At 70.5% G+C, this 56,917-nt stretch carries 49 protein-coding genes and 2 pseudogenes (1 of these 51 cut by a window edge); 29 read left to right on the top strand and 22 right to left on the bottom strand.

All coding sequences use genetic code 11. The features are described 5' to 3' along the window. Both GFH49_RS13005 and GFH49_RS40975 read left to right on the top strand, forming a co-directional pair. Positions 1-1,117 carry the 3' portion of a class I SAM-dependent RNA methyltransferase gene (locus GFH49_RS13005; protein WP_155056012.1) on the top strand. The gene continues 215 nt to the left of window position 1, outside the view, so 1,117 of the gene's 1,332 nt are visible here — the last part of the coding sequence; its start codon lies off the left edge, out of view; its stop codon occupies positions 1,115-1,117. Between the two features lie 223 nt (positions 1,118-1,340). Then, positions 1,341-1,463 (top strand): hypothetical protein, encoded by a 123-nt coding sequence (locus GFH49_RS40975; RefSeq protein ID WP_268867494.1) that lies wholly within the window; start codon positions 1,341-1,343, stop codon positions 1,461-1,463. Between the two features lie 83 nt (positions 1,464-1,546). On the opposite strand, the gene GFH49_RS13000 is transcribed toward GFH49_RS40975, so the two are convergent. Both GFH49_RS13000 and GFH49_RS12995 read right to left on the bottom strand, forming a co-directional pair. Next, positions 1,547-2,215, bottom strand: coding sequence for a nucleotidyl transferase AbiEii/AbiGii toxin family protein (locus tag GFH49_RS13000; RefSeq protein ID WP_196217963.1), 669 nt, complete (start codon positions 2,213-2,215; stop codon positions 1,547-1,549). A gap of 5 nt (positions 2,216-2,220) precedes the next feature. After that, positions 2,221-2,613, bottom strand: a complete 393-nt coding sequence (locus GFH49_RS12995) for a hypothetical protein (RefSeq protein WP_155056010.1) — start codon at positions 2,611-2,613, stop codon at positions 2,221-2,223. A gap of 651 nt (positions 2,614-3,264) precedes the next feature. Between GFH49_RS12995 and GFH49_RS12990 the strand changes: the two genes are divergently transcribed. From GFH49_RS12990 to GFH49_RS12975, 4 genes are all read left to right on the top strand, one after another. Next, positions 3,265-3,699: a zinc ribbon domain-containing protein gene (locus tag GFH49_RS12990; protein ID WP_155056009.1), complete on the top strand. Its 435-nt coding sequence runs from the start codon at positions 3,265-3,267 to the stop codon at positions 3,697-3,699. Between the two features lie 49 nt (positions 3,700-3,748). After that, the gene (locus GFH49_RS12985) at positions 3,749-5,002 is read left to right on the top strand and encodes a CaiB/BaiF CoA transferase family protein (protein WP_230396266.1); all 1,254 of its coding nucleotides are present in this window, start codon (positions 3,749-3,751) and stop codon (positions 5,000-5,002) included. Beyond that, positions 4,999-6,174, top strand: coding sequence for an acyl-CoA dehydrogenase family protein (locus tag GFH49_RS12980; protein ID WP_155056008.1), 1,176 nt, complete (start codon positions 4,999-5,001; stop codon positions 6,172-6,174). Before GFH49_RS12985 ends, GFH49_RS12980 begins: the two co-directional genes overlap by 4 nt. Before the next feature lie 166 nt (positions 6,175-6,340). Next, positions 6,341-6,490, top strand: coding sequence for a hypothetical protein (locus GFH49_RS12975; RefSeq protein WP_155056007.1), 150 nt, complete (start codon positions 6,341-6,343; stop codon positions 6,488-6,490). Between the two features lie 407 nt (positions 6,491-6,897). On the opposite strand, the gene GFH49_RS12970 is transcribed toward GFH49_RS12975, so the two are convergent. The 6 genes from GFH49_RS12970 to eno all read right to left on the bottom strand — a co-directional run bounded on the left by GFH49_RS12970 (position 6,898) and on the right by eno (position 13,043). Beyond that, complete coding sequence (locus GFH49_RS12970; protein WP_155056006.1) at positions 6,898-7,764, bottom strand: 3-hydroxybutyryl-CoA dehydrogenase; 867 nt, start codon at positions 7,762-7,764, stop codon at positions 6,898-6,900. A 210-nt stretch (positions 7,765-7,974) separates the two neighbouring features. After that, complete coding sequence (locus tag GFH49_RS12965; protein WP_155056005.1) at positions 7,975-8,883, bottom strand: LysR substrate-binding domain-containing protein; 909 nt, start codon at positions 8,881-8,883, stop codon at positions 7,975-7,977. A 59-nt stretch (positions 8,884-8,942) separates the two neighbouring features. Continuing rightward, positions 8,943-10,052 carry an alcohol dehydrogenase catalytic domain-containing protein gene (locus GFH49_RS12960; protein WP_155056004.1) on the bottom strand — a complete coding sequence of 370 codons (1,110 nt, stop codon included), beginning with the start codon at positions 10,050-10,052 and terminating at the stop codon, positions 8,943-8,945. Between the two features lie 40 nt (positions 10,053-10,092). Then, complete coding sequence (locus tag GFH49_RS12955) at positions 10,093-10,644, bottom strand: carboxymuconolactone decarboxylase family protein (RefSeq protein WP_155056003.1); 552 nt, start codon at positions 10,642-10,644, stop codon at positions 10,093-10,095. Between the two features lie 24 nt (positions 10,645-10,668). Beyond that, positions 10,669-11,673 (bottom strand): VOC family protein, encoded by a 1,005-nt coding sequence (locus GFH49_RS12950; RefSeq protein WP_155056002.1) that lies wholly within the window; start codon positions 11,671-11,673, stop codon positions 10,669-10,671. A 59-nt stretch (positions 11,674-11,732) separates the two neighbouring features. Next, the gene (eno, locus tag GFH49_RS12945; RefSeq protein WP_155056001.1) at positions 11,733-13,043 is read right to left on the bottom strand and encodes a phosphopyruvate hydratase; all 1,311 of its coding nucleotides are present in this window, start codon (positions 13,041-13,043) and stop codon (positions 11,733-11,735) included. A 503-nt stretch (positions 13,044-13,546) separates the two neighbouring features. Between eno and GFH49_RS12940 the strand changes: the two genes are divergently transcribed. Continuing rightward, positions 13,547-14,140: an NADPH-dependent FMN reductase gene (locus tag GFH49_RS12940; protein ID WP_155056000.1), complete on the top strand. Its 594-nt coding sequence runs from the start codon at positions 13,547-13,549 to the stop codon at positions 14,138-14,140. Between the two features lie 115 nt (positions 14,141-14,255). On the opposite strand, the gene GFH49_RS12935 is transcribed toward GFH49_RS12940, so the two are convergent. Further along, positions 14,256-15,284 (bottom strand): LacI family DNA-binding transcriptional regulator, encoded by a 1,029-nt coding sequence (locus GFH49_RS12935; protein ID WP_155055999.1) that lies wholly within the window; start codon positions 15,282-15,284, stop codon positions 14,256-14,258. A gap of 185 nt (positions 15,285-15,469) precedes the next feature. Here GFH49_RS12935 and GFH49_RS12930 point away from each other — a divergent pair, with 185 nt between their 5' ends. Then, complete coding sequence (locus GFH49_RS12930; protein WP_155055998.1) at positions 15,470-16,249, top strand: fumarylacetoacetate hydrolase family protein; 780 nt, start codon at positions 15,470-15,472, stop codon at positions 16,247-16,249. 284 nt (positions 16,250-16,533) lie between these two features. Here the strand turns inward: GFH49_RS12930 and GFH49_RS12925 are convergent, their stop codons facing one another. Further along, the gene (locus GFH49_RS12925) at positions 16,534-17,802 is read right to left on the bottom strand and encodes an MFS transporter (RefSeq protein WP_155055997.1); all 1,269 of its coding nucleotides are present in this window, start codon (positions 17,800-17,802) and stop codon (positions 16,534-16,536) included. A 721-nt stretch (positions 17,803-18,523) separates the two neighbouring features. On the opposite strand from GFH49_RS12925, the gene GFH49_RS12920 reads away from it, so the two are divergent. The 3 genes from GFH49_RS12920 to GFH49_RS12910 are packed head-to-tail and all read left to right on the top strand — an operon-like array spanning position 18,524 to position 21,149. Further along, positions 18,524-19,528: a C-terminal binding protein gene (locus GFH49_RS12920; RefSeq protein ID WP_155055996.1), complete on the top strand. Its 1,005-nt coding sequence runs from the start codon at positions 18,524-18,526 to the stop codon at positions 19,526-19,528. Beyond that, entirely contained in the window at positions 19,525-20,577 is a 1,053-nt protein-coding gene (locus tag GFH49_RS12915; protein WP_155055995.1) for a phosphotransferase family protein, read from the top strand. Before GFH49_RS12920 ends, GFH49_RS12915 begins: the two co-directional genes overlap by 4 nt. Before the next feature lie 41 nt (positions 20,578-20,618). Beyond that, on the top strand, positions 20,619-21,149 hold the full coding sequence (locus tag GFH49_RS12910; protein ID WP_155055994.1) for a cupin domain-containing protein: 531 nt from the start codon (positions 20,619-20,621) through the stop codon (positions 21,147-21,149). 135 nt (positions 21,150-21,284) lie between these two features. Here the strand turns inward: GFH49_RS12910 and GFH49_RS40970 are convergent, their stop codons facing one another. The 4 genes from GFH49_RS40970 to GFH49_RS12890 all read right to left on the bottom strand — a co-directional run bounded on the left by GFH49_RS40970 (position 21,285) and on the right by GFH49_RS12890 (position 26,251). Then, on the bottom strand, positions 21,285-21,410 hold the full coding sequence (locus GFH49_RS40970) for a hypothetical protein (protein ID WP_268867493.1): 126 nt from the start codon (positions 21,408-21,410) through the stop codon (positions 21,285-21,287). Positions 21,411-21,488: 78 nt separating this feature from the next. Then, entirely contained in the window at positions 21,489-23,207 is a 1,719-nt protein-coding gene (locus GFH49_RS12900) for an ATP-binding cassette domain-containing protein (protein WP_155055993.1), read from the bottom strand. Further along, positions 23,204-24,337 (bottom strand): P-loop NTPase family protein, encoded by a 1,134-nt coding sequence (locus GFH49_RS12895; protein WP_230396265.1) that lies wholly within the window; start codon positions 24,335-24,337, stop codon positions 23,204-23,206. Before GFH49_RS12895 ends, GFH49_RS12900 begins: the two co-directional genes overlap by 4 nt. 375 nt (positions 24,338-24,712) lie before the next feature. Continuing rightward, positions 24,713-26,251 (bottom strand): serine/threonine-protein kinase, encoded by a 1,539-nt coding sequence (locus GFH49_RS12890; protein ID WP_155056093.1) that lies wholly within the window; start codon positions 26,249-26,251, stop codon positions 24,713-24,715. A 277-nt stretch (positions 26,252-26,528) separates the two neighbouring features. On the opposite strand from GFH49_RS12890, the gene GFH49_RS12885 reads away from it, so the two are divergent. Next, positions 26,529-28,229: a VanW family protein gene (locus tag GFH49_RS12885; protein WP_155055992.1), complete on the top strand. Its 1,701-nt coding sequence runs from the start codon at positions 26,529-26,531 to the stop codon at positions 28,227-28,229. Positions 28,230-28,322: 93 nt separating this feature from the next. Here GFH49_RS12885 and GFH49_RS41470 read toward each other — a convergent pair. Continuing rightward, positions 28,323-28,670, bottom strand: a pseudogene (locus GFH49_RS41470) (YdeI/OmpD-associated family protein); the annotation flags it as partial. A gap of 289 nt (positions 28,671-28,959) precedes the next feature. Then, positions 28,960-29,412 carry a hypothetical protein gene (locus GFH49_RS12875; RefSeq protein ID WP_155055990.1) on the bottom strand — a complete coding sequence of 151 codons (453 nt, stop codon included), beginning with the start codon at positions 29,410-29,412 and terminating at the stop codon, positions 28,960-28,962. A 235-nt stretch (positions 29,413-29,647) separates the two neighbouring features. Here GFH49_RS12875 and GFH49_RS12870 point away from each other — a divergent pair, with 235 nt between their 5' ends. After that, positions 29,648-30,904, top strand: coding sequence for a hypothetical protein (locus tag GFH49_RS12870; protein ID WP_155055989.1), 1,257 nt, complete (start codon positions 29,648-29,650; stop codon positions 30,902-30,904). 436 nt (positions 30,905-31,340) lie between these two features. Here the strand turns inward: GFH49_RS12870 and GFH49_RS12865 are convergent, their stop codons facing one another. Beyond that, positions 31,341-33,488: an ATP-binding protein gene (locus GFH49_RS12865; protein WP_155055988.1), complete on the bottom strand. Its 2,148-nt coding sequence runs from the start codon at positions 33,486-33,488 to the stop codon at positions 31,341-31,343. A 182-nt stretch (positions 33,489-33,670) separates the two neighbouring features. Here GFH49_RS12865 and GFH49_RS12860 point away from each other — a divergent pair, with 182 nt between their 5' ends. The 3 genes from GFH49_RS12860 (at position 33,671) to GFH49_RS12850 (ending at position 36,011) form a co-directional block, all read left to right on the top strand. Then, positions 33,671-34,273 carry a DUF998 domain-containing protein gene (locus GFH49_RS12860; RefSeq protein WP_155055987.1) on the top strand — a complete coding sequence of 201 codons (603 nt, stop codon included), beginning with the start codon at positions 33,671-33,673 and terminating at the stop codon, positions 34,271-34,273. Between the two features lie 164 nt (positions 34,274-34,437). Beyond that, positions 34,438-35,172: a hypothetical protein gene (locus GFH49_RS12855; protein ID WP_155055986.1), complete on the top strand. Its 735-nt coding sequence runs from the start codon at positions 34,438-34,440 to the stop codon at positions 35,170-35,172. A gap of 155 nt (positions 35,173-35,327) precedes the next feature. Continuing rightward, positions 35,328-36,011 carry a sigma-70 family RNA polymerase sigma factor gene (locus tag GFH49_RS12850; protein ID WP_196217962.1) on the top strand — a complete coding sequence of 228 codons (684 nt, stop codon included), beginning with the start codon at positions 35,328-35,330 and terminating at the stop codon, positions 36,009-36,011. On the opposite strand, the pseudogene GFH49_RS12845 reads toward GFH49_RS12850, so the two are convergent. From GFH49_RS12845 to GFH49_RS12835, 3 genes and pseudogenes are all read right to left on the bottom strand, one after another. After that, positions 36,003-36,505 (bottom strand): annotated as a pseudogene (locus tag GFH49_RS12845) (transposase); the annotation flags it as partial. The gene GFH49_RS12850 and the pseudogene GFH49_RS12845 sit on opposite strands and share 9 nt — an antisense overlap. Continuing rightward, entirely contained in the window at positions 36,504-39,476 is a 2,973-nt protein-coding gene (locus GFH49_RS12840) for an FAD-binding and (Fe-S)-binding domain-containing protein (protein ID WP_155055985.1), read from the bottom strand. The gene GFH49_RS12840 and the pseudogene GFH49_RS12845, both read right to left, overlap by 2 nt. Before the next feature lie 63 nt (positions 39,477-39,539). Then, positions 39,540-40,043: a MarR family winged helix-turn-helix transcriptional regulator gene (locus GFH49_RS12835; protein ID WP_155055984.1), complete on the bottom strand. Its 504-nt coding sequence runs from the start codon at positions 40,041-40,043 to the stop codon at positions 39,540-39,542. A 142-nt stretch (positions 40,044-40,185) separates the two neighbouring features. On the opposite strand from GFH49_RS12835, the gene GFH49_RS12830 reads away from it, so the two are divergent. The 11 genes from GFH49_RS12830 (at position 40,186) to argF (ending at position 51,830) form a co-directional block, all read left to right on the top strand. Beyond that, entirely contained in the window at positions 40,186-40,698 is a 513-nt protein-coding gene (locus GFH49_RS12830; protein ID WP_155055983.1) for a YceI family protein, read from the top strand. A 235-nt stretch (positions 40,699-40,933) separates the two neighbouring features. Then, the gene (locus tag GFH49_RS12825) at positions 40,934-41,317 is read left to right on the top strand and encodes a cell division protein SepF (protein ID WP_196217969.1); all 384 of its coding nucleotides are present in this window, start codon (positions 40,934-40,936) and stop codon (positions 41,315-41,317) included. 98 nt (positions 41,318-41,415) lie between these two features. Beyond that, positions 41,416-42,681 carry an AAA family ATPase gene (locus GFH49_RS12820; protein WP_155055982.1) on the top strand — a complete coding sequence of 422 codons (1,266 nt, stop codon included), beginning with the start codon at positions 41,416-41,418 and terminating at the stop codon, positions 42,679-42,681. Further along, a complete protein-coding gene (locus GFH49_RS12815; RefSeq protein ID WP_155055981.1) occupies positions 42,678-43,037 on the top strand; it encodes a nucleotide pyrophosphohydrolase in 360 nt (119 codons plus the stop codon). The genes GFH49_RS12820 and GFH49_RS12815 overlap by 4 nt, the downstream gene beginning before the upstream one ends. Before the next feature lie 169 nt (positions 43,038-43,206). Then, positions 43,207-43,683, top strand: coding sequence for a DUF6099 family protein (locus GFH49_RS12810; RefSeq protein ID WP_155056090.1), 477 nt, complete (start codon positions 43,207-43,209; stop codon positions 43,681-43,683). A 109-nt stretch (positions 43,684-43,792) separates the two neighbouring features. Further along, positions 43,793-45,277 (top strand): 3' terminal RNA ribose 2'-O-methyltransferase Hen1, encoded by a 1,485-nt coding sequence (locus GFH49_RS12805; RefSeq protein WP_155055980.1) that lies wholly within the window; start codon positions 43,793-43,795, stop codon positions 45,275-45,277. Next, a complete protein-coding gene (locus GFH49_RS12800; RefSeq protein ID WP_155055979.1) occupies positions 45,274-47,850 on the top strand; it encodes a polynucleotide kinase-phosphatase in 2,577 nt (858 codons plus the stop codon). Before GFH49_RS12805 ends, GFH49_RS12800 begins: the two co-directional genes overlap by 4 nt. Positions 47,851-47,988: 138 nt before the next feature. Then, positions 47,989-49,047, top strand: a complete 1,059-nt coding sequence (locus GFH49_RS12795) for an LLM class flavin-dependent oxidoreductase (RefSeq protein ID WP_155055978.1) — start codon at positions 47,989-47,991, stop codon at positions 49,045-49,047. Positions 49,048-49,091: 44 nt separating this feature from the next. Next, a complete protein-coding gene (locus GFH49_RS12790; protein WP_196217961.1) occupies positions 49,092-49,481 on the top strand; it encodes a MarR family winged helix-turn-helix transcriptional regulator in 390 nt (129 codons plus the stop codon). A gap of 29 nt (positions 49,482-49,510) precedes the next feature. Then, entirely contained in the window at positions 49,511-50,734 is a 1,224-nt protein-coding gene (locus tag GFH49_RS12785) for an arginine deiminase (protein WP_155055976.1), read from the top strand. Positions 50,735-50,822: 88 nt separating this feature from the next. Continuing rightward, entirely contained in the window at positions 50,823-51,830 is a 1,008-nt protein-coding gene (gene argF, locus GFH49_RS12780) for an ornithine carbamoyltransferase (RefSeq protein WP_155055975.1), read from the top strand. A 10-nt stretch (positions 51,831-51,840) separates the two neighbouring features. On the opposite strand, the gene GFH49_RS12775 is transcribed toward argF, so the two are convergent. Then, positions 51,841-52,347, bottom strand: coding sequence for an ATP-binding protein (locus tag GFH49_RS12775; RefSeq protein WP_230396263.1), 507 nt, complete (start codon positions 52,345-52,347; stop codon positions 51,841-51,843). A 323-nt stretch (positions 52,348-52,670) separates the two neighbouring features. Between GFH49_RS12775 and GFH49_RS12770 the strand changes: the two genes are divergently transcribed. Both GFH49_RS12770 and GFH49_RS12765 read left to right on the top strand, forming a co-directional pair. Beyond that, positions 52,671-53,498, top strand: coding sequence for an enoyl-CoA hydratase family protein (locus GFH49_RS12770; RefSeq protein WP_155055973.1), 828 nt, complete (start codon positions 52,671-52,673; stop codon positions 53,496-53,498). Next, positions 53,483-55,873 (top strand): bifunctional salicylyl-CoA 5-hydroxylase/oxidoreductase, encoded by a 2,391-nt coding sequence (locus tag GFH49_RS12765; RefSeq protein ID WP_155055972.1) that lies wholly within the window; start codon positions 53,483-53,485, stop codon positions 55,871-55,873. Before GFH49_RS12770 ends, GFH49_RS12765 begins: the two co-directional genes overlap by 16 nt. A gap of 104 nt (positions 55,874-55,977) precedes the next feature. On the opposite strand, the gene cysN is transcribed toward GFH49_RS12765, so the two are convergent. Beyond that, positions 55,978-56,917 (bottom strand): sulfate adenylyltransferase subunit CysN (gene cysN / locus GFH49_RS12760; protein WP_155055971.1); only part of this gene is annotated, 940 nt, incomplete at its 5' end.

The raw sequence follows: 56,917 nt of genomic DNA, 5'->3' as shown, positions 1-56,917 counted from the left end.
CGCCAGGGACCGCGTCGAGGCGCCCTGCCCGTACGCCGGTCCCGACCGCTGCGGCGGCTGCGACTGGCAGCACGCCAGACCCGGCGCCCAGCGGCGGATGAAGGGCGAGGTCATCGCCGAGCAGCTGCAGCGGCTCGCGGGGCTGACGCCCGAGGAGGCGGGCTGGGACGGCACGGTCATGCCCGCCGAGGGCGACAAGCTGCCCGCCGGGCAGGTCCCGGCGTGGCGGACGCGGGTGCAGTACGCCGTGGACGCCGACACAGGGCGCGCGGGTCTGCGCCGGCACCGCTCGCACGAGGTGGAGCCGATCGACCACTGCATGATCGCGGCTCCCGGAGTGAGCGAGCTGGGCATTGAGAAGCGTGACTGGACGGGCATGGAGTCCGTCGAGGCGATCGCGGCGACCGGGTCGCAGGACCGGCAGGTGATCCTGACGCCGAGGCCGGGGGCGCGGCTGCCGATCGTCGAGCTGGACAAGCCGGTGTCCGTGCTGCGGGTGGAGGAGAAGGACGGCGGCATCCACCGCGTCCACGGCCGCCCCTTCGTCCGCGAGCGCGCCGACGGCCGCACCCACCGCGTCGGCAACGGCGGCTTTTGGCAGGTCCACCCGAAGGCCGCGGACACGCTGGTGACGGCGGTCATGCAGGGGCTGCTCCCGCGCAAGGGCGAGATGGCGCTCGACCTGTACTGCGGCGTCGGCCTGTTCGCCGGCGCGCTCGCCGACCGCCTCGGTGAGAAAGGCGCGGTACTCGGCATCGAGTCCGGCAAGCGCGCGGTCGAAGACGCCCGGCACAACCTCGCCGACTTCCCCCGCGTCCGCATCGAGCAGGGCAAGGTCGAGTCGGTCCTCCCGCGCACCGGCATCACCGAGGTCGACCTGATCGTCCTCGACCCACCGCGCGCGGGGGCCGGCCGAAAGACCGTCGAGCACCTGTCGTCACTGGGCGCGCGCCGCATCGCGTACGTGGCGTGCGATCCGGCCGCGCTGGCGCGGGATTTGGGGTATTTCCGGGGTGGGGGGTACCGGGTGCGGATGCTGCGGGCGTTTGATTTGTTTCCGATGACGCATCACGTGGAGTGTGTCGCCATCCTCGAACCGGCCGCGAAGGGCTCCTGACCTGCGGTTTTATGTGTGCGCATGATGTGCGGTGTGGGCGTTACGGGCGATATCTTGACGCCGAAACGACGCTCGTGACGCTCATTTGACGCTCGTTCTGATGGGGTGTCAGGCGTCTTTCTAGGCTGGTCAAGCCACGTGAATCGGCGTGGTCGCAGAGGCCCGGCCGGGCAAAAAGTTGCGTTGGACGGTCGGGAGATAGCCGCGGCGGCATCATGGCGGGGTGGATTACAACCTCAGCGGGCTGAGCACCCGGGAGTTCGAGCACGTGTCGCAGGCCCTGGCCCAGGAGATCCTCGGGCCGGGCGTCTCCGCCTTCGGGGGGCGGCAAGGACGGCGGGCGTGAGGCAACGTTCGAGGGGCGGGTGCCCTGTCCGAGCGAGCTTGCGGCGTGGGACGGGGGTCGTGCAGGCCACGGTCCGGACGTGATCAGTCGATGTCCGGATCACCGGCCTCTTCCAGGAGCCGGGCCGCGAGGTCATCGGCCCATTCCACCGCCCAGGAGCGGAGAGCGGTGATGGTGGCGTCATCGAGCCCGTAGGCGGCGAAGGCTTCGTCGTCGGTCCACTCGGCACCCGTGAGGTTGGCCTGCAGATCCTCGCGCTCGAAGCGGCCGCGGGCGTGGCGGCGGCCGAACTCCTCGAGCTCGGCATTGGTCCAGCGGCGGGACGCTGCGAACACGTCGATCAGGTCGCGTGGCGCTCCGCGGTCGGCGAGGGCGCGGACCTTGGTCCCGATCACGTCCTCCTCCGCGAGGACGGGCCCGTACGCGCTCTGGGTGACCGGCCGCCAGAAGATCTCCTTGAGGATGTCGACCTCGCATTCCAGCCCGGTGGCCGGGTCTGTCACGGTGAAGCGGGCGGACAGCGGGGCGGTCTCCAGCGCGTACACCTTCCAACCGCGGGACTCCAGGCCGACGCGGAGCGTAGCGGCGATGTCAGCCATGGGTGCCGGGTTCTCGGTGGCGACGTCGAGGTCCTGGCTGGGGCGGCTCACCAGGCGGTGTGCCCGTACGGCGTATCCGCCGGTGAGGACCAGGGGGTACGGGGCGCCGAGGGCGATCACGTCCGCCAGGAGCCGCGTGTGCAGCTCCGGCATGTCCGTCACGCGGCTGCCCGGGTGCGGGAGGCGAGCTGGGGGAAGGCGTCTTCCCATACGGCGCGCACGGTGCGTCCGACGAGGGTGCGCAGCACCGGCCACAGTTGGAGGAGCAGGTCCTGGTCGAGGTAGCGGGGCAGGTCGTCGTGCAGGCCCTCGTGCAGGACGGTGCGGTACAGGCCCATGCGCTGGCGCGGTTTGCCCAGGTCGTACGAGGTCATCCCGGACCAGGCCATGTGCAGCGGCAGATCCACGACACCGTGGGTCGGCCCGCGCAACTCGTCCAGCGACTCCGGCAGACGGCGCCGGAACTTCTCCCGGTACAGCGCGAGGTCCTCGGCGTCCTCGCCCGAGACGTCCCTCGGCGCGGGTGCGGGGTGCTGTGGGCTGGAGGTCATGACTCCATTATGGCGGCCGGAGACGTGGCACGGGTCATGACGTACGAGTCGTCGTCCGCAGCGAGCGAGGGCGGATTCCCGGGTGAACCGGTTGCCGCAGTCTGCTCAGCCCTGAGCAGGACGGACTCTCGGCCTTGACGCTCGTTTGACGCTCTGGGCGTCCACGCGAAGGACCGCGAGCCGAGAAAACACCTATGACCAGTGCTTTTCTGGGACCCATCCAGGCCGACATCTCCGATGACTCATCATGTGGTGCCTGGACCTGCTGATTTACGCCTGCCTTCGCCTTCCGACCCGCTCATCGACGAACCACCACCGACCACCGGCTACCCGGCGACCACCGCGACCTTGCTCGCCGCCGCGCGTCGCCGACCGCCCTACGCGGTACTCGTCGCTGGACACCGACTGGATGCTGCGCATCGGAGTCGCGTACGTCCACACGCACCCGACGGCCGGTGCCCGCGGCCGGCGGGCCCGGCGGTGGCAGCAACGTCGCGGCGACCGCTCTGACCTCGGTGGATGGAACGTTTTCCGCGCACAAAGATGCGCCATCTCGTCGTTGACCGGCAATTCGCGGCAGGGCCAGGGTGAGAGGGACATCGGATTCCGATCACCGTTTTCCGGTCGCCGAACTGCGTGCGGGAGGCCGCGATGCTCCAGACAGAAATCCCCGAAGACACCGAACTGGGGGAAACCCCTGACGCGGCTGCCGCCGACGTGACCGCGACGTGTTCGCCGGCCGCACCGGCGGGGCGCCGGGAACTCTTCTTCCAGCGTTGCCGGTGGTGCGGCACGCCGGCCTACCGGCGCTCGTTCTGCCGTGCCTGCGGGGCCATGGCCTTCAGCAGGGAACGCAGCGCGGGCGCCGGGGTCGTCCTTCGCCGCAACGGCCACGCCCACCACAACACGTGGTTCGTCGCGATGGACGAGGGCTTCAACCTGCTCTGCCAGGTCACCGGCGCGGCACCTTTCGTGGTGGCGGTGGGCGCACGGGTGACGGTCGTACGGGTCGTCGCCCCCTCTGGCCAGGGCGTTCCCGTCGTCGAACTCGCCGAGCCGGTACGGCCTCCGGAGCGCTGGTGGTGACGGGACCCGGCGGGCGCACAGCGGGCGGGACGATCAGAGAGGAGGGTGCGTGAGCACCCAGCACACCGTGCCGGACGGATGGGCCGGCGGTCGCGACGGAGCGGGGCGGGGCGCGTTGGAAGGGCTCCGCATCGCCGACTTCTCCCGGGTTCTCGCGGGGCCGTACGCCACCATGCTCCTCGCCGACCTCGGGGCCGACGTGATCAAGGTCGAGCGGCCGGGAATCGGGGACGACACCCGGGCCTGGCACCCGCCCGCGAGCCACGACGGCACGTCGACCTACTTCCTGAGCGTCAACCGGAACAAGAGGTCGGTCGTCCTGGACCTTGCCTCCGGGAACGGTCTGGAACAGGCCCGTGCCCTGGTCGCCGAGTGCGACGTGGTGGTGGAGAACTTCCGTCCCGGCACGATGGAGCGGCTGGGGCTCGGCCCCGAGGAACTCCGGGCGTGCCACCCCGGGCTGGTCTACTGCTCGATCAGCGGTTTCGGCAGCGGCGCGGGCGCCGCGATCCCCGGATACGACCTACTTGTGCAGGCTGTCGGCGGTCTGATGAGCGTGACCGGAACCGCCGACGGGGAACCGGTGAAGGCCGGCGTGGCCCTGGTCGACGTGATCACCGGACTGCACGCCTCGCTCGGCATCCTCGCGGCGCTGCGGCACCGGGACGCCACCGGGCGGGGACAGCTCGTGGAGGTGAACCTGCTCGGCTCGCTGCTGTCGGCGATGGTCAACCAGGCATCGGCATACGCCGTCGCCGGTGTCGTCCCGGAACGTATCGGGAACGCACATCCGAGCATCGCTCCGTACGAGACGTTCCCGACCGCCGATCGCCCGATCGCCCTCGCGGTGGGCAACGACAAGCAGTTCGCGGCGCTCGCCGCAGTCGTCGGGGAACCCGGTCTCGCTGCCGACGACCGCTTTCGTGCAAACACCGATCGCGTGGCCCACCGCACCGAGCTGCGGGAGAACCTGGCCCGTCTGCTCAGGGCGGAGGGCGCGGACCACTGGTCGACCGCCCTGCTGGCCGCCGGGGTACCGGCGGGCCCGGTCAACGCTCTCGACGAGGCATTCGCCTTCGCTCACCGACTCGGCCTGCCCGGCATTGTCGAGATCCCAGCCGCGACGGCGGGAGGACCAGGAAGCGGGCCCGTGCGCCAAGTCGCGCATCCCATCACGCTGAGCGCCACGCCCGCGCGGTACCTGCTGCCCCCGCCGCGGCTGGGCCAGCACACAGAAGAGATCGCGTCACTGCTGAACCCGTCCCTTGCACACCCGAGAATGATTCCAAGGAGCCCCAGATGAGCGGCAAGCCGTTGAAGGACCCCCTCGACCTGCTCGACATCGCTTCCGTCCTCACCGACGAGGAGCGCGAGATCCAGGCCACCGTCGCCAGGTTCCTCGCCGACCGGGTGCGACCGCACATCGGCGAGTGGTTCGAGAACGCGCACTTCGCCCGTGAACTCGCCCCAGAACTGGGCAAGTTGGGTGTCCTCGGCATGCACCTGGAGGGCTACGGCTGCGCGGGAACCAACGCCGTCAGCTACGGGCTGGCCTGTCTGGAGCTGGAGGCTGCGGACTCGGGTTTCCGCAGCTTCGTGTCCGTGCAGGGCTCGTTGTCGATGTTCTCCGTCTGGAAGTGGGGTTCGGAGGAGCAGAAGCAGGAGTGGCTGCCCCGGCTGGCCGCCGGTGAAGCGGTCGGCTGCTTCGGTCTGACCGAGCCCGACGTCGGCAGCAACCCCTCAGGGATGCGCACCCGGGCCGTACGCGACGGCGGCGACTGGATCCTGAACGGCTCCAAGATGTGGATCACCAACGGGGGCATCGCGGATGTGGCCACCGTGTGGGCACAGACCGAGGACGGCATCCGCGGCTTCCTCGTCCCGCGCGGCACCTCCGGCTTCACCACGCAGGACATCAAGCAGAAGATGTCGCTGCGCGCCTCGATCACCTCCGAGCTGTACTTCGACGACGTACGACTGCCCGACTCGGCACGACTCCCGCTCGCGGAGGGACTGCGCGGTCCGCTGTCCTGCCTGAACGAGGCCCGCTTCGGCATCCTGTTCGGTGCGATCGGCGCGGCCCGGGACTCGCTCCAGGCGGCCGTCGAATACGCCGACTCCCGGGTGCAGTTCGACAAGCCGATCAGCGCCTTCCAGCTCACCCAGAAGAAGCTCGCCGACATGGCTGTGTCCGTGGGCGGCGCGGCGCTGCTCGCCCTGCACCTGGGCCGGCTCAAGGACCAGAACCGCATCCGGCCTGAGCAGATCAGCGTCGGCAAGCTCAACAACGTCCGCGAGGCCCTCGCCATCGCCCGTGAGTGCCGCACGATCCTCGGGGCCAACGGCATCTCCCTGGAGTACTCGCCACTGCGCCACGCGAACAACCTGGAGTCGGTGCTGACCTACGAAGGCACCAGTGAAATGCACACCCTGGTCGTCGGACAGGCGCTCACGGGCCAGGCGGCGTTCCGCTGATCACGACGGCCGGGAGGACGGGATCAACAGCCCGCCGCCGACGCCCTGAGACTCGCCGTCCGGGCGTCTCGCCGCGCGGCCGGACGCCGGGCTGCTTGATCGACGCGATCGACCTGGACTCCTCCGGCGTGGTCACTCAGGCCGACTTCGGGGTGGCTCGTACGCCGTGCGCTCCCGGGTCACCCACGGCGTACCGGTGATCGCTGTGCGGCCGGGCGCCTTCGAGCCGGAGGAGGATCCCGTGGAAACGGTGGAGCACGAACTCGCGGCCGATCTGCGCGGTCAGTACGGTGACACTCGGCCCCGGACCTCGTGAGGTCCGGGGCCGCCTTGTGCGGTATGAGGGCGTGTGCCGAACAAGGCAGCGGACCTGAGGTTCCCGTGGTCCGTGCTGCCGTCGGCAGAGCGGGATCCGGCGCACGTGATCGGTACTCTGCCCGCGGAGCACGCCGATGCGCACCGGACAGCCCAGGAGGGCGGCCCGGGCGTCATCGTCGGGCCGTCCGTGTCCACTTGGAGCATCTGTGTCCACCTGGAGCAACGGCTCGCCGACCCGGACCGAGCCCTGAGAGGCCGTACCCGTACAAGTCGCCGGCGGCGCAGGGTACCCGGCTGCGGGAGTGGGTCCGGGAGCGGTGCCTCGCCCGCTGCGGGCGATCCGGGCGCACGGCATCAGTCCATGGGAGGCGTGCGGTGCGCCGATGACGTCAGCCGGTGTGCGCCTCAGGCCGCCTGGTAGGAGAAGAAGCCCTGTCCCGACTTACGGCCCAGCAGGCCCGATTCGACCATGCGGCGCAGCAGCGGGGGCGGCGCGTACAGGGGTTCCCGGTACTCCTCGTACAGGGCCTCACCGATGGCCGCCACGGTGTCGAGGCCGATGAGGTCGGCGAGGCGCAGCGGGCCCATGGGGTGGGCGCAGCCGGCCGTCATGCCGGTGTCGATGTCCTCGGGTGTCGCCGTGCCGGAGCCGACCATCCGCACCGCTGCCAACAGGTAGGGAATCAGCAGGGAGTTCACCACGAAACCCGCGCGGTCCTGGGCTACGACGGTCTTCTTGCCCAGCACCTCGCCCGCGAAGGCGCGTACGCGCAGTTGCGTGGCCTTCGAGGTGTGCAGCGACGGGATGATCTCGACCAGAGGCATGACGGGCACGGGGTTGAAGAAGTGCAGGCCCACCACGGCCTCCGGTCGCCCGGTCGCGGCGGCGAGCCGGGCGATGGGGATCGAGGAGGTGTTGCTGGCCAGTACGGCTGCCGGGTCGGTGACCACCTTGTCCAACTGCCGGAACAGCTCCGTCTTCGCCTGTTCGTCCTCGACGGCGGCCTCGACGACGAGGTCGGCGCCGGACAGGCGGGAGAGGTCGGCGGTGGCCGAGATCCCGGCCAGGGTGAGTGCGCGGTCCTCCGGTCCGATGGCGCCGCGCTGCTCCGCCTTGAGCAGGGAGTCCGCCACGCCCGCCAGACCGGCGCGGGCCCGCTCCTCGGTCACGTCGCACAGTGTGACGCGCAGCCCGGCCCGGGCGCAGACCTCGGTGATGCCCCGGCCCATCTGCCCGGCGCCGACGACGCCCACGTGCTTGATCGATGTCATGTGCTCCTCCGCCTGTTGCTCCGGCCGGGGGCGGCCGGGCGATGCCACACCGTCGGTGGTTCCGTGTTGAGCCTAGGCCGGGCACACGCCCTCTGACCTGCTCGGACAGTGCGTGATCCGCGTACAAACGTGCGTCGGTCCGGGGCTGTCCCACGGCCCGCACTGAAGGAGTGTCAGGTAAGCGCCGACGCCGGCCGGAACACCGTGATTTCAGCCGGCCGTGACCGTGGCGGCGGCTGCTTCCCGCAGCCTGCGGATCACTCCGCGTACCGCGGGCGAGGTCTCGCCCTTGCGGTAGGCGCCCACCAGCCGTGTGGTCAGCGCTACGTCCGTCAGCGGACGGTAGGTCACCCCGGGGATCTGGACGCGGCGCAGGGAGCCGGGGACCAGGGCCACCGCGAGGCCACCGCCCACGAGGGTCAGCGCGGCGATGAAGTCCCGTACCGGGGGAGCGCATCGCGGGCTGAAGCCCCCTTGTCCCGCCACTTCGAGGATCTGGTCGCGGCATCCGTACTCCTCGTCGAAGTGCGGGGCCACGAAGCACTCGTCGCGCAGTTTCGCGGCCGGGACCGCCTCGTACGCCGCCAGCGGCGCATCGGCCGGCAGGGCCAGGACCACCTCCTCCGTGAGCAGGCAGGTGGCTGTGACTTCGGGCGGGTACTCCGGCCTCCAGCGCAGGAAGCCGACGTCGACGTCCCCGCAGGCAAGCGCCTCCAACTGGGCCGGGGTCTCCAACTCGCGCACCTGCACCGTGAGATCGGTGCCGAGGGCCGAGCAGCGGGTGAGGACGTCGGTCAGCACCCCGGAGAACGCGGCCGAGGCGACGTACGCGATCTGGGCGTGCCCCAGTTCGCCGCGCCCGGCACGGCGGCCCACCGCCACGGTCCGGGCGGCCTGGGCCAGGGTGAGGCGCGCTTCTTCGAGGAACAGCCGCCCGGCACTGGTCAGGGCGGGGCGGGTGCGCCGGCCACGGTCGATCAGCCGTACGCCCACGTGCGACTCCAGGGCCCTGATCTGGGCGCTGAGCGCCGATGGCGCGAGGTGCAGACGGTCCGCGGCTCGTGCGAAGTGCAGTTCCTCCGCGACGGTGACGAACGATTCCAGCCAGCGCAGTTCCATCGGTTCCTCCGTCTCGCCGGCGCAGGACCGCCGCGGGGTGAGTGTGCGGGATCCGCGGTTCAGGGGATCACGACGTAGTTGCCGAACCCGCCGTCGAGGTCCGTCGCACGTCCCGAGATCGCCTCGTTGACCTCGGCCAGCGGGAAGGGCTTCGGGATCAGGTACGACAGGTCCAGGGCTCCGGTCGCCACCATGTCGGCGACCTCCTGGCCCTGCGCGGTGCTGAACCAGTTGGAGCCGATCAGCTGGACCTGCTCGTCCATCAGCCACTTCACGTCCAGGGGCAGCCGGCCGGCCACACCACCGACGTTGACCACCCTGCCGCCGCGGCGGACACCCTGCATGGAGTCGAGCATGGTCTCGGCGGGGGCCTGGGCGCCCAGGGCGCTGATGACGAAGTCCGCGCCCTCGCCGCCGGTACGGGCCTTGGCCCACGCGCCGGAGGAGCCTTCCCCCAGCCGCATCACCTCGATACGGTCCGGTGCCAGTTCCTTGACACGCTTGAGGAGCTCTTCGTTGCGGCCGGTCCCGAGGACTGTGGAGACGCCCGAGGCCAGGGCGAGGAGGGTGGAGGCGACTCCGAGGGTGCCGGTGATCCCGTCGATGAGCCCGACCTGGCCCGGACCGGCCGCGGCGTTCTTGAGGGCTCGGTAGGAGGTTCCGATGTAGCCGAGCTTGCCGGCCTGCTCGAACGTCATGGTGTCGGGGATGTTGACGATCGCGTGCTGCGGCGCCGTCATGTACTCGCAGAAACCCCCGTAGGGGTAGAGGTCGAAGATCCGCCGGCCGTCGCGGGAGGTGCTGAAGTAGCCGTTCAGGGTGAAGTAGCGGCAGCGGCTGAGTTCGCCGCCGCGGCACATCTGACAGCTGCCGCAGGACCGCAGCGGGCTCACGTAGACCCGGTCGCCGGGCTTGGTGTTGAGCACGGCCTCGCCGACCGCCTCGACCACGCCCGCGGGGTCCAGGCCGAAGATCGCGGGCAGCTCGGGCAGTGGCTGGTGCGGGTACCAGGTGGGCCAGTTGTTGATCACGTTGGCCATGTTCGGCACGATTCCGCATGCCTTGACCCGCACCAGCACGTCGGTCGCCCGCGGGACGGGCACATCGACCGTGTCGACGGACATCGGCTCACCGAGCGCATGCAGTCGTGCAGCGAGCATCTTCGCCATTGAAATACTCCTGAATTGATAAGCCGTACGGCGCCGAGAACTACGAATTCGGGAACGGGTCGGGATAGTTGTCCTCAAGGTCGATTTCCAGCAGGCCCATGATGCGGACGCCGGAGTTGTACCAGGCGATGGACAGCGCGAGCTCGACCATCTGCTGCCGGGGCAGGAGTTCGGCGGCGGCACGCCAGGTCTCCTCGGAGACGTCGACCCGGAGCGTGGATTCCCTGGCCAGGCGCATCACCGCCTTCTCCGTCTGGTCGAACAGCTCGGACGACTCGAAGTCGCCCACCGCGGCGATCTGTTCCTCCGTGAGTCTGGCCTGCACGCCGTGCGAGTGGTGGTGCGCCACCTCGTACGCGGAGCGGGTCACGTGCCCCACCGTCAGGATCGCCAGTTCGCGGAGTGCGGGGCTGAGCGCACTGGCCCGCAGCGAGTTGGCGTAGGTCAGGAAGCCGTCCAGCTGGGCCGGTGCGTTCGCGAGGGCGAGGAAGATGTTCGCCGTCGGTACCTTGCGTTCGGCTTCCAGCCGGTCGTACAGGGCCTTCTGCGACTCGTCCGCGTCCTCGCGGCGCAGATAGGGAACTCGTGCCATGGCGTCTCCTCGGGGACGGAAGGGTCAGTGGGCGGACTGCTCGACCAGGAACCGCTCAAGCGTCATCGGCTGCGGCGTCTCGGCCGGCGGGGTCTGCTTCACTCCCACGAAGGGCGATGCCTCGAAGTACCACTTCTCCAGCGCCGGAAGCCCCCAGCGGACGTTCGTGCTCAGCGAAGCCGCGTCCCAGCGCACCGGTTCGACCTCGGTGTCGATCGTCTGGTAGTGGCTGTTGAAGACCTCCACCCGATGGCCGTCGGGGTCGCGGAGATAGGTGTAGAGCATCCCGCCCGGACCGTGCCGCCCCGGGCCCCGCTCCACGCCCTCGCCGTAGCCGAGGATGCCCGCCCAGTCGCAGGCGGTGAAGATGTCACGGCTCTCGGAGACGGTGTACGCGAAGTGGTGCAGCGCGGGGCCGGCGTTCTCCACGATCGCGAGGTCCAGACAGGTGCCCTTGCGGTACATGAACGCGCTCAGCAGCTTGTCGCCGTGTGCCAGGTACTCGGAGTTGCGGAAGCCGAGTTCGCCGTAGAAGGCGGTCAGGTCGTAGGTGTTCGGCGCGAAGGTCTGGAAGTGGTCGAGGCGCTGCGCGTGGGCGCCCTTGTGGTGTTCGAAGTCGATGTGCAGCCTCGGACGCGTTTCCATGTGCGCACAGAGTTCCAGAGGCGTACCGACCGGGTCGCTGACGTGCAGGGTGCGGCCCTGGTACGGCATGTCGACCCACTCCGCGGGCATCCCCCGGTCACGGAACCAGGTGTAGGCGAGGTCGAGATCCTCGTCGAGGAACACACGGAAGCCGATCCTCCGGCAGGCCCCGGCGCCCGCTGCGTCCAGCTCCAGTACGAGACTGTGGTGGCATGCCTCGGCGAGACCGCGGAGGTAGCAGGTCCGCTCGGACTCGTCGCTGACGACGAGTCCGAGGGCGTTCACGTAGAAATCGCGGCTCTCGGTGAGGTCGGCCACGGTGAGACGTACATGGCTGGTTCGGGTGATGTTGAAACTCGGGCGCAGATTGACGGGTGGCAGCATGGTGGTCTCCGTGCTCCGATCGGCTTCGGATTTCGCTGACTTTAATGCTTCTGGGTCTTTTACGGCCTGTTCGTGGAAGGTGCGGAATCGGTGATCGTGAAGGCGGACCAGCCGCTGAATTCCGCGGAATCGCCGAGGGATTCCTCGATGCGCAGAACCTCGTTCCACTTGGCCATCCGCTCGGAGCGGGTGAACGAGCCGACCTTCAGCTGGCCCGCGTCCCAGCCGACGCTCAGGTGCGCGATGGTGACGTCCTCCGTCTCGCCGGAGCGGGCCGAGACGATCGTGCCGAAACCGGCTTCCTTCCCGGCGCGCAGGGCCTGGAACGCTTCCGTGACCGTACCGGCCTGGTTCGGCTTGACGAGTACGGCGTTCGCCGCCCCGCTGCCGGCCGCAGCCTCCACCCGCTTGGCGTTGGTGACCAGATAGTCGTCGCCGATCACCTGGCAGCGGTGGCCGTAGCGCCGGGTGAACTCGATCATGCCGTCTGTGTCGTCCTCGCCCACCGGGTCCTCGACGGACAGAATCGGATACTGCTTGATCCAGCCGCCGAGCATGTCGACCAGCGCCGCTGTGTCCAGGGTGCGGTCGTCGAGCGCGAGCGTGTACCGCCCGCCGCGGCCGAACTGGGAGGCCGCGACGTCCAGGGAGATGCCGACCTGGGTCGAGGGCGTGAAGCCGGCGGCCTCGATGGCCACGGTCAGCGTCTCCAGAGCCTCCTCGTTGGAGTCGAACGCGGGCCAGAAGCCGCCCTCGTCGGCCACACCCTGCGCCTTCCCCGCCTTGCGCATCAGGCTGCCGGCGGCCCGGTAGATCTCCGCCGTCCAGTCCAGGGCCTCGGAGAAACTGGCCGCCGCGGGGCAGACCACCATGAAGTCCTGCACGTCCACGCGACGCTCGGCGTGCGCGCCGCCGCCGAAGATCTGGATCTCCGGCAGCGGGATGCGCACCGGCCGCCCGCCCGCCAGGTGCTGCCACAGAGGTACGTCCGCCGACGCCGCGGTGGCGTGCAGGATCGCCATGGACGTGGCCACGATCGCGTTGCCGCCGAGCCGACTGCGGTCGGGGGTGCCGTCGAGGTCCACCAGGAGCCGGTCGACGGCTTCCTGGTCGGTCGTGTCGAGGCCCAGGAGGGCGGGAGAGATCTCGTCGTTCACCGAGGCCACCGCGCGGTGGACGTCGAGCCCGCCGAAGCGGTCGCCGCCGTCGCGCAGATCGAGGGCCTCACCCTGACCCGTCGAGGCTCCCGCCGGCGCGATGGCACGCCCGACCGCGCCGTCCGTGAGCTGGACCTCGACCTCCACGGTCGGCCGCCCGCGTGAGTCCCACACCCTGCGGCCCTGGAGCTTGGCGATCCGCGCGTCTGTCATGGCGGTGCAACCTTTCGGAGTTCGGATGATCGAGGGGGCGGGGTCGGCGCCTGCCCCCGATGCGGGAAGGCGCTGCCACCGGGGTGCGGAAGAGCGCTCCGGGGCGCGGCCGACCTTGCGGTAGGGCACCCGAATCGGCGTGCCGACGGGGCCGGGAGCGAGCGAAGCGCTGTATGGCTGTCTTCGTCGCCGTGGCCGGGCCGGTGGGAGTTCGGGGGCGAAGGCGATGACGCGCGTTGATCACCCGCTGCGGCTCGAATGCTAACGATAGCGCAATGGTGCGCAGCGCTCGCTCTCATGTCAAGAGGGAGGTGACGTCTCCGTCACTCGCCGTCGCGCGCAGGGGTCGGCTCCTTGGGGTGTCCCCACGGCAATGCTATCGTTCGCATGGATCCGCTCCGCTGAGTACTCCGGCGGACCTGCGCCCTTCCTGGACGGACAGCACGGGTGGGTGGCGTGGGCCCGCCGGGCCGGACCGCGGCCGAACCGAAAGCGAGCCCGACATGACAGCCGAACCCTCCGTGGCACCGATGACCCTCACCACTGTCGTGGCCAGCACTCGTCCCGGCCGGGTGGGCAGGTCCGTCGCGGACTGGTTCACCAACCGGGTCCTGGAGTACGGCCGGTTCGAGTCGCACCTGGTCGACCTGCGCGAACTCGCTCTTCCGTTCTACGACGAGCCGCATCCACCCGCTCTGCAGCGGTACACGAAGAGCCACACCCGGGCATGGAGTCGTATCGTCGACGCGTCCGACGCCTTCGTCTTCGTCACCCCCGAGTACAACGGCGGCTTTCCGGCGCCGCTGAAGAACGCGTGGGACTACCTCGTGTTGGAGTGGCAGCACAAGCCGGCCGCGTTCGTCAGCTACGGAGGCGTGTCGGCGGGCACCCGGGCGGTGCAGATGGGCAAGCAGGTGGTGGCGAACCTCAGGATGCTGCCGATCGGTCCGACCGTGAGCATCCCGTTCGTCGGCGAGCGCGTCGAGGAGGGTGCGTTCCGCCCCGGCAAGATCCATGAGGCCGCCGCGGAGCAGGTGCTCGACGAGCTGGCGCGCACGGCACACGTCATGCGCGGACTGCGCGGCGGAACGGACTGACCCGCGCGGACGATACGAGGGCCCCGTGCGGGTATCGCCGCAGGCGCCTTCGGTGTGCGTGCTCGGCGGCCCGCCGGCCTTCAGGCGTACGGCCTCGTGACCGGCGAGCGGCGGTTCAGCCGGACGCGGACGCGGCCGCGCCGGGTGGTGCGGTGCTGCCGCGCAGGATCAGCGATCCGGGGGAGAGGGAGGTGTACGGGCCGTCGTTGCTCGGCTTGGTCTTGAGCCGGCGCATCAGCCACAGCGCGCAGCCAGTGGCCATCTCCTGGATCGGCAGACCGATCGTGGTGAGTCCCGGACCCCACCAGGAGAAGCCGGGCTCGTCCCCGAACCCGACCACCGACAGGTCTGCGGGCACGTTCACGTCCTGCTCGGACAGCTCCTCCAGGACGCCCAGGGTGAGCTGGATCGACCCCAGCACGAGCGCGGTGGGCGCATCCGGTCCCTTGAGCAGCCGGCGCACCGTCTCGCGGCCGTGCTCCACCGACGACGGCGGCCCCAGTTCAGCGCGCCCGGCATGGTCCGGCAGCCCGCCGTCGCTCAGGGCACTGCGGAAGCCGCGCAGCCGCTCCGCACCCGTGGGCAGCTCTTCGGGGCCGCCCATGTAGGTGATGCGGGTATGGCCCTGCGTCACCAGATGCGCCGTTGCCTGGCGCAGCGCCTCGTGGTCGTCCACGCCGAACCACTGGGACCCGAGCGAGGTGTGGCGGCGCAGCAGCTGCAGGTGCGGCAGGGCGCGCAGGAGCTTGACGGATTCGCCGTGCGGGCGCGCGGTGGGCACGATGATGACGCCCGCGACGCGGTTCGCGGACAGCTCCCGCAGATGGCGCAGCTCCACCATCCGGTCGTCGTCGGTCTCCGAGAGCATGAGCTGGTAGCCCTCGGCCTCCATGTTCTTGGACAGCTCGTGGGCGATGGTCGAGTAGAAGCTGTTGCGGATGTCCGGGATCACCAGCGCGACCACGTTGCTGGACGCACCTCGCATCATCCGCGCCGCGCGGTTGCCGACGTACCCCATCTCGGTGGCGGCCTGGCGGACCCGGAACTTGGTCTCCTCGCTGATGCGCGGATCGTCGGCGAGTGCCCGGCCGACCGTCGAGACGGAGACGCCGAGGTGCTCGGCGATGTCCCTGGTGGTGATCACGTAGAGGCCCCTTCGAGCTGCCTGATCCTGGTGCGGTCGCTATCCGTGTGCCAACGATAGCGCCGCAGTTGCGCTCCGTGGCCGGATGAGTGGGACGCCGGGGTGGTCATCCACCTTATGCTAACGTTAGCACTGCTGGATGGGCCGTGCAGCCGCCCGCGGCTGCCCAATTGCGGAGGTCTCCTTTGCGAATCGTCAGGTATGCCGTCGGCGGTGTGTGCCACTACGGAGAACTCGAATCGGGTGACACCCGGATCGCCAGATTCGAGGGCGATCCCTTCACCGGGCCGGCCGCTACGGGACACGTCGACGATGTCGGCGACGTCGTCCTTCTCCCGCCGCTGGAGCGGCCCCGGATCTTCGGGTTCGCCTACAACTACGCCTCACATGTCGACGAGACCGAGCATGCGATTCCGGAAGTTCCCGTCTGCTTCATGAAGCCGAGCACGGCCGTCATCGGACCGGGAGATGCCATTGTTTATCCGGTGGACGGTGAACTCATCCATTTCGAGGGCGAGTTGGTCGTCGTCATCGGAAAGGAAGCCCGCCATGTGAAGCCCTCCGAGGCCCATGAACACATCCTCGGCTACACGTGCGGGAATGATGTCAGCGACCGCATCGTCCAGCGCAGGGAAAGCGCTTTTGGGACGTTGCTGATCGGGAAGGGGCAGGACAGCTTTGCTCCTCTCGGACCGGTCATCGCGACCGGACTCGACCCGTCCGGGCTGTCGCTGACCACGCGGGTGAACGGGACGGTCATGCAGTCGGCGAGCACGGCCGACCTGCTGCTCACCGTGCCCGACATCGTCGCCTACCTGAGCCGGTATATGACGCTGCTGCCCGGTGACGCGATCATGACCGGCACGCCGTCCGGTGTCGGGCCCATCCGGCCAGGAGACGAGGTCGAGGTCGAGATCGAGGGAATCGGCGTGCTGCGCAACCCGGTTGTGGCCGAGAGCGTCTGACTCCGGACCACCGCCGTGGGCCGGATGCTGTCGGCGAATCCACCGGTGCGGGACCAACCGTGCGCGGAGTGAAATTCGCGGGCGGTATCCAGGCCGAGCCAGGGGCCTGCCCACCGTTCGACGGTGGGCAGGCCCCTGGCGTGTGCGTGTCGTGGCCCGAGCGGGGCGGGCGAAATACGATGCCGTTCCCCGCGCCCTGAACGGGTGCGGGGAACGGCGTGATCAGCCATGACGGTGCCGCAGGCGATCGACGGCATACCGGGCGCTTCGAGTGGAGGGTCTGGCTAGCGGTCCGCGTTGTTGAACAGCGACGGGCGGACGAAGGTCAGGGCGGCGACGCCCGTCAGCGGCAGGAGCGTGACCTGCAGGAGCCCGGCCCGGCTCCAGCCGAAGGAATCCACCAGGGTGGCGAACAGCAGTCCCGAGAATGCGGCCGTTCCGTAGTAGCTGGTGACGAAGAGGCCGGAGGCGCGTCCGATCTGCTCGGGTCGGACTGCCCGCTGCATGGCGCTGTTGGTGTTGGGGTAGATGAAGCCCAGCCCGAAGGCGCCCATGAGGAAGGCGTACACGCACTGCACGCCGACGCCGGCCTGGGTCTCGTAGATGCACACGGCGACGGCGGAAATGGCCAGCAGGCTCCCGATCAGCAGGGTGCGCGGGTTCACGCGGTCGCCGAGCCAGCCACCGAGCACGGCCGTCATTCCGCCGAAGCCGAGAAGGCTCATGGCCAGAGCGGCCTGCCCGGAGGTGTAGTGCAGCGAGGTGGTGAGGTACGTCGGGTAGAGGCCGAGGAACCCGTAGATGGCCACACCGCTGACCACCGAGTGGACGGCCAGCGCGAGGGTGTTGCGGTTGTAGGCGGAGGCCGGCATGTACTCGTAGGTCCTGGTCGAGACCGTCTTCTCGACGGAGTGCTCGGTCAGGCCGGTCTTCACGAGGAACAGGGAGGCGGCGGCGATCAGCAGGCCGGCCGTACCGAACAGGTAGAAGGGCGCGTGCCAGGTGCCGTGCAGATTCATCAGCCGGACGCCGATCAGCGGGGCGACGAACACGCCGATGGAGTAGCCCACACCGACGATGCCGAAGGCCAGGCCCCGCCGTCGGGTGAAGAAGGCGCCGAGCGCGGCGAAGATGGCGGCGGACTGCATGCCCTCGCCGAAGCCGGAGACGACGCGGTACACCGTCATGTCGGCGAGGCCGACGGCCAGGGGCGTGGCCATCGTGCCCAGCGAGTAGATCACGATGCTGGCCAGCAGCACGGTCTTGCGTCGGAAGTGGTCCAGGAGGTACCCGGCGGGAAGGCCGGCCAGGGCCATGCCGAGGGTGAAGTTGGTGGCCAGCAGCCCGCCCTGCTCCAGGGAGAAGCCGTAGTCCTGACGGATGTCGGGCAGCAGTGGGGGGAAGACCTGACGGTCCATCGCGTTGACCATGTAGGAGAGGACCACCAGCAGGAAGCCCATCGCGATCATGCCCTTGGAAATGGGTGTGCGGTCGCTTTCCTGTGCGGTGTCGGCGGGAACTGCAAGGGCGTCGACTTGTGCTGCGTGAGTCATAGCGGCTCCTGAGGAGAAATGGGCCACGGCAGGCCGCGGCGGATGCCTCGCCGATACGGGGGCGTACGGAGATGACGAGAAGCGGTGAGCTGAACACGGACTCGCGTCGGCGACGGTGATGTGGTCGCCGTTCTGTGGAATGAGGGCGACAAGCCGCGGTGCGGTCGGACGCCGCATGCGGAATTCGGTGCTGTATCGCCCGTCGGGGACGTCCGTGGCTATGACGTCGTCGACAGCCGGACCTCGTGCGGACACATATCGGTCACGCGGTCGGCGTTGGCAGAAACCATGAACGGAAGTACCCGGCGCGTCAAGACGCCGGGAGAGGATTTCTTCGACGGTCCGCGTTTTCCCTGCACCGACCGGTTTCGCACACGTCGGTGAATGCCGGAGATCGAGTCCGTGCCCGCGCTCTTGACGGGTCGAGGAACGTTGATGCTATCGTTAGCATCACGTGGCTGTGACAGAGTGATTCGACGTGCCCCGGCATCCCGTGACCCGTTCCAGGGACGCACCACGGCGCCCGGACCGACCACAAGTCGGCGAGCGCCGGCACCCCGACCCGAGCCCCATGACCCTCTCCATTCCGCCCATGGCGGCCGACGGCCTCATCGGACACGCCCTCGGTCGCCCGTCCGGACGATGACCGAAGCTGTTGACCGGACGCGAAGGGCGGGACACCCGGCCGCCCGGCCGCATGATTCTGCGAGGACGACCTGCGATGACACCACCGAGCCGCCCAGGCACCGTGCTGCTCACCGACCACGCCTGGCCCGACGACTCCGTCGAGCGATCCGTGATCGAGGGCGCGGGCCACACCATGGTGACCGGACCTGCCGAACCCGCCTCCGCCGAGGCGGTCGAGGAGCTGGTCGCCGAGCACCGGCCCGCCGGGATTCTGACCTGCTGGGCCCCTGTCTCCGCCTCCGCGGTCAACATCCCGCCGGAGCTGCGGATCGTCGCCAGACTCGGGGTCGGCCTCGACAACATCGCCGTGGACGCCGCCACCGCGCGGGGCGCGTGGGTGACGAACGTTCCCGACTACTGCGTCGAGGAGGTCTCCGACCACGCCGTCGGCATGGTGCTGGCCTGGACGCGCGGCCTGGCCGTGTGCGACCGGGAGGTCCGCGCGGGCCGCTGGGACCCCGCGAACGCCCGGCTGCGCCGCCTGTCGGCGCTGACCTGCGGCGTCGTCGGATACGGGCGGATCGGACGGGCAACCGTGCGCAAGCTGGGTGCGTTCGGCTGCCGGATCCTGGCCCACGACCCGCACCCGCCCAAGGACACCCCGAGCGTGGAGATGGTGGACCTGGAGGAGCTACTGCGCCGCAGCGACGTGGTGATCCTCCACGTGCCGCTCACACCCGGCACCCACCATCTCGTCGGCGCCGAGCAGTTGGCGACCATGAAGCCGGGCGGGCTGCTGGTCAACGTCAGCCGCGGTGGCCTCGTGGACACCGTCGCCGTCACCAAGGCACTGGACAGCGGACAGCTGGCCGGAGCCGCCTTCGACGTGCTGGAGAGCGAACCCCGTGTTCCCGCCGAACTGCTGGACCAGCCCGGTGCGCTCCTCACCCCGCACGTGGCCTTCTCCTCCGACGCCTCCGTGACGGAACTGCGCCGCCGCGCCGCCGAGGAGGTCGTACGCGTCCTCGCGGGCGAGGCACCGGCGCACCCCTGCAACAACCCCGGCGACCGGCCCGCCGGATCGGGTGACCAGCGATGAACCCGACCTCCGCGCCGACGACTCCGGATCCCTCGCTGGCCGGCTTCCTGATCGCCCACGAGCTCGCCCGGCCCGGTGAATCGGCACGCTGGACGCCGCTGGCGGGCGGAGTCTCGTCCGACCTGTGGCGGGTGGACCTGCCGGGACGTTCCCTGTGCGTCAAGCGCGCGCTGGCCCGGCTGCGCGTCGCGGCGGAGTGGGAGGCGCCGATCTCGCGCAACGCCTACGAATGGGCATGGATGCGGTTCGCGTCCCGGCACCGCCCAGCCAACGTGCCCGAGCTACTGGCACACGACCCCGAAGCCGGCCTTTTCGCGATGGCGTATCTGCCCCCCGATCGATATCCGATGTGGAAGGCTCAGCTGCTCGGCGGCGAGGTGGCGGTGGCGACCGCGGCCGCCGTCGGAGAGGTACTGGGCACTCTGCATGCGGCGAGTGCGGGCGACGCGGCCATCGCCGCCGAGTTCGCCACCGACGACAACTTCCACGCCCTGCGCATCGAGCCGTATCTGCTGGCCACCGCGGCGGCGCACCCCGATCTGGACGACGTTCTCCAGGGCCTCGCCGACCGCACGGGCACCACGCACCTGGCCCTGGTGCACGGGGACGTCAGTCCCAAGAACATCCTCGTCGGCCCGGCGGGGCCCGTACTGCTGGACGCCGAGTGCGCCTGGTACGGAGACCCGGCCTTCGACCTGGCCTTCTGCGTCAACCATCTGCTTCTCAAGAGCCTGGTGGTGCCCGGCCGTCGCGGCGAACTGCTGCGGTCGGCCCGGGTGCTGGCCGCGGAGTACCTCCGGTGCGTCGACTGGGAGCCCCGATCCGCCATCGAGGAGCGAGCCGCGACACTGCTGCCGGCTCTGCTGCTCGCGCGCCTGGACGGCAAGTCCCCGGTGGAGTACCTCACCGATGACCGGCACCGGTTGTTCGTACGCACCGTGGCATCAGCCCTGCTCCGGGCGCCCGCCCCTGCGACGGCGGATGTGCTGGACGCCTGGGCGAGCGCTCTCGACGCCCCGGCCGGGACCGGCAGCTGCCGGCCCGACTGATCCACCAGTTGCTTCGGGCTGTACCGACCCAGGAGAGACCCATGCGCAGAGTCGTCACCGGCCACGACGAGGACGGCAGGTCGGTCGTCGTCAGCGACGGCCCCGTCCCGCGCAGCCGGGAGTTCACCAGCCTGCCGGGCTGGGTCTCCCGTCTGCCTTGGGCCACCGAACCAGGCGTACCGGTCAGCCGGACCGGAGAGGACCCCACGCCGAAGGTCGTCAGCCTGCTCCCGGCAGCCGGCGGTACCCGGTTCATCGTCCTGACCTTCCCGCCGGAGGCGGCGATGGCCGACCCGGCGTTCGACCCCGTCGCTTTCGACGTGGAGCAGCGGGGCGACTCGCCCGGCATCGCCGAGCTCATCGAGCCCGACGGCATGCACGCCACCCCGACCGTGGACTACGGCATCGTGCTCCAGGGCGAGATCGTGCTGGAACTCGACGACGGCAACCGCACCCCGCTCGCAGCAGGGGACATCGTGATCCAGAACGGCACCCGCCACGCCTGGCGCAACCGCAGCGGCCAACCGGTCACGATGGCGTTCGTCCTCATCGGCGCGGAGGCAGACCACTGACGGCGTGACCGCCGCTGACGATCACCTCTGCACCGCCGCCGTGTCCTTGAGGACAGGCGAAGTCGCTTTCCGGGCGGGCAGGGCAGCGCATCGGTCGCGTCCCGCTCGCTGCATCCCGCCGCGGAGGCGGCCCGCTCAAGGGGGGATGTGGATCATGCCGTAGAGGTCGTCGAAGCGGGTGCTGGTGCCGTCGCCGTACACCCGGCGGAAATCGTTGCCGGAGTTCAGGTTCTCCGGGCTGCCCCTGGTCAGGGCGATCATGCTGGGGAAGCTGCTCAGCAGCTTCAGCCGTGCCGCGGGTGCAGGCTTGCTCCCGCGTCCTGGTCTCGGGCCGACGGTCTAATCCAGCTCCGGCTCCATGCCGGGCTGCATGGGCTCGTCGGGCCGGTGCGCCGGATCATGGACCGTCAGTCTGCCGTCGGCGATTCGCCACAGCGCATCGGCGCGTGCGGTGAGCTTGGGCTCGTCGGTGACGTAGATGACGGTGCCCGGATACCGGTCGAGCAGGCGTTCCACCAGGTCGGAACCGAGTGCCGCTTCCGATCTTGCCTCGTCCAGCAGCAGGACCCGGGGCCCGCTGCGCAGCGCCCGTACCACCGCCACCTGGTAGCGCACGGCCGTGGCAAGGCCGTGCCCGCCCTCGCCCACCCGGGTGCGCAGGCCGTCGGGCAGCAACTCGGCCAAGGCCGCGATGTCTTCCCCGTCGGCCCCCACCGCCGCGTCGGGTGGTTCGCCGTGGCGCAGGTTCTTGCCCACGCTGCCGCGGAGCAACGGCAGTTCCGAGCTGGTCATTCTGACCACCCGCCGTACCGATTCGGGGTCGTGCCGGGCGAGGTCCTGGCCGTCGAGCAGTACCGCGCCGGCGTCCGGCTCCTGCAGCCGCGCGATGAGCCGAAGCAGCAGCGACTTTCCCGCGCCGGGAGGGCCCTGCAGTACGACCCGCTGGCCCGGCCATGCGACGGCCGACGCGTCCAGGACGCCGTACACCCGCAGCCCCGCGAGTTCCAGCCGCCCGGGCCCGTCGGCGAGCGGCTCGGCCCGGCGGGGCCTTCGCAGCGGTGCCGGTGCCGTGAGGACCTCGGCTATGCGGCGGCGTGCGACGCGCGAGCGCTGCCAGTGCTCCTGCACACGGACCAGCGAGGTCAGAGGCCCGCCGAGGAAGTTCGCCACCGTCAGCAGCGAAGCGAGGACCTCCCAGGTGGTGCCCGCCACCAGACCCGCGGTGACCACGATCAGCAGTATCCCGATGCCGCACGCCTCGGCCGTCGCCGACATCACTCCGGTGAGACGGGCCTGGCGCACCATGGCGCGGCCGTACTCACGGCTGCGCCGCCGCATCGCCCGGCGCTCCTGCTCGACCCGTCCGAGGGACTGCATGACGGCCGTGTGCGTGACCCGCTCGTTGACGAAGGCGGCGAGCCGGCCGTTGTGCCGTCTGGTCTCGCGTACGCGTTCGCGCAGCCGTCGCCCGAACAGCGCGACGGCGGTTGCGGCCAGGAGGATCGTCGCCGTCGACAGCGCGCCGATCCCCGGAGCGATGGCGGTCAGTGCGGCGAGCGCGCACGCCACGAACACCCCGTCCACCAGCAGCGGTGCCACGCCCTTGCTGATCCACAGCCGGAGGGCGGAGGCGTCACCGGTGAACCGGAGCACGGTGACGCCGACCGTGCGCCGGTCCGGGCTCCATGTCTCGCTTCCGGCGACGTGATCGAAAAGGCGCATTCTGACGCTGTGGACGTAGCTCTGGGCCAGCCGTTCCGCGAGCGGTTCGCCCGCCGCCTTGAGCAGTACGGTCGCGCAGGCCGACGCGAGAAGTCCGGCGGCCAGCGTGCCGGGGCCGTAACCGGCGACGTGGGTGTAGAGCGCGCTGCGGTCGTGGCCGGACGCGATCTCCCCGCCGTGCGTGATGCGGTAGGCCGCGCCGTGCACCAGGAGGGCGAAGCCGACGACGCAGACCGCCTGCCCGAAACCCGCGAGCACCAACAGGAGCATCAGCCGGCGCCGTACACCGCCGAGCGTGTGCGGCATCGGGACGCGCTGCCGTCCTGCCGCGGTCAAGCCACTGATTCGGCCGTCAGCGGGCCGTTGCAGTCCGTCAGCCGACTGCCGTCCTCCGCCGGCCGGCTCCCGTTTCCTACGCCGCCGGCGAGCATCTGCTCGGCGACGGCCGGGTCGGACAGGGCAGCCGCTTCGAACACCGGGATGTCCAGGCCGGCCACCGCTTCGGCCATGGCCAGCGGAGAGGCCGTCAGCACCCCGCTCAGAGCCATGACGGGAAGTCCCTCCTCACGCAGCTGCCGCACCCCCGCCACCGCGCTGACCGAATCACCGGCCGCGAACACGATGCAGTCCACGTCGGCCCGGAATTCCGGCGTTCGCATCAGCGCTGCCGTCTCCCGCTGCAGGATCCCGTCCGCGACTTCCAGCACGATGGCATCCGCCTGGTGGCTCGTCAGGTCGGTGATCGCGCTGCGCAGTATGCGGATCACCTGGGGTATCGGCAGCTGGTAGGTGGTGGGGAAACCCAGGTCGGTGAAGTCGATGACGCGTGACGCGCCGGCGTCGGCCATCAGCGTCGGATCCCCGGGCGCACCGGTGCCGGTCACCTTTGCCGCGCCGACCCGGCGGCCGGCCAGGCTGAGGCCGCGTATGAGGGCGGCGGCCACGGTCGTCTTGCCCGCGTTCATCGATGTGCCGAGTACGGCTATGGTGCGCGGGCGCGGTGCGAGGACCGGTACCACGGGCCGGGCCAGGCGGGCGAGGTTGATGACTGCGCCGTGCTCGTCGGTGACCAGACCCAAGGGCTGCAGCCGGGTGGGAGGGTTCATTCTGGCGTGGGAGGAGACGACCCGCCCGGCTATGCCTCCTCCGGCGGCCAGATCACAGGGGCCGAGATCGTCGGGCACCTCTGACTCGAATTGATCAGGGGCGTAGCGCGCGCCATAGGCGACTATGATCGTGTCGCCCACGAACAGCCGATTACGCTTTCCGAGTGCTTGCCCGAGGGATTTGTGCTGGCCGATTTCGGTCACCCGGCACAGCACCAGGTCGCCTGCCCGCGGACGGGCGTCCTGCCTGCTCAGCCCCAGTGTGCCGGTGCTTCCGTGGCCCAGCTCGACAAGGCGGCGGGCCGTATAGGAAACCTTCGCCGCCGCATTGACGGAAGCATTGAACCGCGCGCTCTGCATGGATTTCTCCTTATCCGCACGAGCTGAAAATCGCCCTGTGGGGCCCCTGGGGGAGGGCTGCCGGAAATCGTAATGAGGGGTTCCTCATTACTCGGATCCGCGGCGACCAAAAGAGAAACTCAAGGGAAGATCACCCGGAAGGGCGGGATCTCAATATGCCCAGCGGCCATCGTCGTCGGCAACATGCCGACAGCCATTCGTGGCCGGACGTCGAAGACGGGAGCGGGGGAGGTGAGGTTCCCTCATTTGCCGGGTCGCGGCACGGGCTGAGGGCCGTACGGGCCGGCGCCGCATCGTCGTTTCCGCCCGGTCGTGGATCGGCAGTGGGCGGTTCGGCAGCAGGCGGATCGGGCTGCCGTCAGTCGTCCTCGATCGTCAGTCGTCCTCGTCCTCCTCCTTGTCCGCTTCCTCGTCCTGACGCTCGTCGTGTCGTTTCTCCCGCTCCGACTTCTCGTCGTCACGCTTTTCCCGGCTGCCGCTCGGCTCCGCCGTCGGGCTCGGGGCGGCGGTGGAAGCCGGGCTCGATACCAGGGGCGAGGCGGAGGCGGGAGTGCTCGTACGGGGCGACGGCTCGGATTTCGTGCCCTTTACCGCGGTGTCGTCGGGGGAGAACCACAGCGCGCCGAGGAGCATCGCGGCCACGAAGAGCACGGCTCCGGCGGCCGTGGCCGCCACACGGGGCCGACGGGTGAGGAAGGGGAGGAGCCCGGGTCGCTCCGGACGGCGTGCCCGGGACCGGCCGACGGCGGCGCCGCCTTGGACGGAGGGCAGCGCGTACGTGGTCGGCGCACTGGTTTCGCCCAGCTGGTGTGACCCCGGCCGGGCATCGCCCGACAGCCCGGCGGCCTGCCCCGGGGTGGCGCTTCGCCCTGGGATGGCGCTTCGCTCTGAGGTGGTGCTTCGGTTCCGGGGGGTGCTTCGGCTCGGGAGGGTGCCTGGTGCCGGGACGGCGCCTGGTCCCGGCACGGTGCCTGGCCCTGGGGCGGTGCCAGGCCCTGGGACGGCGCTTCGTCCCGAGACGGCGACGGTCGGTCCCGTGGTCGTGCCGGGTGATGTCGGCGACGGCGGGCGGGGAGCCGGTGCCGCGTCGGGGAGGGGCTCGGGGCGTCCGAGCCAGGCGCCGTCGGTGAACCAGTCGGCGGCCTGCTGGGCGGTGGGACGGGGTTCCGGGTCCTTTGCGAGCAGGCCGAGGAGGTAGTTCTCGAAGGCGGGCGGGAGATCGGCGATGCCCAGTTCGCGGGGTGGCACGGGGGCGGTGTCGAGGTGCTGGTGCAGGATGGCGATGGCGGTGTCGGCCTGGAACGGCGGGCGGCCGGTGAGGAGTTGATAGAGCACGCAGCCCAGCGCGTACACATCGGAGGCCGGGCCGGCCGGCTGCCCCAGGGCGCGCTCCGGGGCGAGGTACAGGCTGGTGCCGACGATCTGCCCGGTGGCGGTCAGCGCGGCGCCGGGGTCGTCGAGGAAGCGGGCGATGCCGAAGTCGCCGATCTTGAGGGTGCCGTCGGCGTCCAGAAGCAGGTTGGCGGGCTTGATGTCCCGGTGGACGATGCCCTGGCGGTGCGCGGCGGCGAGCCCGGCGGCGGCCTGCCCGGCGACGGAGGCCACGCGGTCGGCGGGCAGCGCGCCGGACCGGGCCAGGAGCCGGGCGAGGCTGGCGCCCTCGACGAGTTCCATCACCAGGAAGAGCCGGTGGTCGTACTCGCCGAAGTCCAGGACGCCGACCACGTTCGGGTGGTCGATCCGGGCCGCGGTGCGCGCCTCCAGCCGGAAACGTGAGGCGGCGGTGGGGTCGGTGTCCTGGGGCAGCAGGAGCTTGACGGCCACCGGCCGGGCGAGAGTCTCGTCGTACGCCCGCCAGACCTCCCCCATCGCACCGCGACCGATCGACTCGTCCAGCCGGTAGCGGCCCGCCATCAACACCTGTTGTCATCCTCCTGCCGTGGGACGTCGCGGTCGCGGCAGGCCGTAACTCACCACGTGGGAACGGGTGATGAGGGTGGGGGTGCCGCAGCCGCCTCAGCATACCGGCGGCCCGGCACGGCCGGTCCCGCGCTTCGCGGCTGCTCCGGAACGCCTGGCGTGACGTGGGACATATGCGTTTTCAGTCGATTTGTGGCTACCTTGGGACGCTTGCCCTGTGCGCAGTGCCGCGTCCTTGGGAGCACCGTCCCATCCCTCGTCCAGGAGACCCATGCGCCCCCGAATACCCTCCGTTCCGCCTCTCGCCCTGGCCGGCGGCGCCCTGACCGTAGGTGTGGGTGGCCTGTATCTCGCCGGGCTGCTCGCGGGCGGGGACATCGACCCCGGTACGACGGTGCGCGGCGTCGACATCGGTGGCCTGACCCGCACGGAGGCCACCCGGAAGCTGGAGGAGCGGCTGGGGGAGGCCGCCCCGCGGGAGCTGGCCGTGACGGTGGGTGACCGCAGGGGCACGGTCGCTCCGCAGCGGGCCGGAATCACCTTCGACATCGAGGAGACCGTCGACCGGGCGGCACGCACCGGCGGCGCCGATCCGTTCAGCGCGATCGGCGGGCTCTTCGCCTCGGGTGGCGCCGTCGAGCCGGTCGTACGCGTCGACGAGGACAAGGCCCGCTCCGCCCTCGGGAAACTGGCGAAGACACTCGATCAGAAGGTCCGCGACGGAGCCGTCGCCTTCGCCGGTGGCCAGGTCCGGCAGGTCGCCCCGCGCAACGGCCACGCACTCGACGTGGACGCCGCGGTCGGCCCCCTGCGCGGCGCCTTCGTGCGCGGCGAGGCCGGCTCCGTCACGGACCTGCCCACCCGCGAGACGAAACCGAAGGTCACGGCGGAGGAGGTGCGGCGGGCGGTGCGCGAGTTCGCGCAGCCGGCCATGTCGGCGCCCGTCACGCTCATCGCGGGCGGAAAGCGGTTCACGATCGACCAGGCCGTCCTGGGCGCACACCTGACGATGCGGCCGGACAGCGCCGGCAGCCTGACCCCGCACCTGGACGCCAAGGGCCTGCGCGCCGCCCCCGCGGTGGCCCAGCCCCTGGCCGGACTGCCCGCCACGGCTGAGAACGCCACGCTGCGCCTCGACGGCGACAAGGTCGCGGTGGCCGAGGACGGACGCCCGGGACAGGAGGTCACCGACGAGGCGCTGAGCAGGGCCGTACTGCCGCTGCTCACCAAATCGGGCACCGCCCGCACCGGCGAGGTCGCCACGCGCGTGACCCAGCCGCAGGTGACCCGCGCGAACGCCGCACGGCTGGGGCTGACGGAGAAGCTGTCCTCCTTCACCGTCAACTTCGAACCGGCGCCGTACCGCACGACGAACATCGGCCGGGCCGCGGAACTGATCAACGGCTCCGTCGTCATGCCGGACGAGACCTGGAGCTTCAACCGGACCGTCGGCGAGCGCACCGAGGCCAACGGCTTCGTCGAGGGCGTCATGATCCTCGACGACCAGTTCACCAAGGCACCCGGCGGCGGGGTCTCCGCCGTGGCCACGACCGTGTTCAACGCGATGTTCTTCGCCGGGGTCAAGCCCGTGGAGTACGGCGCCCACTCCTTCTACATAGAGCGCTACCCGGAGGGCCGCGAGGCCACGGTCGCCTGGGGCAGCCTGGACCTGAGGTTCGCCAACGACTCCGGCAGCGCCCTCTACATCCAGGCCGAGTCCACCGACACGTCGGTGACCATCACCTTCCTCGGCACCAAGAAGTACGACGAGATCGAGTCGGTGACGGGGCCGCGCACGAACGTGAAGCAGCCGGAGGACAAGGTCAGCACCGACAAGGAGTGCGTGCCGCAGACTCCGCTGGAGGGCTTCGACGTCACCGTGGAGCGGGTCTTCCTCGATGACGGCAAGGAAGTGAAGCGGGAACCGTTCCGCACCCACTACACCCCGCGCGACGAGATCACCTGCGAATAGGCCCGTCAGGCCGTCAGGCCCGTCAGGCCCGTGGTGCGATACGGCCCAGGCGTCGGCCGGGACACGACGGGCCGCACCTGCCTCGGTGAGTGGCTATCGGCCCGCTTCGTCCCGGAGCGACGGCAGAGCGTTCTGGACGTCCCGGAGCGATGCCACGGCGTTCTGGATGCGGCGCCGGCGCGTTTCGGGCTTCTTCGCGCTGTCGACGGCGAGGACGTGCTGCCGCTTGCGGCCCTGGGGCAGGCGGTCGTAGGCCTCGCGGGCGGCCGGGTCGGCGTCCAGAGCGCGGGCGAAGTCCTCGGGCTCGACCACGAGACGGGGCCCGGCGTCGAGCTCCAGCCCGACCTCGACCTCGTCTCCGGTGTCGACGCCGGCGGCCCGCCGGTTGGCGTTGCTGAGGCCGAGCAGACAGCGGCCCCGCATGATGGCGACCCTGCTCTTCCACGTGTGGCCTTGACGCTAGCCGCACCTCGGTGACCGGCGCTTCTTGAATCCTGATCGTGGTGTCCCCGGCGTATTTCTCGTGATCGGGGTTGCGGTGTGCCGACCGAGCGAGCGTGGGTGAGCCGCTCGCCGTGGCGGTAGGGGACGACGAACCGGCGCCCGGCGTGGCCGCGCAGAACGGGGGCAGTGGGTAGCCGCCGTGGTCGCTGGTCGTCTGGGCCAGAATGACGCCGTCGATCGTGCTGACGTGGCGGATCCTCAAGGCGCCGATCGCGAGCGCCGTGCCTCACTGATCCGGAGCCGCGGCCCCGGAGCTGTGGATGGTCAGATTCGAGAAGGACTGCCCCTGGAACACAGGGCCGTGCTGCGCGCCCCCGGTGATGCTGTTGTGTACCGCACCCGCCTCGCCCGTCTCATCGCTGCCAGCGGCAAGGGCGAATTCCTCGACGAGGGACCGGAGTTCGTCGGCTGCGTCGGGATCCTGCTCCAGAAGACGGCGCAGCCGCAGCAGTACCATCGCCGTGACGTCGGCGGTGAGTGCCTCCTCGTCGGCTGCTCCGGTCGCTGCTGCCAGTGCGTCGCGGGACTCGCCCAAGTCCCCCTCCACGGTTGCCGCTTCACCGTCGCGAGCGAAGAGCCGTATCACACGCTGCTTCGCCTGCTCCCACGTCTCGGTGACCAGGAGACTGACCACCGTCGTCGCTCCGGTTCCCGCGAGAGTCGCCAATTCCGCGTCCACAGCGCTCCTTCGGCTCTCCGCCGCCACTGGCGTGCGGAACTCCATCCACTGTTCAGCGGGATCCCGGGGTGGAGACAGGGGCGCATCGGAGCGTGAGGGGCGCACAGGGCGGTGGTTTCGCAGGAATGCAGGATTCCTGCAAGCCGGCCATCCAGCCCCCGGGGCAGGCCATCGTCAACGGCTGCGCAGGACCGCGGCCGAGAAGGCATCGAAGAAGAACCGGGGGACGACGACGATGAGCGTGACAGTGACCGAGCCGCACTGGCGACATGTGCCGGTACGGCCGGACGTCGAGCGCTGGGCCACCCGCAGGACTCGCAGGCGCGTCCTGGTCGTGGTGCACACCGTGATCGCCGGGCAGCGGTTGCTCGACACGGTACGTCTGCTGGAAGGCGACATCAGGGTGCAGCTCTTCTTCACCCAGGCACCCGATGTGTTCGGCAATGGTGTGGCCGAGTTCCTGGACCGGCTGGGAGGCCTGGTCATGCCGTGGAGCCAGGCGGTGCAGACACATTTCGACCTCGCTCTGGCCGCCAGCCACGGCAGCCTCCACGAACTGCACACCCCTGTGATCGTGCTCCCGCACGGAGCCGGCCACAACAAGCTCACCCCAGCCGGGCGGCCCGACCGGCCGGTGGCGCAGCGCGGTGTGTACGGTCTCAGCAGGCAGCGGTTGGTGCGAGACGGCGCGGTGGTGCCCGAGGTCATCGTGCTGGCCCACCATGAGGAACTGACCAGGCTCGGCCGTGAATGCCCCGAAGCACTGCCGGTAGCCGAGGTGGTCGGCGACCCGTGCTTCGACCGCATCGGCGCCAGCCTTCCCTTTCGGGCGCTCTACCGGAACGCCCTCGGGGCCAGGGCCGGACAACGGCTGATCCTCGTCTGTTCCACCTGGGGACCCGACTCACTTCTGGGGCAGGGCTGGGAGGTCCTGGAACGGCTGGTCGGCGAACTGCCCAGAGACGAGTTCCGCATCGCCGCACTCCTGCATCCCCATGTCTGGAACGCGCACGGAGCCTGGCAGGTCCGGGCCTGGCTCGCCGGGCTGGGGCGCTCGGGCCTGAGCCTGGTCAGTCCGTACGGAGACTGGTCCGGAGCGGTCGTCGCCGCCGACTACATCGTGGGAGACCATGGCTCAGTCACCCTCTATGGCGCGATGACCGGGGTGCCCGTCCTCATGGCGGGGCGGCCCGACGCTGACGTGGATCCGGGTTCTCCCCTCGCCGAACTCATGTCCTTCGCACCGCGCCTCCGCGGAGACCGTCCGCTGCGCCCGCAGCTCAGGCGGAGCCTGGCGACGTGCCGTACACATCGATACGAGCGGGTGGCGTCCCGCATCTCCTCGGAACCGGGCCGGTTTTCCCGCAAGATGCGCGCACTGCTCTACCGCAAGCTCCGCCTGCGGGCCCCCGCCCTCCGCACAACGACGGAACCGGCACGTCTCCCGATCACGGTGCATTACGACGAACCTGGCAGCGTGGGTGCGCCGTGACGACGTTCGTAGCCGTGACGTCCGCTCTCCGTGGCACCGAGTCACGCGGCCGGGCACGCAGAGTCTGTTCCGTACTGCTGGACCCGGCCTCCCGTACGGTGACCGTGGACGAGCATGTCCGGGTCAGGCTTCCATCGCGCGGGCGCCTGGCTCTGCTCGCCGACGTGCTGATCGAGCAGGGTACGGGAGCGCAGAGGGCCGCCGAGACAGCCGCTGCCCATCCGGGGGCACTGGTGGTGGCTGTCCATCACGGCTCCCGCTGCTGGCTCCGGTTCAGTCCGGACGGGGTCCTGCTCGAACTCGTGGCCCAGAGCGCCGGGGGCCCAGAACGGCCCGAGGAACTGTGGGCGGCCCTTGCCTCGTTCGCCCATTCCTGGCTGGTGGCAGGCCTGCCTACGGCGGAGTTCAGCTTGGTATCGCCGCATCCCCCGCAGACTCAGGCCTCGGATCCGCCGCCCTCCAACCGCCGGAGGCGGCGGCGCGCGGACTCCGCTTCCTCCGATCGGGACCGGTCGACGGAGGCGTAGAGCTCCAGCGCCTCTCGGTAGTGGTCGCGGGCGGTGTCTGCGTCGCCGCGCCGCTCGGCGACCCCGGCCAGGCCGCCGACGGCGCGGGCCATCTCGTATCGCGCCGCCATGCCGCTCAGCGTCGTCAGGGCGGACGACAGCTGTTCCCCTGCTTGATCGAGCCGGTCCAGGGCGAGAGACGCGTGGCCCAGGAGCGTGGCCGCGCGTGCGGCGTTGTAAGAGTCGCCTTCCTGGTGAAGCGTTGTGTTCGCGGTGCCGGCGTGGTGGAGCGCCGATTCGGCACGCCCCATGGCCAGAGCGGTGTCGGCGAGGTTCAGCCGGGCCAGTGCGCCGGCCCGCCGGTCGCCGTGTTGCGGCAGTTCCTCGGCGGCGCGTCGGAACTGGTCGATGGCCTCCTCCAACTGCCCGAGCCGCTGCAGGGCGAGCCCTCGGTAGTTGAGCGTGCGGGCGTGCCCGAGCCGGTCGCCGGCGTCCAGGTAGAGCCGCGCCGCGCGTTCGAACATCTCCAGGGCACGGCCGTGGTTCCCGGAGCCGAGCTGCCCCAGCCCACCGGAGGTGAGCATCCGGCCTTCGGCTGCCGTGTCGCCCAGTTCCCGCGCTGCCGCGAGCCCTTCCTCGTGCGCGGTACGCCAGTCGTCGTAAAACTTGCGCCGCAGGAAGAGAGGCCACAGTGCGTCGGCCAACTGCCAGGCGATGGCCGGGAAGCCCGCGGTGCGAGCCTGGCGGACCACGGCCATCACATTGGCCAGCTCCCGTTCCAGCCAGTCCAGGGCGGCCTGGGGGTCGCGGCCAGCATTCGCCGTGACCACCGGACCGGCGCCGTAGTCCCTCCTCATGGTGCGGTGCTGAGGATCGATGATCTCCTCGGCCCGCGTGGCGCTCGCCAGGTAGTGGTCGGCGATGCGGCGCAGGGCCGTCTCGCGCTGCTGCGGTGGTTCGTCCTCCTGGGCCTTTGTGGTGGCGTGCAGGCGTACGAGATCGTGAAAGCGGTGGCGTTCGTCTCCGGCGTCCAGGAGCAGACTCGCGTCATGCAGCATTTCCAGTAACCCCACCGCGTCGCCTTCGGCCCCGTCGGTGCAGAGTGCGGCAGCCACCGTGCTGCCGAACTCCGGGCCGGGGTGCAGCCCCAACAGCCGGTAGAGCCGGGCGGCCGCAGGCGGGAGCGCCCGGTAAGACAGGTCCAGGGCGGCCCGCACATCGTGGTCGTCGTCTATCGCCAGCGCCTCCAGCCGGCCGCGCTCCTCGGCGAGGGCGCGCACCATCGTGGTGATACGGCGCTCCGGTCGCGCCGCGAGCCGGGCACCGGCGACCCGTACGGCCAGCGGCAGTCCGGCGCACAGCTCGACCAGAGTGCGTGCGGCATCGGGCTGCGCCGCCACCCGGCCGTCGGACAAGGTGTCCGCGAGCAGTTCCACCGCCGCTTCGGGGGCGAGCGGCTCCACATGGAGGGGGAAGCAACCGTCAACGGTCAGTCCCGGCAGCCGGATGCGGCTGGTCACTGCCGTCACGGTTCCGCCCGCGGGCAGCAACGGCCGTACCTGGGCCGCGGTCGCGGCGTCGTCGAGCAGCACCACCACACGCCGGTTGGCGGTTACGGATCGGTACAGCGCCGTCCGTTCGGCGAGCGTCGCGGGAACCTGTTGTACGGAGACACCCAGAGCCCGCAGGAAGCGCCCGAGCACCTCGCCGGGGAGCGCCGGGCCGTCGGGGGACTGGGCGCCGAGGTCCGCGTACAACTGGCCGCCCGGAAAATCGGGGCGCAATGTGTGCAGCCAGCTCAGGGCGAGGGTGGTCTTCCCGACCCCGCCGAGACCGCTCACGGCGGCCAGCGTGGGCCGCTTCTCCCGGGTGGCGCGGGACCGGTGCCGCTCCAGTGCCGCCAGCTCTCGCGATCGGTCGACCATGCGTACGGAGGGCGGAAACTGCCAGGGCGTCTGTCCGACGGGCTGCACCTCGGAGTCGATGCGGATACCGCCGTAGACCGCACCGGCCTGGATGGTCGCGCCGTGCACGGTACCGCTCAACTCGTTGCTCGACCCGAACTCGTGACTCCGCACTCATGGCCCCCAGCGGCATGTAAGTACCGATTTCCTGGGTGGATCATTTCCGTACATGTGATCGATATCCATGGGGGCAGCTTCTGACGTAAGCGGTTGACGCAGACGATTGACGCAGGGTGCCGTTTTCGTCGTCTGCGTGTACGCGATACGGGAAGAGTGGTGCGTTTTGCGGTTATCTGATGCGACTTGTTCCGTGGTGGGCCCTGCTTTCGTCGGGGTGTGCGCCTTTCGTGCTGATCGGTGGCTGGACGATCGCGGCGCTGCTCGAAGGGCCCGCCTATGACCCCGTCACCCAGACGATCAGCGTGCTGGCGGCCTACGGGGCGGCGGGGTTCTGGGTGATGACCGGGGCACTGTTCACGCTGGGTGTCTGCCATCTGCTCACCGCCTGGGGCCTGCGGCCGGCCGCGTTCGCCGGGCGGGTGGCGCTGGGCGGGGGCGGAGTGGCGGCGTTGGTGGTGGCGCTGGTGCCGCCGCCGAGCAGCGGGGGCTCGCTGCGGCACGGTTCGGTCGCCGCGGTCGGCTTCACGCTCCTGGCGGTGTGGCCGGTGCTGGCCGCGGTGCGGGGTGCGCCCGCGCCATGGGGTCTGCGGCCGCTGCCCTCCATCGCGGCGACCGCGCTGATGGTTCTCGCCGCACTCTGGTTTCTGATCGAGATGCAGCAGGACGACGGTGTCATCGGGGCCGCCGAGCGCCTGGTGACGGCGATCCAGTCCCTGTGGCCCTTCATGGTCGTCGCGTCCTGTGTCCGGCACCCCTACGGCGATCGGCCTCCGGACTGACCGCGACCACGCGTTCGTCTTCACCGCCACCGTGGCCGGAAAGCAGCCCCTGGAGCGGTCATGGTCGTCGTGGCGTGGATCACACGCCTCGGGGCGAGTGGCGGAACGGGTCGTATCCGTACCCAGGCATGTCGACGGACGTCAGGATGCGAGGATGAGGCGCCATGGCGGCAGGGTGGTGTTCTCGCACAGTACGGGCCGCGGTGTTCGCGGCCGTCTGTGTGCTGCTCGCCGCCCTGGGCCATGCCCTGATGTCCGGCGCCCAGGTGCCCGCCTGGACGCTGGCCGCGGGCGTGGCCGGCACCGGCGGCGTCGGCTGGTGCCTGGCAGGTCGTGAACGCGGCCTCGCCCTCGTCGTGACGGTCGTGGTCGTCACCCAGGCCGCACTGCACCAGGCGTTGTCGTACGCGCAGTCGGTGAGCGGCGTGCCCTCCATGCACCAGGACATGGGCATGAGCCACATGGGCATGAGCCACATGGGTATGGCTCACATGGACATGAGCCACATGGATCACATGGGAGCTATGGCGTCGGACTCCATGTCTTCCATGTCCCCCATGCCTCCTATGTCCTCCACGACGTCCATGGCGTCCATGGCATCCATGGTCTCCACGTCCATGAGTGACTCGTCGTCCCTCGGCATGCTCGCCGCCCACCTGCTCGCCGCGTCGCTGAGCGGCCTATGGCTGGCGTACGGCGAACGGGCCGCCTTCCGCATCCTGCGCGCCGTCGCCGGATGGTTCGCCGCCCCGCTGCGGCTGCTGCTCGCGCTGCCGACCCCGCCGCACCACCCGCGCCCCAGCGTGCGCCGCCGGCGCTCGGAGCGGGCGCCGCGCCTCCTTCTTCTCATCCACGCGATCACTTCTCGGGGTCCGCCCCTGGGGACCGCTGTCATCTGAAGACAGACAGCCAACCGGTACCCGAGGCCGCCCGTGTGCGCCTCGGGCCTCGGTCGTACGTCCGTGAAGAGCCGTACGGCCGTATCCCCATTGACCGGGCCGCCGCACCCGCGTGCGTCGTCGGTCCGATTCCGGATGACCGAGAAGGACTCCAGGTGATCACTCCTGCCCTGTCTCACTCGCGCGACAAAAACGGCGGAACGGAAGTCGTCGACGAAACAACCCTCGACGACTCGATAACCGCATGGGCGCTCGCCGCTCGCGGTGGAGACCCGGCCGCCGTCGAGCAGTTCGTCCGCGCGCTGCACCGCGACGTCCTGCGGTACGTCGCTTATCTCTGCGCCGATCCCCAGGCGGTCGACGACCTGGCGCAGGACACGTTCCTGCGGGCGCTCGGCAGTCTGCACCGGTTCGAGGGCCGTTCCTCGGCCCGCTCCTGGCTGCTGTCCATCGCCCGGCGCGCGGTGATCGACCGCCTCCGGTACGCCGCCGCCCGGCCCCGACTGTCCGACGTACCGGACTGGCAGCTGGCGATCGAGCTGGCCCAGCCGCAGGACCTGCCCGGGTTCGACGACGGCATCGCGCTGCTCGACCTGCTGGCGGGGCTGCCGGACGAGCGCCGGGAGGCGTTCATCCTCACCCAGTTGCTCGGACTGCCGTACGCGGAGGCGGCCGAGGTGAGCGACTGCCCCGTGGGGACGGTCCGTTCACGGGTGGCCCGCGCGCGGGCGACGCTGATGGATCTGCTGGCGGAGACGGAGACGGAGACGGAGACGGAGACGGAGACGGAAGCGGAGGCCGAGGTGGAGGCGGAGGACGCCGCGTTGGTGGCGGCGTAAGCCGGGGGAACCCCTCCGGGAAGGCTGTTCGCCGCGGATCGATGAACCTGAGCCGCGGGTCGCCGGGGCAAGACCCGCGTAAGCGGCGAGTTGGCCGGCGGTCGGGAAAGTGCTGCCGTCGCCGACCTCGATCAGGATCCTTCCGGGCTCCGGTCCTGACGCCGACTCCCGGCATCGACGTCAGGACCTTCGAAAGAGGGGGAGCTGCCTTCAGCAGTTCCCCGATCCGCCCGGCCAGCGGCTGGCGACGGTCAAGCCCGGCCGTCAGTGAGGCGGTGAGGCTCGGGACGATCAGAGCGGCAGCCTCGGTCCCCGGGACGGTCACGTCTGCTCGTCCAACGCGGCGAAGATCTGCTCGGCCAGCCGCTCGGCCAGCCTCGGCGCCTTCGGCCGCAGCAGGGTTGTCAGCCGGGGTGCTGCAACCGCGGCCCCAGCGCCCTTTCCAGCGGCGGGTGGATCTGGGTGAGCAGGCCGAGCAGCCGGTTCGCGGCCCTACCTCCGAGGCAGTCCCGACGCCAGCAACTCCGCCAAGTGCACCCCCTCGTGCCCCCCACTGTCGAACTCATGGATCTGCGTACGGCAACTGAACCCGTCCGCCAGCACAGCCGTACCGGCATCCGTCTCCCGCAACCGGGGCAGCAACACCCGCTCCGCGCAAGCCTTGCTGACCTCCAAGTGCCCCTGCTCAAAGCCGAAGTTGCCGGCCAGACCGCAGCACCCGGACTCCAGCCGCTCGGCTTCGACCTCTGCCCGTCGGAGCAGTTCCCGGTCTGCGTCCCAGCCCAGTACCGCATGCTGATGGCAGTGCACCTGGACGAGCGCCTCCCGGCCGGGCAACTGCGGGGGCTCGTAACCGGGGGAGTGCTCGGTGAGCAGTTCGGCGAGGGTCACGGTCTGCTCGCGCAGCCTGCGTACGTCCCGGTCACCGGGGAACAGCTCCGCCGCGTCCGACCGGAACACGGCGGTACAGCTCGGTTCGAGACCAACGACCAGACCGCCGTCGCGGACGTGCCCGGCGAGACGGCGGACGGTCCGCCCGAGCGCCCGTTCGGCGGTGCCGAGCTGCCCGGTGGAGATCCATGTCAGCCCGCAGCACAGCGGCTCGCCGGGCAGCTCGACCCGCCAGCCGGCGTGTTCCAGCAGACGGACGGCGGCCTGACCGACGTACGGGTGGAAGAAGTTGGTGAAGGTGTCCGGCCACAGCAGAACCGTCCCGCGTGCCCCATCGCCGTACGGGCCGCGCCGGGCGAACCACTGCTGGAGTGTGCGCCGGGCGAACCGGGGCAGCTCCCGTTCCTCGGCCCCCGCGAGGGTCACGGCCGCCTTCGACAGCGGTGGCAGGCGCGTGAGGGAGTTGACCACCGGCCCCAGCCGTGCGCGGCCCACTGCCTGCGCGACGACGGGCAGCCAGCCCAAGGCCAGGTCGGAGCGCGGCCTGCGCCAGGGCCGGCCCGCGTAGTGGTGGGTGAGGAACTCCGCCTTGTACGTGGCCATGTCGACGTCGGCCGGGCAGTCGCTCTTGCATCCCTTGCACGCCAGACACAGGTCGAGGGCGTCCTTCACCGCCTGCGAACGCCAGCCGTCCCGGATCGCGCCGTCCCCGTGCCCGTCGAGCATCTCGAACAGCAGCCGGGCCCGCCCGCGTGTGGAGTGCTCTTCCTCCAGGGTGACTTGATAGGAGGGGCACATCACCGTGCCGCCCTTGTTGGTGAGCCGGCGGCACTTGCCGACGCCCACGCACCGGTTCGCGGCCTCGGCGAACGACCCGCCGTCGTCCGGGAAACGGAAGTGCAGATCGCGTGGGTCGTACGGTGCCCAGTCGCCGCCCAGCCGCAGATGCTGGTCGAGTCCGTACGGCGCCACGACCTTGCCGGGATTCATCCGGTCCCGCGGATCGAACACGGCCTTGAGCCGGCCGAACGCCTCGACCAGCTCCTGCCCGAACATCCGCGACAGCAGCTCGCCCCGGCTCTGCCCGTCCCCGTGCTCCCCGGAGAAGGACCCGCCGAACTCGGCGACCAGGTCGGCCGCCCGCTCCATGAACCGCCGGTAGGCGGCCACACCGTCGGCGGAGTACAGGTCGAAGGGGATCCGGGTGTGCACGCAGCCCTGCCCGAAGTGGCCGTAGCGGCTGGGCCCGGTGTCGCTGCGGTAGCCGAACTCCTCGAACAGGTCCTGCAGTCGGCGCAGATAGTCACCGAGCCGTTCGGGCGGTACGGCTGAGTCCTCCCAGCCCTCGAAGGTGTCGGGACGGTGCGGGACGTGCGCGGTGGCGCCGAGCCCGGCCTCGCGGACCTGCCACAACTCCTCCTCACGGTCCGGGTCTTCCACGAACGCGACCTCGGGGTCGTGCTCGCTCTCGTCCAGCGCGTCCAGCATGCGATGCGCCCGCTGGTCGGACTCCTCAAGCGTGTCGCCGCCGAACTCCACCATCAAGTAGGCCTTGCCTTCGGGCAGTTCGGAGATCGCCTGGGGATTGAGGTGCTTGAGCTGTTCGTCACGGATGAGTTTGGAGTCGACGCCCTCCAGCGCCATCGGCTCGTACGGCAGGATGTCCGGCACCGCGTCGGCGGCGCGCTCGACGCTGGTGAACCCGAGCACGACCAGCGTCCGTTCCTTCACCACGGGCACCAGCTTCAGCTCCGCGCGCACCACGGTGACGAGCGTGGACTCGCTGCCGACCAGCAGTCCGGCGATGTCGAAACCGTTTTCCGGCAGCAGCGAGTCGAGGTTGTAGCCGGAGACGCGGCGGGGAATGTCGGGGAAACGGTTACGGATCTCGTCGGCGTAGGTGTCGCGCAGGGCGCGCAACTGCCGGTAGACCGCCGAGCGGAGGTCGCCGTGCCGCTCGATCCCGGCGTACTCCTCGTCGTCGGCCGTGCCGCACCAGAAGCGCGTGCCGTCGTAGAGGAGCACCTCCAGACGGGCGACGTTGTCGACGACCTTGCCGGTGGCCTGGGCGGTGGCGCCGCAGGAGTTGTTGCCGATCATGCCGCCGATCGTGCAGTTCATGTGGGTGGCGGGCTCGGGTCCGAAGCGCAGCCCGGTATCGGCGAGTCGCCGATTGAGGTCGTCGAGCACGATGCCGGGCTGGACGACGCAGGTGCAGGCGTCGATGTCCACGGACTCAAGGCGGTTGCAGTACTTCGACCAGTCGATCACCACGGCCGTGTTGGTGCACTGCCCGGCCAGGCTCGTCCCGCCGCCCCGGGACAGCACGGGCGCGTCGTACTCCCGCGCGACCGCAACCGTTTCCACGGCCGCTTCGGGAGTACGGGGGACGACCACGCCGATCGGGGTCTGCCGGAAGTTCGAGGCGTCGGTCGAGTACGCGGCCCGGCTGCCGGCGTCGAACCGCACCTCCCCGTCGACGCGTGCGCGCAGCGCCTCCTCCAGGCCACCGCCGTCGACCGGCGGCGCTGCCTCTCGGCGGGTGACGGGTGCGGGCAGGTCGGACACGGCCATGGAGCGCTCCTTCGACTGCGGTCGGCAGCCGGGTACCCCGGGCTCAGCGGGACAACCAGGAGGTCAGCGCCCCTTCGGCTCCTCGACCAGGTCGGGTACCAGTCCGCACATCGCCTCCCGCTGGGCGGCCCCCATGAACTGGGCGAGAGCCTCCTTGACCGTTTCGGCGAGGGCGCCGGAGGCCTCCGACAGCAGGCGGCGGGCCTTCTCCGTGAGGGCTACCTCGATGCCCCGCCGGTCGCCGCAGACCGAGCTGCGGGAGACCAGGCCCGCGTGCTGGAGGCAGGCGATCTGGTAGGTCAGCCGGGTTTTGGGTCGGCCCAGGAGTTCGGCGATCCGGGTCATGCGCAGACCCGTCTCAGGCTGCTCGGCCAGCAGGCACAGGACCAGGAACTCGTCGTGGGAGACGTCCAGGCTCTCCTTGACCACGGTCCGCAGCCGCTGCTCGACGGCCCCCGTCGCAGCCAGCAGCACCATCCAGGCACGCAGCTCCGCGGGCAGCAGTCCGCCACCCTGCGCAGCGGGGCATTCGGGCAGGTCGCCGGGGTGTGCGTCGGAGTCGGCCATGGATTCGAGTGTACCGGTTGTCCATTTTTGGACCAGCCACTTGTTCAGATTTGGATAGTCGGTTAGCGTGAGGTCATCCAAATTTGAAGCACCAGGAATATGCCAAAGCATCAGGAATATGTCAGGGAAGCAGGGAGCGATCATGACCGTCGCCGTGGAAACCGGACTGTGGCCACTGGACACCACCGCATCCAGCGTCGCCCTCCAGCACAAGACGATGTGGGGCATGGTCACCGTGAAGGGCACCTTCGGTGCCGTCACCGGTCAGGGTGAGGTGCGCCCCGACGGGTCCGCCGTCGGCACCGTCACCCTGGGCGCCGCCTCCCTGGACACCGGCCACGCCAGGCGCGACACCCACCTGCGATCCGCCCACTTCTTCGACGCCGACCACCACCCCGAGATCACCTTGGCGGTCCGCAGCGCCGAACTCCGCGACGGCGACAAGGTCCACGTCGTCGGTCAGTTGACCGTGCGCGGCGTCAGCCGGCCCCTTTCCTTCACCGCGCGCCTGATCGGCTCGGACGCGGATTCGCTCACCCTGGACGCGGAATTCTCCATAGACCGGGGGCAGTTCGGCATGACCTGGAACCAACTGGGCATGATCCGCGGTCTCGCCACCGTCTCCGCCACGCTCCGCTTCGTCCGCGCCGCGTAAGCGCTCCGCTGGGGGCCGGTGCGTCGGCTGCGGGTTCGTTGCGGCTGGCCGCTCCCCCAAGCACATGAAGTGCGCGCGAGCACGGCGAGAAGGTGGCGAACCGGCAGGATTCGAGCAAGGGTGACGCTCGTCATGTGCCGGGCGCGGGCCGTGTCGCGGTTGGGCCGAACGGGTGGCGTGGCGTAAGAATTGGCCGGTGCAGGCATTGAAGGCGAGTCAGTTCGGGGGGAAGCCGGTGAACGGTCACGACGTCACCGATGAACAGTGGGAGGGGCTCGCCCAGGTCGTACCGCTGCGGGGCAGGGACGCCTGGCCGTCCGCGGTGGACCACCGTGCGCTGCCGGACGCGCACACCGAACCGCGCCGCCGGTTCGTCGTCCTCCGGGTCAGTGTCTTCGGCGACGCCCGCGAGGTCGCGGAGACGCTGATGGCGGGCGTCCCGGTGCTGCTCGACCTGACCGGCGCGGAGACCGAAGTCGCCAAGCGCGTCCTGGACTTCAGCACCGGCGTGGTCTTCGGCCTGGCGAGCGGGATGCACCGCGTCGACCGCAATGTGTTCCTGCTGACACCGCCGGGCACCGAGGTGAGCGGGCTGATGGAAGGCGTGGCCGGCCCCTGAGGCCGCGGCGGTCCCTGTGGCCGCGCCGGTCCCCCGATCGTAGGAAGCCGAGCCGGGCGTAACGGTTCGGCTGCCGGACGGAGTCCTACGGTCCGGATATGCCCGCGTCATCCGCGTCATCCGCGTCATCCGCGTCATCCGCCTCGTCCGCGTCCCCATCGCCCGCGTCGTCCGCGTCACCGGGGACTCCCAAATCTTCGGAGTCCCCCTCGTCCCCGACCCCTTGCGCGCCCGCGACCGCCGGGAACCGGCCCGACCGGCCCTGTCTCACCGAGTTACGGCTGTCGGCGTTCGCCGGGCACCGGCGGGCCGGGTTTCCGCTCGGGCCGCTCACCCTGTTCGCCGGTCGCAGCGGCTGCGGGAAGACGAGCGCGCTCAGGGCGTACGAGGCACTCGCGCGGCTCGGCGGAGGGGCCGAACTCGGTGAGGTGTTCCCCGATCCGGTCACCTGCGTGCCCGAGCGCGCCCGGCCCGACGCACAGCACCGCCGCGGCTTCCGCATCGGCTGCACGGCCGACGGACCCGAGGGCCCGGTCCGGCTCGACGTCGCCGTCCAGGCCGAGCCCGAACTGCGCATCGTCGGCGAGCGGTTGAGCGCCGAGGGGCTCGTCCTGCTGGAGACCGCCCTGCGCGACCCCGGACGCCGTGCCGTACAGGCCGCCTGGCACACCGCCGGATCGGCGCCCGTCACCCGCGCCCCGCTGCCGGACGACCGGCTCGGCACCGCGCTGCTGCCGCTGCGCGTGGCCGGGAAGACGGACGGGCAGCGCCGCGTCCTCGCCGCCGCCGAGCAGATGGTCGTCGCCCTGCGCTCCGTCTTCGCCTGCGACCCGCGGCCCGACCGTATGCGCCTGCCCGTGCCGCTCGGCTCCGGCCGGCTCCTCCGCGGCTGCGACAACCTCGCCGACGTCCTGTGGCGCACCCGCACCGAGTGCGGCCGGCGGCACGCGCAACTCGTCGTGGCGGTGCGCGCCGGATGCGCCGGACCCGTCGCGGACGTCCTCGCCGAACCCGTCGGCGACGGCACGGTCCGCGCCGTACTCGACCGGGGCGACGGCCTGCGCACCGCCCTCGAACGGCTCGGCGACGGCGAGTTGAGGCACCTCGCCCTGACGCTGGTCCTGCTCACCGGGCCCGGCGTCCTGGAGGTCGACCCGGCCGGAGAGGTGCCCGCGGCGATGCAGACGCTCACCGTCCTCGCCGACGGACTCGATCACGCCCTGGACCCGCGGCAGCGCGCGGGGCTGCTGCGGCTGGCGGCGCGGATGTGCGAACGCGGGCACATCCGCCTCGTCGGCGCGGTGAGCGACGCCTCCTGGGCGACGGGGGCGGACGGCGTCACGGTGGTACACCTTGACGCGTGACTGACGACCTGGACCTGGCGAAACTGCAGCACAGGCTGGCCGAGTTCGCCGCCGCGCGGAACTGGCAGCCGTACCACACTCCCAAGAACCTCGTCGCCGCGCTCAGCGTGGAGGCCGCCGAACTCGTCGAGATCTTCCAGTGGCTGACGCCCGACGAGTCGGCCCGCGTCATGGACGACCCCGGCACCGCGCACCGTGTCACCGACGAGGTCGCCGATGTGCTCGCCTATCTGCTTCAGCTCTGCGAGGTCCTCGGTATCGACCCGCTGGCCGCGCTGGAGGCGAAGATCGACCGGAACGAGCGGAGATTTCCGGTGACGGGGGAGCGGAGCGACGAGGATACCGGAGGGACTTGACCGCTCCATTTTCACTCTACGTAGTCAAAATCCCGCCCGATTCCGATTTGTTGTCCGAAGATTTCCGTCTTCCTCTGGCTTTTCGTCCCGTCCACCCTCACTCTGGGTAGTGGACACCGGAGTTCGGGTGAACGCGCGACGAGCGCGTCGGGACGGACGGGGGCAGCGCATGGACGCGGTGCGGCTCATCGTGGCGAGCAGGCGCGAGATCGCGGGGAGCGGCGAGGCGCCACAGACCATGGCGGAAGCGTGGCAGGCCCAGGCCCTCGCCCAGGCGATAGGCAGCCGCCTCGCCGTCTCCGGCCCACCCGAACTGCGGGGTGAGGCACTGGGGTTGACCGAACTCGCGGGCAGAGGATGCGGCGTCCTGGACCGCCCCGACGTCCCTGACAAGGACCTGCGCGCCGCCCAGCTCACCGAACTGGGCGACGCCCGGCAGGCCCTGATGTACCTCGGCAGTCTCCTCGGCGAGGTGGGCATCGCCCTCGTCGGCATCGCCTCCTCCGCGGACGACGAATCCACGTACTGGCAGTGCATGGAGGCGATCGACGCGGCCGACGAGTCCCGCGACCGCGTGCTGGAGATGCTGCGACGGCTGACGGACCGGGACTTGGGGCAGGCCTTACCCGAGAGGGAGGCGGGGTGAAGGCTCCGCTGGAAAACCCTGAGGGTTCCCGGGGGCGTCCGCGGTACGTTGTGGGGGCGCGCTGAGACGAAGTATCCCCAGTTCAGACGGCCCTTCGAGGTTACCCACCGTGTTCCTGACGATCAGTACCACCGGCACCCCAGAACGCCCCGCCACCGACCTCGGCTTCCTGCTGCACAAGCATCCCGGGAACGCGCAGGCGTTTTCCACGTCCCACGGCACGGCGCACGTCCTCTATCCCGAGGCGGACGCCGAGCGCTGCACGGCGGCGCTGTTGCTGGAGGTCGACGCGGTGGCGCTGGCCCGGCGCGGCAAGGGCAAGGGGCGGGGCGGAGCACCCGACGCGACGCTCGCGCAGTATGTGAACGACCGCCCGTACGCCGCCTCCTCACTGCTCGCCGTGGCGCTGAGCAGCGTGTTCTCCAGCGCGATGAAGGGCACCTGCACCGCACGGCCCGAACTCCCCGGGCAGCCACGCCCGTTGCGCATCGAGGTGCCCGTGCTGCCGGCCCGCGGCGGCCCGGAGCTGGTACGACGTCTCTTCGAGCCGCTGGGGTGGACGGTCACCGTCGAACCGGTGGCGCTGGACGCAGAGTTCCCGGAATGGGGTGACTCGCGGTACGTCCGTCTCGTGCTGGAGTCCTCCGGGCGCACGCTCGCCGAGGCGCTGCGCCACCTGTACGTCCTGCTGCCCGTCCTCGACGATGCCAAGCACTACTGGGTGTCCTCCGACGAGGTCGACAAGCTGCTGCGGGCCGGTGAGGGCTGGCTGCCCGCGCACCCGGAGCAGAAGCTGATCACCAGCCGGTATCTGTCGCGGCGCTGGTCTCTGACCCGGCAGGCGATCGAGCGGCTGGAGCTGGTGCGGCTGGCGGAGGCGGACGACACCGCGGTGGAGGAGATCGACAACGCGGTGGAGGAGATCGACAACGCGGTGGAGGCTGAGACCGAGACGAAGGAGCGGCCGGCCCCGCTGGCCGTGCAGCGACGGGACGCCGTCATCGCGGCCCTCGGCACGTCCGGAGCCGCCCGTGTCCTCGATCTCGGCTGCGGACAGGGCCAGTTGGTGCAGGCGCTGCTCAAGGACCCGCGGTTCACCGAGATCGTGGGCGTCGATGTGTCCATGCGGGCGCTCACCATCGCCTCCCGGCGGCTCAAGCTGGACCGCATGGGCGAGCGCCAGGCCTCGCGCGTCAAGCTCTTCCAGGGCTCGCTCGCCTACACCGACAACCGCCTCAAGGGCTACGACGCCGCCGTGCTCTGCGAGGTCATCGAGCACCTCGACCTGCCTCGGCTGCCCGCCCTGGAGTACGCGGTGTTCGGCTCGGCCCGCCCCCGGACGGTCCTCGTGACCACCCCGAACGTCGAGTACAACGTCCGCTGGGAGTCCCTCCCGGCCGGCCACGTCCGGCACGGCGACCACCGCTTCGAGTGGACGCGGGAGGAGTTCGGGACCTGGGCCTGCGCCGTCGCCGAACGGTACGGCTACGACGTGGAGTTCGTACCCGTGGGACCCGATGACCCCGAGGTGGGTCCGCCCACCCAGATGGCCGTATTCAGCATGAGGACCGTGAAGGAGGCGACGGCCGCATGACCGAGACCCGCACCGGGCGCACCCTGTCCGTCACCGACCTCTCCCTCGTGGTGCTGATCGGCGCCTCCGGCTCCGGCAAGTCCACCTTCGCCCGCCGTCACTTCAAGCCGACCGAGGTCATCTCCTCCGACTTCTGCCGCGGCCTGGTCTCCGACGACGAGAACGACCAGTCCGCCACCCGCGACGCCTTCGACGTCCTGCACTACATCGCGGGCAAGCGCCTCGCGGCAGGCCGTCGTACGGTCGTCGACGCGACCAGCGTGCAGTCGGACGCCCGGCGCCAACTGGTCGAGCTGGCCCGGCAGTACGACGTGCTGCCGACAGCCATCGTGCTCGACGTGCCCGAGGAGGTCTGCGCCGAGCGGAACGCCGCCCGCAGCGACCGCGCCGACATGCCGCGCCGGGTCATCCAGCGCCACACCCGCGAACTGCGCCGTTCACTGCGGCACTTGGAGCGCGAGGGCTTCCGCAAGGTGCACATCCTCAGGGGCGTCGAGGAGATCGAGGGTGCCTCGGTCCTCACCGAGAAGCGGTTCAACGACCTGGCCCACCTCACCGGCCCCTTCGACATCATCGGCGACATCCACGGCTGCGCATCCGAACTGGAGTCCCTGCTCGGCAAGCTGGGGTACGTCGACGGCGTCCACCCCGACGGCCGTACGGCTGTCTTCGTCGGCGACCTCGTCGACCGCGGCCCGGACAGCCCGGGTGTGCTGCGCCGCGTGATGTCGATGGCCGGCTCCGGGAACGCACTGTGCGTGCCGGGCAACCACGAGAACAAGTACGGCCGTCACCTCAAGGGCCGCAGGGTCCAGCACACCCACGGCCTGGCCGAGACGATCGAGCAGATGGCGGGGGAGACCGAGGAGTTCCGCACCCAGGTGAGGGAGTTCATCGACGGGCTCGTCAGCCACTACGTCCTCGACGGCGGCCGGCTGGTCGTCTGCCACGCCGGACTGCCCGAGAAGTACCACGGCCGTACCTCCGGACGGGTGCGCTCGCACGCGCTGTACGGCGACACCACCGGCGAGACGGACGAGTTCGGGCTGCCGGTGCGCTACCCGTGGGCGGAGGAGTACCGGGGCCGGGCCGCGGTGGTGTACGGCCACACGCCGGTCCCGGAGGCCACCTGGCTCAACAACACCATCTGCCTCGACACCGGCGCCGTCTTCGGCGGCAAGCTGACCGCGCTGCGCTGGCCGGAGCGGGAACTGGTCGACGTACCGGCCGAGCGGGTCTGGTACGAGCCGGTCAAGCCGTTGCGGACCGAGGCGCCCGGCGGGCACGACGGGCGGCCGCTGGACCTGGCCGACGTGCACGGGCGCAGGGTGGTCGAGACCCGGCACCAGGGCCGTATCGCGGTCCGCGAGGAGAACGCGGCCGCGGCCCTGGAGGTCATGAGCCGCTTCGCCGTCGACCCGCGGCTGCTGCCGTACCTGCCGCCGACCATGGCACCGACGGCCACGTCGCACATCGACGGCTACCTGGAGCACCCGGCCGAGGCCTTCGGGCAGTACCGGGAGGACGGCGTCGAGCGGGTCGTGTGCGAGGAGAAGCACATGGGGTCGCGCGCGGTGGCGCTGGTGTGCCGGGACGCGGAGGCGGCGCGGAAGCGGTTCGGGGATGGGGGCACCTCCCGCTCGAGCGCAGCCGAGAGTGGGGGAGGGCCTACGGGGTCCCTCTACACCCGTACCGGACGGCCGTTCTTCGACGACGCATCGGTCACGGAGGAGATCCTCGACCGGCTGCGGACGGCGGTCGGCGCGGCGGGCCTCTGGGACGAGCTGGAGACGGACTGGCTGCTGCTCGACGCCGAGTTGATGCCATGGTCGCTGAAGGCGTCCGGGCTGCTGCGGTCGCAGTACGCGGCCGTGGGAGCCGCGTCCGGGGCGGTGTTCCCGGGTGCGCTCGCCGCGCTGGAGGGTGCGGCGGCGCGGGGCGTGGAGGTGACGGAACTGCTGGCGCGGCAGCGCGAACGGGCCGCGGACGCCGCCGCGTTCACCGAGTCGTACCGCCGTTACTGCTGGACCACGGACGGCCTCGCCGGCGTCCGCCTGGCCCCCTTCCAGATCCTCGCCGTACAGGGCCGCAGCCTCGCGGGCCTGCCGCACGACGAGCAGCTCACCCTGCTCGACCGCCTCGTCGAACACGACGGCACCGGCCTGCTCCAGACCACCCGTCGGCTGTACGTCGACACCGGCGACCCCGAGTCGGTGCGGGCGGGCGTCGACTGGTGGCTGGAGATGACGGGCCGCGGCGGCGAGGGCATGGTGGTCAAGCCGGTGGGCGCGGTCGTACGCAGCGAAGGGGGTCGGCTGGTGCAGCCCGGCATCAAGTGCCGCGGTCGTGAGTACCTGCGGATCATCTACGGTCCCGAGTACACCCGCCCGGAGAACCTCGCCCGCCTCCGCTCCCGCTTCCTCAACCACAAGCGCTCGCTCGCCGTCCGCGAGTACGCGCTGGGCCTGGAGGCCCTGGACCGGCTGGCGGAGGGCGAGCCGCTGTGGCGGGTGCACGAGGCCGTGTTCGGGGTGCTGGCGCTGGAGTCGGAGCCGGTGGACCCGCGGTTGTGATCAAGGGCTGCGCTGGTGGTTACGGCCACCGGCGATGTGCCGGTAGTCGTTAGTGGGTTAGCGCCTCTCCCTTGTCCAGCACGGCCCGGCGTGCCAGTATCAACCGTACACGGTCAATTGCTCCGAAGGAGAGCCGCCATGGAGTTCGGCCTCAATTTCTTCCCCGATGTCTCACCCGAGCAGAAGCCGGCACGGCAGTACTTCAGTGAGACGCTCGCGCTCGCAGAACTGGCCGACGAACTCGGCTACTCCCATGTGCGCATGGTGGAGCACCACTTCCACCGCTACGGCGGATACTCGCCCAACCCGCTCGTGTTCCTGGCCGCGGCAGCGCAGCGCACCCGGCGGGTTCGCCTCATCACCGGCGCGGTGCTGCCGGTGTTCAATCACCCGCTGAAACTCGCCGGTGAGATCGCGATGGTCGACGCCATCAGCGGCGGGCGCGTCGAGATCGGTTTCGCGCGCGCCTTCCTGCCGCACGAGTTCGAACGGTTCGGCAGGTCTCTGGACGAAAGCCGGGCCCGGTTCGACGAAGGGGTCAGTGCCGTCACGGGTCTGCTGACGCAGCGCGACTTCTCGTTCGAGGGAGCGTTCCACTCGTTCCCCGAGACGACCTCGCTTCCCCGCCCGACCCAGTCCCCGGCGCCGCCGCTGTGGACCGCGGCGTTGAGCAGCGAGGAGAGCTTCGCCAACGCGGGCCGCCGCGGTCATCACCTGATGGCGATCCCGCTGAGCGGCGGGAAGATGCGGGACCTCATCGCCGTCTATCGCGACGCGCGGCGTTCGGCCGGGCACCCCGGAAACGGCAGGGTGATGCTGGCCTTCCACCTGCTGTGCAGGCAAGATCACGACCAGGCCGTCGAGACGGCCCGCGGCCCGGTGAACGCGTACCTGGAGTCGCTCACCGACGCGGCGGGCGCGTGGGTCTCCGGCACCACGTCGGACGACTATCCGGGCTACGATAAAATGATCACCAAGCTGCGCGAGGACTCGTTCGACGCGCAACTGGCGGCGGGCACGATCTGGGTGGGCACTCCTGATCGAATCGTCGACCAGATCTCGGCCTACCGGCAGGAGATCGGGATGTTCGAGGAGGCGTCGCTCCAGGTGAACTTCAACAGCCTGCCCGTCGACGAGGCCCGGACCACAGTGGAGCTGTTCGCGAGGGAGGTCGTGCCACGAGTCGCCCACCTGTAGATCCCTGGGATCTCAGTCGCGAACCCGGTCACCTGATTCGGCGAGTGCAGGCGCTGCACGCGAGTATCTTCACCGACGAACTCGGTGACCGGATCACTTCACCGCAGTACGCACTGCTCGCCGTGGTGGCCGGGGAGCCGGGAGTGGAGCAGCGGCGCGCGGTCTCCGACTCCGGGCTGGACCGCTCGACCGGCACCGATGTCGTGGCCCGCCTGGTCGAGCGCGGCTACCTGGAACGGCGGGTGCATGAGGACGACCGCCGCCGCAGACGACTGTGGCTGTCGGAGAGCGGCCGCGCGTTGATGGACGGTCTGCGTCTGCAGGCACCCCGTGTCGGGGAACGCCTGATCTCGGCGCTGAGCCCGGACGAGCGGCATCAGTTCATCCACCTGCTCCAGCGAATCCTGGACGGGAAACGGTCAAGCGGTGGGTGAACCCGGTCGTCGGTGGTCAGGATGGATGCATGGGATTCCATGTCGACTCCGAGGCCGGGCGGCTGCGCCGCGTCATCCTGCACCGGCCGGATCTCGAACTCAAAAGGCTCACCCCCAGCAACAAGGACGCGCTCCTCTTCGACGACGTGCTCTGGGTGCGCCGGGCGCGCGCCGAGCACGACGGGTTCGCCGATGTGCTGCGCGACCGCGGCGTCGCCGTCCACCTCTTCGGCGATCTGCTCACCGAGGCCCTGGCCGTCCCGGCGGCCCGTGCACTCGTCCTGGACCGCGTCTTCGACGAGAAGGAGTACGGGGTGCTCGCCACCGACCACCTCCGGGCCGCCTTCGCGTCACTGCCGTCCGACGAGCTGGCCGAACTCCTCGTCGGCGGCATGACCAAGCGCGAGTTCCTCGACGCCCACCCGGAGCCGATCTCCGTCCGCTTCCACGTCATGGACCTCGACGACTTCCTCCTCGCCCCCCTCCCCAATCACCTCTTCACCCGGGACACCTCCGCCTGGATCTACGACGGCGTCTCCGTCAACGCCATGAGATGGCCCGCCCGGCAACGGGAGACCGTGCACTTCGAGGCGATCTACCGGCACCATCCGCTGTTCCGTGACGAAACGTTCCACGTCTGGTCCGAGGGGCAGGCCGACTACCCGTCCACCATCGAGGGCGGCGACGTCCTGGTGATCGGCAACGGTGCCGTCCTCATCGGGATGAGCGAGCGGACGACCCCCCAGGCCGTCGAGATGCTCGCCCACAAGCTGTTCGCCGCGGGCTCCGCCGAGACGATCGTGGCGCTCGACATGCCCAAGCGGCGGGCTTTCATGCACCTCGACACCGTGATGACGATGGTCGACGGCGACACCTTCACCCAGTACGCGGGGCTGGGCATGCTCCGCTCGTACACCATCGCGCCGGGCGTCGCGGAGAAGGAGCTGAAGGTCACCGACCATCCGCCGGAGCACATGCACCGCGCGATCGCCGCCGCGCTGGGCCTCAGCGAGATCCGCGTCCTCACCGCGACCCAGGACGTGCACGCGGCCGAGCGCGAGCAGTGGGACGACGGCTGCAACGTGCTCGCCGTCGAGCCGGGCGTCGTCGTCGCCTATGAGCGGAACGCCACCACCAACACGCATCTGCGCAAGCAGGGCATCGAGGTGATCGAGATCCCGGGCAGTGAGCTGGGGCGGGGGAGGGGCGGGCCGCGGTGCATGAGCTGTCCGGTCGAGCGGGCGGGCGTATAGCGGCGATCGCACGTCAGGGGGCCGTATAGAAATGCCGATGTTCGTATAGACTTCCAAAAGTCCTGTTCTCGCACCTCTGGAGCGCCCCATGGCGACAGTCCCGACCGCCCTCGCCGGCCGCCACTTCCTCAAGGAGCTGGACTTCGACCAGGAGGAGTTCCTCGCCCTGATCGCGCTGTCCGCCGAGCTGAAGGCAGCCAAGCGGGCCGGGACCGAGACGCGGTACCTGAGCGGGAAGAACATCGCGCTGATCTTCGAGAAGACCTCGACGCGCACCCGCTGCGCGTTCGAGGTCGCGGCGGCCGACCAGGGTGCCTCGACCACGTACCTCGACCCGTCGGGCTCACAGATGGGCCACAAGGAGTCGGTGAAGGACACCGCCCGGGTCCTCGGCCGGATGTTCGACGCGATCGAGTACCGGGGCGACAGCCAGGCCGCCGTCGAGGAACTCGCGGCATACGCGGGCGTGCCCGTCTACAACGGGCTCACCGACGACTGGCACCCCACCCAGATGCTGGCCGACGTGCTCACCATGACCGAGCACGGCGGCAAGCCGGTCAACGAGATCGCCTACGCCTACCTCGGCGACGCCCGCTTCAACATGGGCAACTCCTACCTGGTCACCGGCGCCCTGCTCGGCATGGACGTACGGATCGTCGCGCCCCGGTCCTACTGGCCCGCCGAGGAGATCGTCGGCCACGCCCGCAAGCTGGCCGAGACCAGCGGGGCGCGGATCACGCTCACCGAGTCCGTGGACGAGGGCGTCCGCGGCGCCGACTTCGTCGCCACCGACGTCTGGGTGTCCATGGGGGAGCCCAAGGAGGTCTGGGACGAGCGGATCGCCGCGCTCGCGCCGTACGCCGTGACCATGGACGTGCTGCACGCCACCGGCAACCCGGACGTGAAGTTCCTGCACTGCCTGCCCGCCTTCCACGACCTCGGCACCAAGGTCGGCCGCGAGATCCACGAGCGGCACGGACTTCAGTCCCTGGAGGTCACGGACGAGGTCTTCGAGTCGGCGCACTCGGTCGTCTTCGACGAGGCGGAGAACCGGCTGCACACCATCAAGGCGGTCATGGTCGCCACCCTCGCCTGACGCGCGTCGGTCAGACCGGACGCCGCTGAGGCGGAATCGTCGGCAGCCTGAACCACACCGCCTTGCCGGAATCGGTGGGGCGGTGGCCGCAGGACGAGCTGAGGGCACGGATGAGGAGCAGGCCGCGCCCGTGCTCCTGCCAGGGGTCGGCCTCTCCGCCGGCGGGATGGGTGAGGTTGCCCGGCGGCGCCGGGTCCGGGTCGTGCACCTCGACCTGGCAGCCGCTCGGCAGCAGCTCCACGACAAGCTCTATCGGACCGCTCCCGGCGGTGTGCTCGACGGCGTTGGCCACCAGTTCGGCGGTGAGCAGCTCCGCGGTGTCGGAGTCGGCCCCGTGCTCCAGCTCGGCCAGCGCCGTACGGACCAGTGCGCGGGCCACGGGCACCGCCGCGGCGGTGTGCGGCAGCGCGATGCGCCAGGAGGCCGACGGAAGGGGCGGCACGAAGTGCCTCCATGAGGGGTGGTGGCCGGGCGGCGGGTGGGATGGGGAGCGTTCGTACAAGGCGGTTCCGTTCATGAGCAGGCTGTCCTGCTTTCAACCATCTGATGGTACGGCGCCCTCCGACCGAGCAGCTCGACGGGCGCCGTAGGGGACCTTCGGCCCCGGTATCGAGCGGCTTACCCCTCCCAACGGCCCGCCCACCGCGGCTGCTCCCGCCGTTACCGCGTTATCGACGATCCGTGCCGTGCCGTGACGGATGTGACAGAGGCCGGTCACCCGTAACAACTACGGTGCCGACCCCCTCTATCGCGCCCCCATGACGACAGTCACATATGGGTGATAACTTCGAAGGGCAGAGCCCCGTGAGGCAACGTCGCCCCCCGAGGAGGCCCCACCTCATGAGTCCCTTCACCGGCTCGGCCGCCCGCACCTCCGAGTGGCAGCACCTGCGCGTCGAGCTCACCGACGGCGTCGCCACCGTCACCCTCGCCCGCCCCGCGAAACTCAACGCCCTCACCTTCGGCGCCTACGCCGACCTGCGCGACCTGCTCGCCGAGCTGTCCCGTGAGCGGGCGGTCCGCGCCCTGGTGCTGGCCGGGGAGGGACGCGGCTTCTGCTCCGGCGGCGACGTCGACGAGATCATCGGGGCCACCCTCGCCATGGACACCGCCGAGCTTCTCGACTTCAACCGGATGACCGGGCAGGTGGTCCGCGCCGTACGGGAGTGCCCGTTCCCGGTGATCGCGGCGGTGCACGGGGTGGCGGCGGGGGCGGGCGCGGTCCTCGCCCTGGCCGCGGACTTCCGCGTCGCCGACCCCAGCGCCCGCTTCGCCTTCCTCTTCACCCGGGTGGGCCTGTCCGGCGGCGACATGGGCGCCGCGTATCTGCTGCCCCGCGTCGTGGGCCTCGGCCACGCCACCCGCCTGCTGATGCTCGGCGAACCGGTACGCGCCCCCGAGGCCGAGCGCATCGGCCTGATCAGCGAACTGACGGACGAGGGCCGAGCGGACGAGGTGGCCCAGGCACTGGCCCGCCGCCTGGCGGAGGGCCCGGCGCTGGCGCACGCCCAGACGAAGGCCCTCCTCACAGCCGAGCTGGACATGCCGCTGGCGGCGTCGGTAGAGCTGGACGCATCGACGCAGGCCCTGCTGATGAACGGCGACGACTACGCGGAGTTCCATGCGGCGTTCACGGAGAAGCGCCCTCCCAAATGGAGGGGGCGGTGACTGTGCCCACCTCAGGGGCGCGGGGCCGTACCGAACGTGCGGCTACCGCCGCGTGGGCGCGGCCGGCCACAACGAACCCGCAGCCGCCGACACAGACCGGCCACCCCCTCCGTGTGGCGATCGTCGGCGGCGGCCCCGGCGGCCTCTACGCGGCAGCGTTGCTGAAACGCCTCGACCCGAACCGCGAAGTCACCCTCTGGGAACGCAACGCCCCCGACGACACCTTCGGCTTCGGCGTAGTCCTCTCCGACGAAACCCTCGGCGGCATCGAACACGCCGACCCGGTCGTCTACGAGGCCCTGCAAAAGGACTTCACCCGCTGGGACGACATCGACATCGTCCACCGAGGCACCCGCCAGACCGCCGGAGGCCACGGCTTCGCCGCCCTCGGCAGGAAACGGCTCCTGGAAGTCCTGCACGAGCGCTGCCGCAGCCTCGGCATCGACCTCCGCTTCCGCACGGAAGCCCCCTACCCGGCCTGGCTGGCCGAGACATACGACCTCGTCATCGCCGCCGACGGAGTGCACAGCACCACTCGCGAGGCCTACGCCCATGTGTTCCGCCCCCATATGGCCACACACCACTGCCGCTACATCTGGCTGGCGACGGACTTCGCCTTCGACGCCTTCCGCTTCGAGATCGCCGAAACCGAACACGGCGTGATGCAACTGCACGGCTACCCCTACGCGGCCGACGCCTCCACCGTGATCGTCGAGATGCGCGAGGAGGTGTGGCGAGCGGCAGGCTTCGCGGACCTCGACGACCAGGAGTCCGTCGAACGGTGCGCCAAGATCTTCGCGGAAGCGCTCGGCGGTCGGCCGTTGAGGTCCAACAAGTCGGCGTGGACCAGGTTCCGTACGGTGGTCAACGAACGCTGGTCGCACCGGAACGTGGTGCTGCTGGGCGACGCCGCCCACACCGCCCACTTCTCCATCGGCTCCGGCACCAAGCTCGCCGTCGAGGACGCCCTGGCACTGGCGGCCTGTCTGGAGGAACAGCCCTCGCCGGCACGCGCGTTGGAGGCCTACGAGGAGGAGCGGCGCCCCGTCGTCGCCTCCACCCAGCGTGCCGCCCGCGCCAGCCTGGAGTGGTTCGAGGACATCGCCCGCTACCTCGACCAGCCGCCCCGCCAGTTCGCCTTCAACCTCCTCACCCGCAGCCGCCGGGTCACCCACGACAACCTTCGGCTGCGCGACGCCCGTTTCACCGGCTCCGTGGAGCGCGCGTTCGGCTGCCCGCCCGGCACGCCCCCGATGTTCACCCCGTTCCGGCTGCGCGGCCTGACCCTGCGCAACCGGGTCGTGGTGTCCCCGATGGACATGTACTCGGCCGTCGACGGCGTCCCCGGTGACTTCCACCTCGTCCACCTGGGCGCACGAGCGCTCGGCGGCGCCGCCCTGGTGATGACCGAGATGGTGTGCGTGAGCGCCGACGGCCGGATCACCCCGGGCTGCGCCGGCCTCTACACCGGCAAGCAGGCCGAGTCCTGGAAACGGATCACCGAGTTCGTGCACGCCCGGGCACCCGGCACCGCGATCGGCGTCCAACTCGGCCACTCCGGACGCAAGGGCTCGACCAAGCTGATGTGGGAGGGCATGGACGAGCCCCTTCAGGACGGCAACTGGCCGCTCGTGGCCGCGTCCCCGATGCCGTACAGACCGGAGAGCCAAACCCCCCGCGAGCTGTCCCGCGCCCAACTCACGGACATCCGCGAACAGTTCACGGCCGCCGCCTGGCGGGCCGCCCGCGCCGGCTTCGACCTTCTCGAACTGCACTGCGCCCACGGCTACTTGCTCTCCGGCTTCCTCTCCCCGCTGACCAACCACCGCACCGACGCCTACGGCGGCACGCTCGCGAAACGGCTCCGCTTCCCGCTGGAAGTCTTCGACGCTGTGCGGGGAGTGTGGCCGGATGAACGGCCCATGACCGTCCGGATCTCCGCCACCGACTGGGCCGAGGGCGGCACCAGCGGCGAGGAGGCCGTGGCGATCGCCCGTGCCTTCGCCGCGCACGGCGCCGACGCGATCGACGTGTCCACCGGGCAGGTGGTCGCCGAGGAGCGGCCGGAGTTCGGGCGCTCGTACCAGACGCCGTACGCCGACCGCATCCGCCACGAGACCGGCATCCCGGTGATCGCCGTCGGCGCGATCTCCTCCTGGGACGACGTCAACTCGCTGATTCTGGCCGGGCGCACGGACCTGTGCGCGCTCGCCCGCCCGCACCTCTACGACCCGCACTGGACGCTGCACGCGGCGGCCGAACAGGGCTACGACGGCCCCGGCGTCGTCTGGCCGGCACCGTACCGCGCGGGCAGCCGCCGTCCGCAGACCGGACGCACGGACGCCCCCAAGCCCCGCTTGACACTCGGGACCTGACGGCGGCGGAGTTCAGCCCGCGGGCAGGCTTTCCGCTGGGCGGCACGTGTGGGTGCGGTGCCCGGCGCCGCGCCGGGCAACGCACCCACAGGCGTACACCAGGGCTACAGCTCGACCATGCCCGCGGTCAGCGTCGCGCCGTCCGCCGGGTCGATCAGGAGGAACGCGCCGGTCCGCCGCGACACCGCGTAGTCGTCGAGCGCGAGCGGCTCGGCGGTACGCAGGGTGATGCGGCCCAGGTCGTTGGCGCTCAACTCGTCGGCCTCACCGAGATCCTTGACGATCCCCTTCACGGTCCGGGTCGTGTGCCGGACCAGGACCCGGTCGCCGACCCGCAGCGGCCGGTCGGCCAGATGGCACGCGTCCGCCCGCATCTCCTTCGTGAGCGCCGGGACATCGGCCCCGGCGGTGATCATGTCCCCGCGCGAGACGTCCCGCTGGTCGGCCAGGCGGATGCTGATCGACTGCGGCGCATGGGCCGCCTCGTGATCGACTCCGAGCACGTCGATGGCGGTGATCTCCGAGGTCTCACCGGAGGGGTGGACGGTGACCCGGTCACCGACCTTCAGCGAACCCGACACCAACTGCCCGGCGTAGTGGCGGGCTTCGCCGTCCCGGATGACGTACTGCACGGGGAAGCGGGCCGGAGCGTCGGCGGGGTCGGTCCCGACGGGCACCTGCTCCAGGAACTCCAGCAGGGCCGGCCCCCGGTACCAGTCCATGTGCGCCGAGCGGTCCACCACGTTGTCGCCGACCAGCGCCGAGACCGGGATCGGAGTGAAGCCGGGCAGGCCCAGCTCGGCGGCGTGGCCCGCGAAGTCCTCGACGATGCGCTCGAACTCCGTCTCCTCGTACCCGACGAGGTCCATCTTGTTGACGGCGAGGACCACGTGCGGGACGCGCAGCATGGCGGCCACGGCGGCATGGCGGCGGGTCTGCTCGACGACGCCGTTGCGCGCGTCGATCAGGATGATCGCCAGTTCGGCGGTGGAGGCGCCGGTGACCATGTTGCGGGTGTACTGCACATGGCCGGGGGTGTCGGCG

This window comes from Streptomyces blattellae, from assembly GCF_009709555.1.
Classification (GTDB): domain Bacteria; phylum Actinomycetota; class Actinomycetes; order Streptomycetales; family Streptomycetaceae; genus Streptomyces; species Streptomyces blattellae.
Note: the sequence above shows the minus strand (reverse complement) of the source record. Positions and strands in the feature narration are given on the sequence as shown.

Excerpts from the sequence above, each read along its gene's own strand:
- GFH49_RS12785 (WP_155055976.1), top strand. The coding sequence starts at position 49,511 with ATGGGATTCCATGTCGACTCCGAGGCCGGGCGGCTGCGCCGCGTCATC.
- GFH49_RS12925 (WP_155055997.1), bottom strand. The coding sequence starts at position 17,802 with ATGACTCACGCAGCACAAGTCGACGCCCTTGCAGTTCCCGCCGACACC.
- GFH49_RS12895 (WP_230396265.1), bottom strand. The coding sequence starts at position 24,337 with ATGCAGAGCGCGCGGTTCAATGCTTCCGTCAATGCGGCGGCGAAGGTT.
- GFH49_RS12960 (WP_155056004.1), bottom strand. The coding sequence starts at position 10,052 with ATGGCGAAGATGCTCGCTGCACGACTGCATGCGCTCGGTGAGCCGATG.
- eno (WP_155056001.1), bottom strand. The coding sequence starts at position 13,043 with ATGACAGACGCGCGGATCGCCAAGCTCCAGGGCCGCAGGGTGTGGGAC.
- GFH49_RS12990 (WP_155056009.1), top strand. The coding sequence starts at position 3,265 with ATGCTCCAGACAGAAATCCCCGAAGACACCGAACTGGGGGAAACCCCT.
- GFH49_RS12855 (WP_155055986.1), top strand. The coding sequence starts at position 34,438 with ATGGCGGCAGGGTGGTGTTCTCGCACAGTACGGGCCGCGGTGTTCGCG.
- GFH49_RS12915 (WP_155055995.1), top strand. The coding sequence starts at position 19,525 with ATGAACCCGACCTCCGCGCCGACGACTCCGGATCCCTCGCTGGCCGGC.
- GFH49_RS12770 (WP_155055973.1), top strand. The coding sequence starts at position 52,671 with ATGAGTCCCTTCACCGGCTCGGCCGCCCGCACCTCCGAGTGGCAGCAC.
- GFH49_RS12860 (WP_155055987.1), top strand. The coding sequence starts at position 33,671 with ATGCGACTTGTTCCGTGGTGGGCCCTGCTTTCGTCGGGGTGTGCGCCT.
- GFH49_RS12820 (WP_155055982.1), top strand. The coding sequence starts at position 41,416 with ATGCCCGCGTCATCCGCGTCATCCGCGTCATCCGCGTCATCCGCCTCG.
- GFH49_RS12910 (WP_155055994.1), top strand. The coding sequence starts at position 20,619 with ATGCGCAGAGTCGTCACCGGCCACGACGAGGACGGCAGGTCGGTCGTC.
- GFH49_RS13000 (WP_196217963.1), bottom strand. The coding sequence starts at position 2,215 with ATGCCGGAGCTGCACACGCGGCTCCTGGCGGACGTGATCGCCCTCGGC.
- GFH49_RS12775 (WP_230396263.1), bottom strand. The coding sequence starts at position 52,347 with ATGAACGGAACCGCCTTGTACGAACGCTCCCCATCCCACCCGCCGCCC.
- GFH49_RS12765 (WP_155055972.1), top strand. The coding sequence starts at position 53,483 with ATGGAGGGGGCGGTGACTGTGCCCACCTCAGGGGCGCGGGGCCGTACC.
- GFH49_RS12795 (WP_155055978.1), top strand. The coding sequence starts at position 47,989 with ATGGAGTTCGGCCTCAATTTCTTCCCCGATGTCTCACCCGAGCAGAAG.
- GFH49_RS12885 (WP_155055992.1), top strand. The coding sequence starts at position 26,529 with ATGCGCCCCCGAATACCCTCCGTTCCGCCTCTCGCCCTGGCCGGCGGC.
- GFH49_RS12965 (WP_155056005.1), bottom strand. The coding sequence starts at position 8,883 with ATGGAACTGCGCTGGCTGGAATCGTTCGTCACCGTCGCGGAGGAACTG.
- GFH49_RS12835 (WP_155055984.1), bottom strand. The coding sequence starts at position 40,043 with ATGGCCGACTCCGACGCACACCCCGGCGACCTGCCCGAATGCCCCGCT.
- GFH49_RS12970 (WP_155056006.1), bottom strand. The coding sequence starts at position 7,764 with ATGACATCGATCAAGCACGTGGGCGTCGTCGGCGCCGGGCAGATGGGC.
- GFH49_RS12940 (WP_155056000.1), top strand. The coding sequence starts at position 13,547 with ATGACAGCCGAACCCTCCGTGGCACCGATGACCCTCACCACTGTCGTG.
- GFH49_RS12800 (WP_155055979.1), top strand. The coding sequence starts at position 45,274 with ATGACCGAGACCCGCACCGGGCGCACCCTGTCCGTCACCGACCTCTCC.
- argF (WP_155055975.1), top strand. The coding sequence starts at position 50,823 with ATGGCGACAGTCCCGACCGCCCTCGCCGGCCGCCACTTCCTCAAGGAG.
- GFH49_RS40970 (WP_268867493.1), bottom strand. The coding sequence starts at position 21,410 with ATGATCGCCCTGACCAGGGGCAGCCCGGAGAACCTGAACTCCGGCAAC.
- GFH49_RS12840 (WP_155055985.1), bottom strand. The coding sequence starts at position 39,476 with ATGGCCGTGTCCGACCTGCCCGCACCCGTCACCCGCCGAGAGGCAGCG.
- GFH49_RS12955 (WP_155056003.1), bottom strand. The coding sequence starts at position 10,644 with ATGGCACGAGTTCCCTATCTGCGCCGCGAGGACGCGGACGAGTCGCAG.
- GFH49_RS12870 (WP_155055989.1), top strand. The coding sequence starts at position 29,648 with ATGAGCGTGACAGTGACCGAGCCGCACTGGCGACATGTGCCGGTACGG.
- GFH49_RS12810 (WP_155056090.1), top strand. The coding sequence starts at position 43,207 with ATGGACGCGGTGCGGCTCATCGTGGCGAGCAGGCGCGAGATCGCGGGG.
- GFH49_RS12950 (WP_155056002.1), bottom strand. The coding sequence starts at position 11,673 with ATGCTGCCACCCGTCAATCTGCGCCCGAGTTTCAACATCACCCGAACC.
- GFH49_RS12980 (WP_155056008.1), top strand. The coding sequence starts at position 4,999 with ATGAGCGGCAAGCCGTTGAAGGACCCCCTCGACCTGCTCGACATCGCT.
- GFH49_RS12995 (WP_155056010.1), bottom strand. The coding sequence starts at position 2,613 with ATGACCTCCAGCCCACAGCACCCCGCACCCGCGCCGAGGGACGTCTCG.
- GFH49_RS12890 (WP_155056093.1), bottom strand. The coding sequence starts at position 26,251 with ATGGCGGGCCGCTACCGGCTGGACGAGTCGATCGGTCGCGGTGCGATG.
- GFH49_RS12920 (WP_155055996.1), top strand. The coding sequence starts at position 18,524 with ATGACACCACCGAGCCGCCCAGGCACCGTGCTGCTCACCGACCACGCC.
- GFH49_RS12830 (WP_155055983.1), top strand. The coding sequence starts at position 40,186 with ATGACCGTCGCCGTGGAAACCGGACTGTGGCCACTGGACACCACCGCA.